We start from the raw sequence: 56,932 nt of genomic DNA on the forward strand, positions 1-56,932 counted from the left end.
GCCTTTCCGTTCGACTTGCATGTGTTAAGCACGCCGCCAGCGTTCGTCCTGAGCCAGGATCAAACTCTCCACAAAAAAGGCTCGTGAAAAGCCCAAACCTAACAAACAAAACCAACACACAACACACAAAACAGTGCGTTGCATACTGACCAAAAAGAATTACTACAAAGAAAAAATGAAAAATTCACAAAACATGAACAATCACATCAATGCAGCCAGAAAGAAAAATTATATTTCAATGACACCCCAACTGAAAGCGCCATCCGGCACACACCAACACAACCATCCACACAAATGCAAAAAGTACATTGGCACACTATTGAGTTCTCAAACATCACTGGCACGCCCCAACAATCAGTAACAACCAACTGCTCAAAGCGGCTTGTTCAACCTTACTCACAACCGTAAACAAAGTCAAACACCGTCACCGCCCGTTAACCTCTCAGCTACCTCGCGGCGACTGGGATTAATTTACACACAGTCCCCGAAAGACACAAATCCGCCGGTCACCGGTAAAATCCGGGGCCGACGGATAGGGGCTTTGAGCGTTAGTACCGCTCCTCTTCCTGGGTCCGCTCCACCTGAGCGCCCAGCCGGTTCAGGTTCTCCACGAAGTTCGGGTAGCCGCGGTCGATATGGAAGACGTCGTGGACCACGGAGACCTCGTCCGCACACAGGCCCGCGAGAACCAGGCCGGCGCCGGCGCGAATATCGGAGCTCCAGACGTGGGTCGAAGACAACCGCTCCTGCCCCCGGACGATGACGTGGTGACCGTCGACTTGTGCGTCCGCCCCGAGGCGGAGCATCTCGTCCACAAAACGGAAGCGGGATTCGAAGACGTTCTCGGTGATCATCGTCGTGCCTTCGGCCACCGCCGACAGGCCAATGGCCATCGGCTGCAGATCGGTCGGGAACCCCGGGAAAGGCAGAGTGTTGAAGTTGACCGCCTTCGGGCGCCCGTCCATACGGACCCTAAAGCCGGTCTCGTAGGTCTCCACGTCGGCGCCCGCGGACTTGAGCTTTTCCAGCGGCAGGTGCAGGTGCTTCGGCGCAATCCCGCCCACAGTCAGATCGCCGCGGGTCATGGCAGCGGCATAGGCCCAGGTGCCGGCGACGATACGGTCGCCCACTACCTCGTGCTCGGTGGGCTGCAACTTGTCCACCCCCTCAATGGTGACGGTCGACGTCCCCGCCCCACTGATACGCGCGCCCATGGAGTTGAGCATGTCACACAGGTCCACGATCTCCGGCTCGCGCGCGGCATTGTCCAAGACGGTGGTCCCCTCCGCCAGTACCGCTGCGGTCAGAATGTTCTCGGTGGCACCGACCGAGGGGAAGTCGAGCTTGATCTTCGCGCCGTGGAGGCGCTCCGCCTCGGCCACGACGGCGCCGTGCTCAATCCGGGTCTTGGCACCCATCTTCTCCAGGCCCGACTGGTGCATATCCAGCGGGCGGGAACCGATGGCGTCGCCGCCGGGGAGGGCCACCTTCGCCCGACCACAGCGCGAGGTCAGCGGGCCCAAGACGCAAACGGAAGCGCGGAACTGCCGGACGGCATCGAAGTCCGCGTCCGAACGCGGCTGGTCCGGGGTGTCGATGGTGACTACCGAGCCGTCGATAGTGACCTCGCAGCCCAGCCCCTCAAGAACCTTCTTCATGAGGGGTACGTCCAGAATCTCCGGACAGTTAGTCAACGTCGTGCGGCCCTCCGCCAGCAGGGCGGCCGCCATCAGTTTCAGCACACTATTTTTGGCGCCGTCGACCCTCACAGAACCCTGCAGGCGGGCGCCACCGGTGACAATAAATTGGTCCTTCACACCGACCAACTTACAGCCTCTTAGGGCAGTGCGCCGATCCGGCGAGCGGCATTGACCGCCTCGTAACGGGTGTGCGCGCCGAGTTTACGCATCACAGAGCGCAGATAAGACTTCACGGTTTCGGCGCCGATGCCCATTTCTTCCGCGGCTTCGACGTTCGTGTGCCCCAGAGCTACGCAGGAGAGCACGTCGAGCTCGCGGGCGGACAGCTTGGTGGACTGCTTGACGCGGACCGGCGAGACCATCTGGTCGCACAGGGTCTCGAGCTCCTTGCGGAGATCGTCTTCGGCCACCCGGTTGGCCAGCATGCGCAGCTTCGAGTGGGTGGAACGGACCTGCTCCCACTCCGCACCGTTCATCACGTGGCCACCGCGACCGGCCCCGGCCTTGCCGCCGTCGGTACGGCGCAGCACCGAGTTGACCGCCAGGTCCTGCTCGAGACAGCGAGCGGTCATGGTGACTTCCTCGATGACCTTGTCTCCCAGGCGGACCGGCGAGTGCACGCCGACGTACAGGACGCCGCGGATTTCGCGCTGGACGATGACCGGCACGGCCACGATGGAGTGCAGTCCCTCGTCCTGGATGAGGCGGTCGTTTTCGTGGGAGATGGTCTTGGCGCGCAGGTAATCCGAGACACCCACCGCGCGGCGACTCTTGACGACGCGGCCACCGACGCCGACGCCGGCATCGATAGTCAGGTTCTGCAGGGCGGGGGTGCGCAGGCCGACCCACTGTGTGATCTGCAGGCGATTATCCGGCAGCAAGGTGCCGTACATCGTCACCGGGATACCAGTGGCGGTCTTCAAGGAAGACAATGCGGCCCGTACGGCCTCGTCGTCATCTTTAATTCGGTGCGCTTCCAAGACGTACTCCTACTCGGGGGTACCCATTAAGGTGCACCCAGGGGTGCCCCTTTTGAACGGGTGTATTACAACACTGTTTCCCAACTGTATCGGGCTAACGGGGGTAATTCTAAATCAGAACTCTCATAAAACACGAATCCGCTACCTAATTAAAATACAGGCGGCGGGGTTAACCACGAGCGCCAGCGCGCCCGAACTGGTATAAGCGCCCGTCACCCACGGGACAACCACCACCGCAGCCAGCGTTTCCCACTGAATAAAACTCGGTCTATTTCTTGCGTACTGGTCGGTCTAGACAACTAGTGTAGGGTGGGAAAAGCAAATCGGAAAACAGCTGCACAAGGAGTCCCGAATACCTATGGCAAAGATTTACGACAACATTCTCGAGACCATCGGCGGTACCCCGCTGGTTCGCGTCAACCGTCTGACCGAGGGCCTCAAGGCCGACGTCCTCGTTAAGGTCGAGTCCTTCAACCCGGCTAACTCGGTCAAGGACCGTATCGGCCAGGCCATCGTCGACGCCGCCGAGGCCTCCGGCGAGCTGAAGCCGGGCGGCACCATCGTGGAAGCCACCTCCGGCAACACCGGCATCGCCCTGGCCCTGGTCGGCGCGGCTCGCGGCTACAAGGTCATCCTGACCATGCCGGAGACCATGTCCAACGAGCGCCGCGTCCTGCTGCGCGCCTACGGTGCCGAGATCGTCCTGACCCCGGGCGCCGCCGGCATGCAGGGTGCAGTCGACAAGGCCAACGAGATTATCGAGCAGAACGAAGGCGCCATCCTGGCCCGCCAGTTCGCTAACGAGGCCAACCCGACCGTCCACTACAACACCACCGGCCCGGAGATCTGGAACGACACCGACGGCAACGTCGACATCCTGGTCGCGGGCGTCGGCACCGGCGGCACCATCACCGGTGCGGGCCGCTTCCTGAAGGAGAAGAACCCGGATCTGAAGACCGTAGCCGTCGAGCCGGCCGCTTCCCCGCTGCTGTCCGAGGGCAAGGCCGGCCCGCACAAGATCCAGGGCCTGGGCGCTAACTTCATCCCGGAGGTCCTGGACCGCAAGCTGGTCGACGAGGTCATCGCCATCAGCAACGAGGACGCTGTGGAAACCTCCCGCAAGCTGGCCGTCGCCGATGGCATCCTGGGCGGCATCTCCACCGGCGCTAACCTGAAGGCAGCCCTGGAGCTGGCCCAGCGCCCGGAGAACGAAGGCAAGACCATCGTCACCGTCGTCTGCGACTTCGGCGAGCGCTACGTCTCCACCATCCTCTACGAGGACATCCGCGAAGATTAATTTCACGCGTTAAGTGCCTGCTTGAGCCTTGTATAGCCAAGCAGGCACTTTTTCTTGCCTTTTGGGCGACCGGTTTTTAGTACGCTTTGGATATGAACATCCTCAGCCGAATCCGCGAAGACCTAGCTAACGCCCGCGACCACGATCCCGCTGCCCGCGGCGACGTCGAAAACGCCATCGTCTATTCCGGACTGCACGCCATCTGGGCCCACCGCGTTTCCCACTGGCTCTGGAAGCGCGGCCTGAAGGGACCGGCCCGCGTCCTGGCGCAGCTTAACCGCTTCTTCACCGGCATCGAGATCCACCCCGGCGCCACCATCGGCCGGCGCTTCTTCATCGACCACGGGATGGGCATCGTCATCGGCGAGACCGCCGAAATCGGCGACGGCGTGATGCTCTACCACGGTGTGACCCTGGGCGGCCAGGTGCTCACCCAAACCAAGCGCCACCCCACCATCGAGGACAACGTCGTCATCGGCGCGGGCGCCAAGGTGCTGGGCCCCATCACCATCGGCCACGGCTCCGCCGTCGGCGCCAACGCCGTCGTTACCAAGGACGTGCCCCCGGAGCACAGCGCCATCGGCATCCCGGCTAAGAACCGCCCGCGTCGCCACGAAGAGCGCATCAAGCTCGTCGACCCCGACTACTTCATCTAGCCGGAGCACAATACCGCGCAGCGCCGCGCACGCGGCCCTGCAGCCGCCGCCTAGCTCCCTCGGTAGCTTCCCCCTTAAGAACCCGCCTGCAACTCCTTGTAGGCGGGATTTTTGTCGATAAAGCGCGCCACGGCGGAGCAGGTCGGGCGCACGCGCTTGCCGGCCTCCCGCGCATCATCCAGCGCGGCCTGAATCAGGGGCTTAGACAGGCCCCGACCCTGAAAGTCCGGGTGGACGACCGTGTGGTCGAACTCGCGGACGTCAGCGTCATCGATGTAGTGCGCGTATCCGGCCTCGTGGCCGTCCACGGTGATGACGAACTGAGAACGATCGGTCTGCTTGGCAACGGAGTAGTTTTCCATGGCCCCAGTATGCCAAAAAGGCCCGTTCCCTTTAGCGGAAACGGACCTTGCTGGTGGCCAGAGCCAGGATCGAACTGGCGACCCCACACTTTTCAGGCGTGTGCTCTACCGACTGAGCTATCTGGCCGAAGACTACCGGAGTAGCCTTGGCGACCCTGACGGGACTTGAACCCGCGACCTCCGCCGTGACAGGGCGGCGCGCTAACCAACTGCGCCACAGGGCCATTATTTAATTTGCTGCATTCCAGGGCTTAGCACCCTGTCTTGCACGAGTTATTACTCTACACAGAACGCCGAAACATAGGCAAATCGCCTGCTAGTCATCCATATTCATAGAGAAAGCTCGCACCAGATGGGACACGTCCACAAGTCTTGCCAAACCCTGGCCGCTCCGCCGTCCCCGCGCCCGAAAGACGCGAAAAAGGGCCGAGGTAAAACCTCGACCCTTCTGGTACTGCGACCCTGACGGGACTTGAACCCGCGACCTCCGCCGTGACAGGGCGGCGCGCTAACCAACTGCGCCACAGGGCCAGCACGTCTAAGACGTACATGGTGAAGAAAAACTCTTTAAAAGAGGCCTTCTCCGTACCCCCAACGGGATTCGAACCCGTGCCGCTGCCGTGAAAGGGCAGTGTCCTAGGCCGCTAGACGATGGGGGCCTGCCGCGGTATTCAAGGCAGAAAACTCTCGCTTTCCCTTGCGCGACTTCTCAAAATATACTGGAAGAATCACTCAATACAAAATCGCGCCCTACCCCGGAGATAAAACCACCGCTATGCCCGAAAATCAGGAAGCCTGCTCGTGCCACGCACCGCATAAACACGGCTACAACGCGGACGCCGACTCCAAGAAGAAGTACCTGGCCAGGCTGCGCAAGATCGAGGGCCAAACCCGCGGAATCCACCGCATGATCGACGAGGATCAATACTGCATCGACATCATCACGCAGATCTCCGCGGTCACCTCCGCCTTGGAAAACGTCTCCCTCGCCCTCCTGGAAGACCACATCGCCCACTGCGTGGCCGGCGCCCGCAACGCGGACGGTACCATCGCCCAGGACAAGCTGGACGAGGCCATGCGCGCCATCAAGAAGATGGTCAAGAGCTAGCCCCCCCTTCCCCTAGCGCGCCGTCCAACCAACAGCCCCTGCCGGCGATTTAAACGCCGCCTCAGCGGCTGCCAGGCCTTAATCCTTGTAAAGACATGAAAGAACCCGCTAACGGCTCTTAGAGCGCGCTAGCGGGCTGGTGCGTGGGCCCTGAGGGGCTCGAACCCTCGACCTGCGGATTAAAAGTCCGTAGCTCTACCAGCTGAGCTAAAGGCCCAATGCGTTCCTTATTCTAATAGGAGGCCACGACAGGAAGAAAATAGCCCCCGATCCGGGCCTCAAAGGCCCTGTTCATAGGGGCTACTAACTGCCTAATGAGCGTCGGCGCGCTTACTGGGGACGCATATCCCCGGTCTCGGCGAAGCGAATCTGGAAGTCGAAGGCGGACTTCAGATCGTGCGGGGTGTGGATGAACTTGCCCTGCTTAGCACGCTCGAAGTACTCCTCCAGCGCAGGACGGTAATCCGGGTGAGCCACGGCGATGACCTTCTCGGCGCGCTCGCGCGGAGCCAGGCCGCGCAGGTCAGCCACGCCGTACTCGGTGATGATGACCATGGTGTCGTGCTCGGTGTGGTCGGTGTGCGCCACGAAAGGCACGATGGCGGAGATCTTGCCGTCCTTGGCAATCGACGGGGACACGAAGGTGCTGATGTAGGCGTTGCGGGTGAAGTCGCCCGAGCCACCGGTACCGTTCATGATGCGGGTGCCGCCCACGTTGGTGGAGTTGATGTTGCCGTAGATGTCGCCCTCAATCATGCCGTTGGAGGAAATCAGGCCGACGCGGCGGATGACCTCCGGGTGGTTGGAGATCTGCTGCGGGCGCAGCACAATGTGCTTGGCGTAGCGGTCGGCCTCGGCGTTCATCTTCTCCGCGTACTCCGGGGACAGCGCGAAGGAGGTGGCGGAGGCGACGGTCATCTTGCCGGCGTCGATGAGATCCAGCATGCCGTCCTGGATGACCTCGGTGTAGGCCTGGATGTTTTCGAACTTGGAATCCAGCAGGCCGGCCATCACGGCGTTCGGGACGTTGCCCACGCCCGACTGCATGATGAACTGGTCGTATGCCAGACGGCCGGCGGCAACCTCGCCCTCGAGGAAGTTGATGAAGTTCGCGGCGATCTTCTCGGAGGTCTCGTCCGGGGCCTTGAAGGGGGCGTTGCGGTCCGGGGCGTTGGTCTTAACGACGGCGACGACCTTGTCCTTGGGGATCTCGATGTAGGTCTCACCGATACGGTCGCTGACCTTGGTGATCGGGATTGGCTGGCGGTTCGGCAGCTTCTCGATGCGGTAAATATCGTGCATGCCCTCCAGGTTCAGGGACTGCCACTCGTTGACCTCGAGGATGATCTTGTCCGCGGCCTCGATGTACTCGAGGTTGTTGCCCACGGCGGACGACGGCACGATGTTGCCGTCCTCGGTAATGCGGACGACCTCGATGATGGCTACCTGGAAGTCGCCGTAGAAGCCCTCCTCGACCTGCTGGCCCATGTGGGACAGGTGGACGTCCTGGTAGAGCAGCTCGCCGGAGTTAGCCTTGTTACGCAGCACCGGATCGGAGTTGTACGGGGCGCGGAAGCGCAGGGCGTCTGCCTCCGCGAGGACGCCGTCGCAGTCCGGGGCGGTGGAGGCGCCGGAAAAGACGTCAATCTTGAACTCTTCGCCCGCCTCGTGGGCCTTGGTGGCCTTCTCCGCGATAGCGGCCGGCAGCGCCTTCGGGTAACCGGCACCGGTGAAGCCGGAAATGCCCACTCGGTCGCCATTGTTAACGTACTTGGCTGCCTCCTCGGCGGAGACCACGAGGTCCTGGTAATACCCAATCCGCTCAGTCAAGTCTTTACCTCCTGTGATTGTCGCGGCGCGCGGGTGTAACGCACGCCGCATGGTTTTAGTTACACGCACCACATTAGCGAATATTTGCAACCTTTTCCGCAACTGTGCCAAAACTGTGAAGACAAGGTGCACCCGCCGTCCCGGTTTGCCAGCGTTTCTGCCCACAGTCCACAATGTAAAACGTGACTTTGCGCATCGGTTCTATCTCTCTCAACTCCCCCGTCATCCTCGCCCCGATGGCCGGGGTGACCAACGTGGCTTTCCGGACGCTGTGCCGCGAGCAGGAGCTCGCCCGCACCGGCACCGTGGCCGGCCTCTACGTCTGCGAGATGGTCACCGTCCGCGCCCTGGTGGAACGCAACGAGAAGACCATGCACATGACGACCTTCGCCCCGAGCGAGGATCCGCGTTCGCTCCAGCTCTACACCGTCGATCCGGAATACACCTACCGCGCCGCGAAGATGATCGTGGACGAGAACCTGGCCGATCACATCGACATGAACTTCGGCTGCCCAGTCCCGAAGGTCACCCGCCGCGGGGGCGGATCCGCACTGCCGTATAAGCGCCGGCTTTTCGGCAACATCGTCGCGGCCGCCGTCAAGGCCACGGAGGGCACCGACATCCCGGTGACGGTGAAGATGCGCGTCGGCATCGATAGCGAGCACCACACGCACCTGGACGCCGGCCGTATCGCCGTTGAGGAGGGCGCGGCCGCCGTGGCGCTGCACGGGCGCACCGCCGCCCAGCGCTACTCGGGTCAGGCGGACTGGTCGGAAATTGCCCGCCTGAAGGAGCACCTCGCGGACAGTGGGGTGCCGGTCCTAGGCAACGGTGATATCTTCAAGGCTTCCGATGCCGCCGCGATGATGGAAGCCACCGGCTGCGACGGGGTCGTCGTCGGCCGCGGCTGCCTAGGCCGCCCCTGGCTCTTCGCCGAGCTATCTGCCCACCTGCGCGGCGAGCCGGTGCCCGAGGAGCCGACGCTGGGCGAGGTCACGCAGATCGTCTACCGCCACGCGGAGCTGCTCGCGCACTACGACGGCGAGGCCCACGCCTGCCGCGATATTCGTAAACACATTGGGTGGTACCTGCGCGGCTTCCCGGTCGGCGGCGAGGTCCGTTCGCAGCTGTCTAAGGTAAACTCCCTGCCGGATCTGCGCGAGCTGCTCGCCCCCTGGGCCGGCTCTAATGCCCGGGCTGACGATGCCTCTGGGCCCCGCGGACGTCAGGGTTCGCCGGCCAAGGTCGCGCTGCCGGACGGCTGGCTGGACGACCCGGAGGACGAGGCGGTGCCCGCCGGCGCCGAGATCATGAACTCCGGCGGCTAAACCCGCAGCTTGTATACACCTATCAGGGTATTGAAAATTACTAGTTCTTGGCGGGCGTTCCCAATAAACGTGCACTATACTGTTGGGCATGCGAATTGCCTACAGAGAGAAGTTAGATAACTTCGCGCACGACCTGATCCTGATGTGCGACACGGTTCAGGCGATCATGTCTCAGGCTTCGCGGGCACTTCTGACGGCCGCCTTGCAGCCGGCCGAAGATGGTCTATCCCTATCCGACGAGCTAGAAGAGCTGCGCACCCGGTGCGAAGAACGCGCCGTGTCCCTCCTGGCATTGGAAAACCCCATGGCCAAGGACCTGCGCCAAGTGGTCTCCTCTATCTATATCGTGGAGGACCTCTACCGCATGGGCCAGCTGGCCAAGCACATCGCGAAGTCCGCGCGACGCCGCCACCCCAACCACGTGGTTCAGGAAGAGTTCATGGGGTACCTCGAAGAACTCGCCCGCCTGGTCGATGAGATGTGCTCGCGCACCCGCAACGCTCTTATCGATCCGGATCCCCAGCTGGCGCTGGAGCTGGCGAGCGACGATGACGCGGTGGACGACATCAACCACCACCTGATCACCATCCTGACCCAGCGGGATTGGAAGTACTCCACCCGCTCGGCCGTCGACCTGGCTATGCTCTCGCGCTTCTACGAGCGCTACGCGGACCACTGCGTCAACGTGGCCGCCCGCATCCTCTACCTGAGCACCGGCATGCTGCCGGACGAGTACCTGGCCCGCCGCGCCGACGAGGACCGCCGCCAGGACATGGAGGCCCACTTCGCCGCCCTGGAGCGCCAGTTCCGCCGCTAGCCGGCCTCCCCTTACTACTTGCCCGCCCCGCATCCCGCGCGGCGGGTTTTTCTACGACTAATCCCCCGGCACCAGGGCTCAACCTGGCGCCGGGGGATTTAAGTCTTTAGCTCAGACAATCAAGTTTTAGCGCAGCGCGCGGTGCGGCCGCGCGCGGGGAGCCTCCTTAGCCGAAACGGCCGGAGATGTAGTCTTCGGTTTCCTTCTTTTCCGGGTTCTCGAAGATCTTGGTGGTGTCGTTGAACTCCACCAGGTGGCCCGGCTTGCCGGTGGCCTCCAGGGAGAAGAAGCCGGTCTTGTCGGACACACGGGATGCCTGCTGCATGTTGTGCGTCACGATGACGATGGTGAATTCCTGCTTCAGCTCGTGAATCAGGTCCTCGACCGCCAGGGTGGAAATCGGGTCCAGGGCCGAGCAGGGCTCGTCCATGAGCAGCACCTCGGGCTCGACCGCAATGGCGCGGGCGATGCACAGACGCTGCTGCTGACCGCCGGAGAGGCCGCCGCCCGGCTTGTCCAGGCGGTCCTTGACCTCGTCCCAGAGGTTGGCGCCGCGCAGGGACTTCTCCGCGACCTCCTTGAGCTTCTTCTTGTTCTTCTCGCCGGACAGCTTCAGGCCGGCGACGACGTTGTCCTCGATGGACATGGTCGGGAACGGGTTGGCCTTCTGGAAGACCATGCCGATGGTGTTACGCACGGAGACCGGGTCGACCTTGGAGTCGTAGACATTCTGGCCGTCCAGCAGGATCTCGCCCTTGACGTAGGCGCCCGGGATGACCTCGTGCATGCGGTTGAGGGTACGCAGCACGGTCGACTTACCACAGCCGGACGGGCCGATGAACGCAGTTACCGCCTGGGCCGGGATGTGCATGTTGACGTTCTGCACAGCGTGGAAGTCGCCGTAGTAGATATTGACGTCATTGAGTTCGAGTTTGGACATCTTGTGCTCCTGAGTATGAGAGTTGTCGGTGAAAGTTCGGGCCGGGCGAAGCAGATTACTGCTTGACCGAGAACTTCGCGGAGATGATTCGGGCGGCAACGTTGAGCAGCGCGATGAGAAGGACCAAGGTGAAGGCGGCGCCCCACAGCTTGTCGAGGACGGCTTCGGTAACGCCGGCCTTGTACATGTCCAACATCATCAGCGGCAGCGAGGACATGGTGCCACTGGTCGGGTCCCACTTCAGGGCGCTGGTGGAACCGACCAGGATGAGGACCGGAGCGGACTCACCCATGATGCGGGCGATTGCCAGCATGACACCGGTGGCGATACCGGACAGTGCGGTCGGCAGAACAATCTTGGCGATGGTCTTCCACTTCGGCACGCCCAGGGCGTAGGAGGCCTCGCGCAGGTCCATCGGGACCACGCGGAGCATCTCCTCGGTGTTACGGACGACAATCGGAATCATCAGCAGCAACAGGGACCAAGCCAGGGCCAGACCGGAGCGGTCGAAGCCCATGACGCCGATCCAGGCGGCGTAGACGAACAGGGCGGCAACGATGGACGGGACACCGGACAGGATGTCCACCATGAAGGTGGTCACGCGGCCGAGCCACCCGCCACGGGAGTACTCCACCAGGTAGATGGCGGTGAACACGCCAATCGGGACGGCGATGATGGTCGCCAGGCCAGCCTGGATGATGGTACCGACGATGGCGTGCAGCGCACCGCCGCCGGGCTGGTGGTACATGACGCCCAGCATGTCCTCGGTCCACCACTCCACGTTCAGAGTGACGGGCAGGCCCTTGACGATGAGCTCCCAGAGCACCCACACCAGCGGGATGAGAGCGACAATCATGCACAGGTAGATAAGGACGGTCGCCGCGCTGTTGGCGAACTTACGCTTGCCCGAGATGTCGGTAAAGGCGTTGTGTGTGGTCGAAACGTCAGAAGCAGCTACAGCATTAGACATTGTTTGTTATCCTCACTCTTCTACTTCTTGGAGACGATCGCGCGGGCAATGGCGTTGACGATGAACGTCAGCAAGAACAGCACCAGACCGGCGGCGATGTAGGCGCCCGCCTTAATCGGGTTGTTGAACTCCGGTGCCGCGTTCGCAATCGCGGTTGCGAAGGTGGTACCGCCATCGAACAGGGAGAAGCGGAACTCGGACGACGGGCCGACGACCATGTACAGGGCCATGGTCTCACCGAGCGCGCGGCCCAAGCCCAGCATGGCGCCGGAGATGTAGCCCGAGAGGCCGAACGGCAGAACGGTCATGCGGACGACTTCCCAGCGGGTAGCGCCCAGGGCCAGGGCGGACTCGACCTGCCCCTTCGGGGTCTGGACGAAAACCTCACGCGCGGTAGCCGCGATAATCGGCAGAATCATTACGGCCAGCACGATGCCACCGGTGAACATGTTGCGGGCGGTGGCGAACGACGGCGAGTTCTCGTAGACGGTGAAGAGGAAGAATCCGCCGGCCCAGCTGTGAATCCACTCGTAGAAGCCCGACAGCACCGGGCCCAGGACGAGCCAGCCCCACAGACCGTAAACGATGGAAGGAACGGCGGCCAGCATGTCGACCAAAAAGCCCATCGGCTTGACCAGGCGGGCCGGCGCGTAGTTGGACAGGAAGATGGCCACGCCGAGAGCCACCGGCATGGCGATAATCAGAGCCAGCACCGACATGGTGACCGTGGCGGCGAACAGGTTCGGGATACCGAAGTACATTTCGTCCACGTTGGACGTGTCCCACGGACCCGTGTAGATGAAAAAGCCGAGGTAGCCTTCGGCGTTGCGGTTCAGCGCGGGGACGGCACGAATAATCAGGAAGATGCCGATAGCCGCAATGAAGACAGTGATGAGGGTAGCGGACGCGGTGGAGAGAATCTCAAAGACGCGGTCGCCCGGGCGCTTAACGCCGCCGGTCTTCACGCCTTCGGAAGCGCCCTGGGGTTCGTTATCGGGTTTGCCCGCGGCGGTGGTGGTAGCCACGGAGTGGCCTTCCACGTTGCGGTCATCGTCGAGCTTCTTATGCTCACCCGTTGTCGAGTTGTACTCAGCCATGTGGCGGGGATCCTTCAACTTGTAGGGTTTTTACGTTTGTCACATCTTCCCGCTTAACGGGAAGAACCCCCGACGGCGTAACGAGCGGCCGGCGGGGGAAATTCAACCATCTAGCCCATCATCCCGCGCTGGGGCGGGGTGATGAACCAGTCAGTATGAGGATGCTTTAGGACGCCTGGATCTCGTCGACAGCCGTCTTCAGGCGGTCCAGGTGAGCACCGGTGACCGGGATGTGGCCGGCCTCGGTCAGGCCCTCATCCTGGTGGTCCAGAGCGGTCTTCAGGAACTCCTTCAGCAGGGCCGCCTCGGACTCGTCGTAGCCAGCGGAGCAGACGATCTCGTAGGTGGTCAGGATGAGCGGGTAGGAGCCCTCATCGGAGGAGGAGAACAGAGCCTCGGAGTTCACGACCATGTCGTTGCCCTCGGTCTCGAACTGCAGGTTCTCCAGAGCGGTGCCGACGGTCTCCTCGGACAGCTCGGTCGGGCCAGCACCGAAGTCGATCTTGGCAACGCCCAGACCGGCCTGCTCAGCGTGAGAGTGCTCGACGTAGGTGATGCCGCCGTCGATGCTGGAGACCTGGGTAGCAACGCCGGAGGAGCCGTTGGCGCCCTCGCCGACCTCGGTCGGGAAGTTCTTGCCACCCTCGTTGTCCCACTCTTCGGTGGCGTCGTGCAGGAACTTCTGGAAGTTGTCGGAGGTACCGGACTCGTCGGAGCGGTAGACCACGGAGATGCGGGTATCCGGCAGGTCAACGCCCTCGTTGTCAGCCTGGATAGCCTCGTCGTTCCACTCGGTGATGTCGCCCTTGAAGATCTTGGCAACGTTCTCGGTGGAAAGGTTCAGCTCGTCAACGCCCTCCAGGTTGTAAGCGATAGCAACCGGGCCGATAACGAACGGCAGGTGCCAAGCGTCGTTGCCGTTGCAACGGTTTTTAGCAGCCTCAACCTGTTCCTCCTCCAGCGGGGAGTCGGAACCGGCGAAGGTGACCTGGCCGTCGACGAACTGGGTACGGCCGGAGCCGGAACCGGTGGCGTTGTAAGCCAGGCTAGCGTCGCCGCCAGTGGTCTCCTGGAACTTGGAAGCAAAGTAGTCCATAGCGTTCTGCTGGGAGGAAGCGCCCTCACCAGTCAGCTCGCCGGAAACCTCGGTCTCGCCCTCAGCGGAGGAGTCAGAGTCGTTGCAGGCGACCAAAGCGGTAGAAGAAGCCGCGATGATGCCGAAGATTGCAGCGGTGCGCTTGAAATTGCGAATCACGGGAAACCTTTCCTGTGGAGATCAGATTCAACTTGATTGTCCGAGCACCTTTACCCGCGCGCAGCCACCCCATGGGACGGTGGTGCCGGGCTGACCTCCGACGCGGTGGAACTGGCCTATAGCGGTGAACTAGTCCGCGGCGCAGTACCTCCGCGCCTAGAAGGCCTGGATACTCACAACGCTTAAAGCTATCCAGTCTTGGTTAACCGGAAAGGTCCCTTTCGGTTAACGCTGAGTTAACAATCGCCCCAACGCAGGTGATTCTTCTCACCTTTCACACCGATCCATGGTTTCCTACTGAGTTTTCTCAACGTTCTTCCTCAGGTTTTAGACGCCGTAGACGCAGTGCCGCTCGGCCACCTCGAAACCCGCCTTGTCGTAGGAGCGCACGGCCGCGGCGTTGTCCGCCTCCACGTAGAGAATGACCTTGTCAGCGCCTTTGTCCTGCATGCGCTTGAGCCCCAGCGCCAGCAGCGGCCGGGACAGCCCCTGGCCCTGGTAAGAGCTGGCCAGGCCGATGACGTAGACCTCGCCGAAGGACTCGTCCTCCTCGGTGGTCACCGGGGAGTGCCACTTGGTCCAGTGGAAGCCGGCCAGCCTCGGTTCCGCGCCGCGGGTGTCCCACAAGAAGAGCACGTCCGCGGGGTCGTACCAGGAGTTGTCCTTGCCGCGCGCCAAGCGCTCGGCGTCCCAGCCGCCCTGCTCCGGGTGCCAGCTAAACGCCTCGTTGTTGACGGCCAGCCAGGCGCTATCGACGGCCTCGGCTCCGAAGCGCTGGGCGGCCGCCGGGTAGTCCATGGCCTCCAGGCCCGGCGCGTCGGCGGCGTCGAAGGCTGCGGCGGAGCGCAATAGGTCCCCCTCGAGCGCCATAACCAGCAGCTCGCGCTCGATGGTGCGGCCCGCGGCGGCGGCCAGGTGCTGGGCCGCGGGCAGGTTCCCGTGCGCCCAGACCGGCCGATCGCCGAGTTCGCCCAGCAGGGCCTTTCCCTCACCGTTACCGCGGTAGTCGGGGGCGACGAAGAGCTCGGCGCTGTCCCCGTCGTCGGCGGCCACCCCGGCCAGGTCCTCGCCGACCCACAGCAGGGTGTGGGTGTGGCCCAGGCGGGCATCGTCGAGCCCGGCCAGGAACTGCTCGGAGAGCGGCGCTACCCCGTCGGCCTGGGCGGCCTGGCGCGCTAAGGCGGCTACGGCGCGGGCCGTGGCGGCATCGTCGGGCAGGTGCGTGGTTTTAGTGGTAGTCGCTGTCATGGTTTCCAGGATAGTTTGCAACAATGGAGCATGTGACTGACGTTGTTGTGCCCGCCCGCGCCCGCAAGCCCCTCGCCTGGCTCCTGGGCATCGCCGCGGTGAGCGGAAGCCTGTTTGTGGTGGACTCCGGTTTCGCCATGCACGCGGAGCATTCCATTTCCCAGCGGGTCAAGGAAGAATCCAAGCTGGAAAACTCCCCCGAGGTCTTCATCGGGGGCATGCCCTACCTGGGGGCGGCGGTGACCAACGAGATCCCGCTGATCGAAGTCAAGTCCCTCGACGTGGAGGTCCCCCACCTAGGGATGATCAACGCGCAGACCACCCTGCGCGATATCACCGTCGCCGCCGACCAGCTGACCAGCGGCAACTTCGCCGGCGCGCCGGTGTCCACCTTCTCGCGCGCCATCACCTTGGACGGGGTGGCGCTCGGGCGCCTGCTGGACATCACTGACCTGTCGATTGCCAACCCGGACAACATCTCGCCTACCGGCGGCATGGCCTCCGAGGCCGAGCTCAGCGGCACCGTCGCCGGCGCGAAAGAGCCCACCCGGGTGCGCGTGACGCTGCGGCTAGTCGGCGAGCGCTTCTACATGCGCCCGGTGGAGATCCTGGAGCTGGCCGCGGGCACGAGCGAAGAAGAGGCCACGAAGGCCTTCGAGTTGGAGCTGGATACCCGGCAGCTGCCCCTGCCCGCCCAGGCCACCGCCGTGCGCCTGCAGGGCGGCGGCATCACCTTCGAGACCCAGCGCCGCAACACCCACCTGCAGCCCGGGCAGCTCGCCCCCATCGAGATCGCCGGGGACTACGACTCCGACGGGCGCGAGGTCAACGACGAGAATTCCGGCGCCTAGCCGCGCCTACTTAATCCGGATCAGATCCCGCAAGATCTCCTTGAGGCTGCGCTTGTGCGGCTCGCCGGCCTCCTGCGGGGCGAAGACCTCGAGGGCGTCCGGCACCGACTTGAGCTGTACCCGGGTGTGCGTGCCCTCGGATTCCCCGTCCGCCTGGAAGCGGTGCGGGGTCGGGCAGCTCAGCGTCACCGCGGTGGCGTCGTCGAATTGCAGGGTGCGCGCGCTGGTGACCTTGTTGAGCCAGCGGCGGTGATCCACGCCGATGAGGTGCAACATGCCCACCAGGCCGGACACGCCCTGCAGGCTGCTCAGGCCGAACAGGCCCAGGCCCTCGTCGAAGGAGTTGCGCGGGTTGGTCACCATGGGCAGCGGGCCCAGGAAAGTCCACGGGTTGGTATTCGAGGCCAGCATCAGGGGCACGTTCTCGTGCTCCCAGCGCTGCCCGTCGCGGCCTTCCGCGACCACGTTGATGCGCGGCGGCCGGCGCAGCGCGCGGGTATAGGCGCGCACCCCGATTGCCAGGTATCGCAGCGGGGTGGCCGCAAAGCCGCGCTCGCGGGCGCGGTCCACGTGCGCCAAGACGTCGGCGTCCAGGCCGAAGCCCGCGTTCACCGCGAACCAGCGCTCGTCCCAGGTGCCCAGGCAGATGGTGCGGGTGCTGTGGCGGTCAAGCAGCCGGGCCAGCACGTGGGTCGCGTCCACGGCGCCGGCGGGAAAGCCCAGCGCGCGCACGAAGACATTCGCCGAGCCGGTCGGGATGATAGCCAGCACGGGCAGGTCCTCCGGGCGGGGTTGCTGCCCAGCGCCTGCGGAGTCTTTGACCGTGCCGAGTAGGCCGTTGACTATCTCGTTGACGGTGCCGTCGCCGCCCATGGCGATGACCGCGTCGAAGTCTGCGCGCCGCATGCCGGCCACCATCTGCTCCGCATGCCCCGGGTACTGGGTCATGCGGGCCTCCATGGACAGCCCGGGCACCGACCGCAGCGCCGGCACGACCTGCCGCAGCAGGCCGGCGTTCTGGCTCGTGGAGTTCGGGTTCAGGATTAATAGGACACGCACACACCACACTCTATCGACCTGGGCCGGGTTTCGCTGGCCTCCTCCCCCGCCCAACCACGCCGCGCCGACGCACAGTTAGCTAGGATCGAGGGCATGACTGAGCGAAACGAACACTCCGAAAACCCCGAGAACAGCACCCCGGCGGGCGAGCCGACTCCGGACACGGCTGCCGATGCCGCCGCGGCGAACACCGGCTCCAATGGCAAGCTCAACGGCAACGCCGCCGTGAACCACGCCGCCGAGGCCTGGAAGGACGCCTCGGCCCGCAACATCCCGGCCCCGGACTTCGCCGAGATCCCCGTCTCGGAGGACACCGCCAACCTGCGCCAGGGCCCGTCCCTGCACGACGGCCTGCTGGCCCTCCTGCCGCTGGTGGGCGTGTGGCAGGGCGAGGGCCAAGCACACGGCACCGACGGCAACGAGTACACCTTCGGCCAGCGCCTGATTATCGCCCACGACGGCGAGAACTACCTGTCCTTTAGCTCCCGGACCTGGAAGATCGACTCCGAGGGCAACCCGGGCGAGGCCGACGTGCGCGAGTCCGGCTTCTGGCGGATCTCCCCGAAGGACGAGATCGAGATGACCTACACGTCTTCGACCGGAATCGTCGAAATCTTCTACGGCGAGCCCTTCAACGAGCGCGCCTGGCAGCTCGAGTCCGCCTCGACCATGGTCACCGAGACCGGCCCGAAGAACCTGGGCCCGGGCAAGCGCATGTACGGGCTGATGCCCAACAACAACCTGGGCTGGGTCGACGAGCGCCTCGTCGACGGCGAGATGCGCCCGTACATGTCCGCCGAGCTTTCCCGCGTCGCCGGCTAGCTTCTCGCGCTACGCCGCCACCGCGGCGTCGATAAGCGCGCGGATCTCCTTCTCGTTGTCCGGGGCCGCCAGCTTGGTCCCGTTCAGCGAGCGGACGCGCACCCCGGTGCGCACCGAGGAGACCAGCCAAACCGAGTCCGAGCGCTGCAGGTAGCCCAGGTCCATCTCCTTGGCCTTGCAGTTATAACCGCGCTCCTCGGCCAGCGCGAACAGCGCCGCCTGCGTGGTGCCCGGCAGAATCCCCGGGGCCTTGGGCGTGCGCAGCTTCTTCCCCCGCACCGCCACGACCGTCGAGGTCGCCCCCTCCAGCACCAGCCCGCTGTCCGGATGGGTATAGATGACGTCGTCGTAGCCGTCGTGGCGGGCCTGCCGCAGCGTAGCCAGCGTCGCGGCGTAGTTCAGGGTCTTGGCCAGCACCTTGTCATCGGCCTGCCAGCGCCGCGGGGTGGCCCACACGCGCACCCCCTTCGCCCGCTGGGTCAACACGTCCGCGCCGATGGGCTGGACCGCCACCCACGCCGTGGGTACCCCGGTCGAGGCCCGCCCCCGCGAATAGGTCCAGGTGCACTTGGCCTCCTCCGCGTCGAATTCGCTCGCGGCCAGCGCGGTGGCCTCCAGCCACTTGTCCAGGCACGGTTCCGGCAGCCCGAGGGCGCGGGCGGAGCGGGCGAAGCGCTGCGCGTGCCGCTCGACGTTTTTGGCCTCCCCGCCCCTAATGAGCAGGGACTCAAAGACCCCGTCGCCCCGCGTGACCGCCGCGTCGTCCCAAAAGACCAGCGGCAGTGAGGGGTTGTGGCGGCGGATCGAACCCCCGAAGGGCTCGACCACGTAGATTACGGGCGCAGGTTGTAGCATGCCCATAATTATGCCCCGTTGGACCTAGCCAAGCAGGCGAATGGCGCGTTACGATGGCAAGTGTGAGTTATTCTTCTGTTCTTCTTCAGCGCCCTGGCGCTGCCGAATTCCAGTCAGAAACACCGCTTGATGCCGCCGGGGTCGCGTGGCATTACGGAAACCCGCTGGGCGAACAGCGCGCCACCCAGTCCGGCCCCATCGCCGTAGACCGCAGCCACCGCCGTTTCGTTCAGGTCAGCGGCCAGGACTCCGCGGAGTTCCTCAACAACCTTCTGTCGCAGAAGCTGGACGATGTCCCCGTGGGCTACAGCGCGACGGCCCTCGACCTGGACATCCAGGGCCACATCCTGCACCAGGCGGATATCACCCGCACGGCCGAGGGATTCTTCCTCGATCTGCCCGCGGGCCAAGCAGACAGCCTACGCGATTTCCTAACCAAGATGGTCTTCTGGTCCCAGGTAGAAATCGCCGAACCCGACTACGCGCTGCTGACGGTCCTGGGCGACGGCGAGGTCGCAGCCCCCGCATCCACCGTCTTTAGCCGGGACGTCGACTGGCCGGGGATCCGCCGCCGCGACATCGTCGTGCCCCGCGCGGAGCTGGCCAGCGCCGTCGGGGAGCTGGAAGCGGCCGGGGCCACCCTGGCCGGGCTCATGGCGTATACCGCCGAGCGCATCCGCGCCCGCGAACCGGAGCTGGCCGTGGACTTGGACAACAAGTCCATCCCGCACGAGGTCCCGCAGTGGATCGGCCGCGGCGAGCACGCCGGCGCCGTGCACCTGAACAAGGGCTGCTACCGCGGGCAGGAGACCGTGGCGCGCGTGGAAAACCTCGGCCGCTCTCCCCGCCTGCTAGTGCTGCTGCACTTGGACGGCTCGGCCCCGCAGCTGCCCGAACCGGGATCCGACATCAACTTCGGCGGGCGCCGCGTCGGGCGGATGGGCTCCCTCGTCGACGACTGCGACTTCGGCCCCATCGCCTTAGGCTTGGTCAAGCGCTCCGCCCTGGATGCCGGGCAGCTGACCATCGGCCAGGCGGCCGCCAACCTGGATCCGGATTCCATTCCCACCTCCGAGGGGCCGAAGGCCGGGCGCGCGGCCATCAACAAACTGCGGGGCAAGTAGAGCCACCCGTTTACGGGCCTAGTGAGAAAAACCTTTAAGTCTCTCACTAGGCCATTTGCCCTGCCTTAGGGGGTCGTGCGGAATTTTTTTGACGTACAGGCTATTGTGTCTTACAGGAAGATACTCAAATGACAAGCCGATGGGGCCATCCGAAACCCTGGATCGTGCCCTACACACCTCAAGGGGGTCATGCACATGGGACGCGGACGCGCGAAGGCAAAGCAGACCAAAGTTGCACGCCAGTTGAAGTACAATTCTCCGGAGATGGACTTGGATTCGCTCCAGCGCGAGCTAGCCTCCAAGAAGCCGGGCGATGGATGGGGCCGAGAGGATGAAGAAGACGACCGCTACGAAGACCCATACGCCGACTACATCGACGACTGGGACGACGAAGACAAAGGTTAACCCCTAAAAACGCCACTACGCCGCCGGCGACCAGCACTTGGTCACCGGCGGCGTTGGTGTATATGGCGGGCGATTAGAAGTTCGGGTGGTTGCCGCTCACGACGACGCGGGGCTCGCCCTCAGCGGACTTGCGCACCTCGCCCAGCTCCCAGGCATCCAGGTGGCGGGCGGTGAGCATGGCCAGCGCTCGGTCGCGGTCCTCGGCGGAGACGACCGCCACCATGCCGACGCCCATGTTGAAGGTCTTTTCCATCTCGGACAGCTCGACCTTGCCTACCGAGGAGATGGTGCGGAAGATCTGGCCCGGGGTCCAGGTGGAGCGGGCCACGTGCGCGGTCAGCCCCTCCGGGATGACGCGCTCCAGGTTGCCGGCCAGGCCGCCGCCGGTGACGTGGCAGAACGTTGCCACGTGGCACTCCGCGGCCAGCGCCAGGCAGTCCTGGGCGTAGATGCGGGTCGGGATGAGCATCTCCTCTCCCAGGGTGCGGCCAAGCTCGTCCATGTAACCGTCCAGCGGCAGTCCGGCCTGCTCGAGCAGGACGTGGCGGGCCAGGGAATAGCCGTTGGAGTGCAGGCCGGACGAGCCCATGGCGATGAGCACGTCGCCGTCGCGGACCTTGTCCGGGCCCAACACGCTATCGGCCTCGACCACGCCCACGGCGGTGGCGGAGACGTCGTAATCATCAACCTCCATCACGCCGGGGTGCTCGGCGGTCTCGCCGCCCAGCAGCGCGGCACCCGCCTGCACGCAGCCCTCGGCGATACCGGCCACGATCTCCGCGACCTTTTCCGGAACGACCTTGCCGACGGCGATGTAGTCCTGCAAAAACAGCGGCTCGGCGCCGCAGACCACCAGGTCGTCGACGCACATGGCCACCAGGTCGATGCCGATGGTGTCGTGCTTGTCCATCGCCTGGGCCACTGCCAGCTTCGTGCCCACGCCGTCCGAGCCCGCCGCCAGGATGGGTTCCTTGTAGTCGCCGAGCTTGAACAGGCCCGCGAACCCGCCCAGGCCGCCCATGACCTCCGGGCGGGTAGCGCGCTTGGCGTGCGGGGCGAACAGCTGGACAGCGCGGTCGCCGGCGGCGATGTCCACACCGGCGGCGGCGTAAGTGTTGTCAGTCGTATCGGTCATAGCGAAAGTTTCATTCCTTGGGGGTCTTTTTTAAGAGTTCTGGCTCATGAGCGTACGCACGGCATCCGCATTGGGGTTGCCGGCCGGTAGGCCCAACGGGTAGTGGCCGTCGAAGCAGGCGGCGCACAGTTGGCTGCGCGGCTGCTCGGTCGCCGCGATCATTTCATCCACGCTGACGAAGCCCAGGCTGTCGGCGCCGATGGCCTCGCAGATGGTCTGGCAGATGACCTCCGGGTCATCGCTCGGCGCGACGTTAGCAATGAGCTCGCCCGGGGAGGCAAAATCGATGCCGTAGAAGCACGGCCACTTCACCGGCGGGGAGGCGATCCGCACGTGGACCTCGGCGGCTCCGGCCTCCCGCAGCATGCGGATGAGGGCGCGCTGGGTGTTGCCGCGGACGATGGAGTCATCCACCACCACCAGCTTCTTGCCGGCGATGACCTCCTTGAGCGGGTTGAGCTTGAGCCGGATGCCCAGCTGGCGCAGGGTCTGCGTGGGCTGGATGAAGGTGCGGCCCACGTAGGCGTTCTTCACCAGGCCGTGGGCGAAGGTGATGCCGGATTCGCGGGCGTAGCCGACCGCGGCCGGGTTGCCCGACTCCGGCACCGGGATGACCAGGTCGGCGTCCTCCGCCGGGAACTGGCGGGCCAGGCGGCGGCCGATATCCACGCGGGTCTCGTTGACCGAGCGCCCGGAGATCTGGGTATCGGGGCGGGCCAGGTAGACGTATTCGAAGACGCAGCCGTGGCGGGTGGGCTCGACGAATTTCTCGGAGCGAATCCCCGTCTCATCAATGGCGACGAGCTCGCCCGGTTCGATCTCCCGGATGAACTGCGCGCCCACGATATCAAGCGCGCAGGTCTCGGAGGCGACCACGAAGCCCTGCGGCAGGCGGCCCAGCGCCAGCGGGCGCACGCCGTGGCCGTCGCGCGCGGCGTACAGGGTATGGCCGTCGGTAAAGGTCAGGCAGAAAGCACCCTGAACGCGGGGCAGCAGTTGGCGGGCGGATTCAAAGACGGAGGTTTCGTCATTAACGCCGTCGCCCAGCAACATGGACAGGCACATCGAGTCGGAGACCGACTCCTCGTGCGGCTTAATCAGACCGCGATCCACGGCTTCCTGGCGCAGTTCCAGGTAGTTGACCAGGTTGCCGTTGTGACCGAGCGCGATGTCTACCCCGTTAGAGGACGCGCCGAACATCGGCTGCACGTTGGACCATTCCTTGCCGCCGGCGGTGGAATAGCGGGTGTGCCCGACGGACACGTTGCCCTGCAGGGAGCTCAGGATGGACTCGTCGAAGATATTGGCCACTAGCCCCATGTCTTTGAAAACCACCAGGCGGTCATCATCCCCGACCGCCATGCCGGCGGCCTCCTGGCCGCGGTGCTGGAGGGCGAAAAGCCCGAAATAGGTAAGCTTGGAAACCTCTTCTCCCGGGGCCCAGACGCCGAAGACGCCGCATTCTTCCCGCGGAGAGGTCTCGCCGTGATCGTCGAGATTAGTGAGGCCAGTTGTCTGAAGTGATTTGACGGCTTCCACGCCGGTTATCTTAGTCGTTTCGCCAGCCCGGCACTAATACCCGGCCGCCTTGGTGCCCGCTTGCGCGGCTTAGCGGCCCAGCGGGATGACGGGCAGCCACTCCGCGATCTCCGCCGCGCGGGAGCCGGAAGCATCAACCTGCCCTGCGTCGACGGCGGCTTGCCAGCTGGTATGCCCGGTGGCCAAGCGCAGCCACGTGTGCGGATCCGTCTCCACGACATTGGGTGGGGTGCCGCGGGTGTGGCGCGGCCCCTCAATACACTGGACGGCCACGAACGGGGGTACCCGCAGCTCCACCGAGTGCCCCGGCGCGTCCTGCTCCACCAACCGGGCGGTGTTGCGCACCGCCTGCGCCAGCGTGGCCCGGGCCGGCCGCTGCGCGGAGTCCGGGTTTTCTTGCTGGATCCACTCTGCCAAAGCCACGACGGCCGCGCGCGCCGCGGCGGGATCTGCCTTCTTTGCCATGCCGCCCAGTCTAGTCCCCGCCACCCCGGCGCTGCCTGCGCGCACCCTTGCGGCAGTCCGCGACGCCACGTGCCCTAATCCTTCCTCCCGCCCTGGTAGCTTTATATATTATGACCACTACTCCGCAGACGCAGGATGCTCTCAAGTCCCCGCAAATCACCCTTCGTTTCATGGCTTCGCCCACTGATGTCCTCATGGCTGGCGCCCAGGGCATCAGCGGCGGCCGCGTTCTGGAATGGATCGACAAGGCCGCCTACGCGTGCGCGGTCCAGTGGTCCGGCCAGTACTGCGTGACCGCTTACGTAGGCCACATTCACTTCACCCGCCCTATCCCCTCGGGCCACATCGTGGAGGTCCGCTCCCGCATTGCGATGACCGGCCGGTCGTCCATGCACATCGTCAACGAGGTGCTCTCCGCGGACCCGCGCGACGGCATCTTCACCCGCGCCTGCGACTGCCTGGTCATCTTCGTGGCCAAGGACGCCGAAACCAACAAGTCGACCCCGGTGCCCACGTTCACCCCGGAAAACGATGAGCAGCGCCGCGTCGCCGAGGCCGCCCAGTCCCGTATTGAGCTGCGCAAGGCCATCGAAGAGGAGATGGAACAGCAGACCTACGAGGGCCCGTCCTACGCCCCGCGGCTTGTAAACCGCTTTCTGGCCAAGCCGACGGACGTCAACTGGGGCGGCAAGGTCCACGGCGGCACCGCCATGGAGTGGATCGACGAGGCCGGCACCGCCTGCACCATGGAATGGTCCGGTGAGCACACCGTGGCCGTCTACGCCGGCGGCATCCGCTTCTACCGCCCGATTGCGATCGGCGACCTCATCGAGGTCGACGCCCGCATGATGCGCACCGACAACCGCTCGATGCAGATGTCCATCCACGTGCGCGCCGGCAACCCGCGCGGCGGCCGCAACAACCTGGAGACCGCCATCCACGCCACCGTGGCTTACATGGCCATCGACCGCGACTTCCAGCCGCAGGCCGCCCGCCAGTTCACCCCGGTCACCGACGAGGACAAGCGCCTGGCCGAGCACGCCAACATCCTGCGGGAGCTACGCGGCAAGTACTCCCCCAAGCCGCTCATCGTCGCGCCCAACAACCAGCACATCGACTAAGCCCCATCCCAGCAGTCAGCGCCCGGCAGTCAGCGCCCGGACCGGCAACGCGCTAGTCGGCGCCTGCCGGCCGGATGATGGCAGTTGCCTTCTCCTTTGCTTTCATGCGCTCAACCTTCTCTCATGGCCTAGGCCCGGCGAGTAATTCGTCCGGGCTTTTAGCCGGCACCGACGACTACCATCCACACGGCGACTAGGTGGACCGCGGCGGCCGCGATTGTCGCGGTGTGGAAATGCTCGTGGTAGCCGTAGATGCGGGCGTTACGCCCCGGCCACTTGAATCCGTAGACCACCGCGCCTAAGGAATAGACTAGGCCGCCGGCAAACAGCAACCAGACCACCGCGGGGCCTTCCTGCCGCCACAGGGTCGGGATGAGCGGGACTATCAGCCAGCCGAGCACCAGGTACACGGCCACGGATAGCCAGCGCGGGTGCTCCACCCAGACCAGGTTAAGTATCACGCCGGCTACCGCTCCGCCCCAGGCCACCCCGAGCAGGATCCACGCTGTCGCGCCGTCGAAGGCGATAAGGGACAGCGGCGTATAGGTCGCCGCGATGAACACGGCAATGGTGGCGTGATCTGCCCGCCGCCACCACTGCACGGCCCGGAAACTGCCCCACGGCCAGCGGTGGTAGGTTGCGGAGACCGCGAATAGCCCGACCAGGCACACCCCGTAGACCGTCACGCCCATAGCCGGCGCCCAGCTCAGCGTCATCCAGGAATATGTAATGAGCACGGTGGCGGCAACTAGGGCAGCCAGGGCGGCGAAGACGTGCCCCCACCCGCGGGTAAGCGGGCGCGGGCCACGGTCGGCCACCAGCCTGGTCCGTTCGACTATGCCGTCCTGTACCGGCGCCATTTTTCCTCCTCGCAAGACTCAACCGACGTAGTGACCGCCGCTGCTAGCCGTAGTATAACCTACGGTCGCGTAACCCAAGGCTGCGAAAATCCTTCGAATTCCTTGCTATATGCGTTATAGTCGAACGGTGTTTAAATCTGTCTCTATCCGCCGCCCCCGCGCGCTAGCCGCCGCCTTCGCCGCGGTCGCCGCCTTGGGGTTCGGCCTCGCCAGCCCTGCCACCCCGTCCGCCCAGGCCCAGTCGAGCCTCATCGACGGCTCCTTCCAGCTGCCCGGCAACCAGAGCAAGCAGCCCTGGTTAGGCAACCAGCCGAAGATCGTGAACAAGCGCCACGTCAACGGCAACTTCTGGAAGGTGGACGTGTGGTCCCCGGCCAACCGCGCCGTTATCACCAATAACGTGCTGCTGCCCGGCGGCGACCAGCCGCGCGGTTCTTTCTACCTGCTGCCCGGCATCCAGGGTGGCGAGCAGGGCATGAACTGGATGAGCCACACCGACATCGGCCCGTGGTTCGCCGGCAAGAACGTCAATGTGGTCATGCCCATCGGCGGCGCTTATTCCCTCTACACCGACTGGAATACCGCGGACCCCATCCTGGGCGTTAACAAGTGGAACACCTACATGACCCACGAGCTTCCGCCGCTCATCGACGCCGAATTCCACGGCAACGGCCGCGACGCTATCGCCGGCCTGTCTTCCACCGGCGCCGCCGCCCTCGACATCGCCGGCCACGCCCCGCAGCGCTTCCGCGCCGCCGCCTCCTACTCCGGTTGCCCGGTCCGCTCCGGCGCCCTGGGATGGCCGGTCTCCAGCATCATGATGGCCGCCGGCGGCGGCTCTTCCGTCAATGCCTGGGGCCTGCCCGGCTCCCCGGCCTGGGCCGACCACGATCCCAACGCCCAGCCGCACCGACTGCGCGACGTCAAGGTCTTCGTTGCTTCCGCCTCCGGCACCCCCGGCCCCATCGACGGCAACTACGGCCCCGCCCAACACCTGGGCCCGTCCGCAACCGAGAAGGTTGCCAACGAGTGCACGAACATCTACACCCGCACCGCCCGCGCAGCCGGCGTCGACGTCAACCGCTACTACACCAACACCGGCTCCCACTCCTTCCCGCTGTTCTCCCACCAGCTCAAGGTCAGCTGGGCACAAACCATCCAGCCGACCATCGGCGGCTAAACCGGCCGCCCCGGGCGGGGTTAGCCACGCAACGCTAAAGCGTCTTAAGCACCCTTTCTACACCCCGCATACGGTCGAATGGCCCCACGAAAAATGCCTCACACCGCGTACCACGGTGCGAGGCATTTTCTATCTCCCCTATTCCACCACGGAGTTCGCCCCCACGGCGTGTCCGAAGAGGTCGGGCAGGGTGGCGGACCAGGCGTCGACCAGCTGGGTCAGCGGGACGGCGGTTTGTCCCAGGATGAGGCTGTCCACCGCGGTGGTCTTGCCAACCTGGGTAGCTGGGATGCCCAGCTCCTGGGCGCGCTGGAGGACCGCTTCCGCCTTGTCCTTGGTCGTGGCGACCAGGGCGCGGGAGGCGGACTCGGAGAACGCGGCGACGAACTCGTCGTCGTGCACGGCGGCCAAATCGAGCTCGACGCCGACGCGGTTGCGCTTGGCCATCTCGAACGCGGTGACGGCCAGGCCGCCCTCGGAGACGTCGTGGGCCGCGGTGATATCGGAGTTGCCGTGGAAGAACTCGGCCAGCTTGGCCTCGTTGGCCAGGTCGACCTGCGGCGGCAGGCCGGACAGGCCCTTGCCGGATACCTGCTGCCAGATGGAGCCGCCAAACTCGTCCTGGGTGGAGCCCAGGAGGATGAGGACTTCGTCCTCAGCGGTGCCCAGGTTGTGGCCGATGGAGGCGGCGACGTCGTCGATAACGCCCAGCACACCGACGACCGGGGTCGGCAGGATGGGTTCCTCACCGGTCTGGTTGTAGAAGGAGACGTTGCCGCCGGAGACCGGGATACCCAGCTCGACCGCGCCGTCGGCCAGGCCGTGGACGGCCTCCCGGAACTGCCACATCACATCCGGGTTTTCCGGGGAACCGAAGTTCAGGCAGTTGGTGACGGCCACCGGGCGGGCGCCGGTGACGGCGACGTTGCGGTAGGCCTCGGCCAGGGCCAGGCGAGCGCCCATGTTCGGGTCCAGCTTGGTGTAGCGGCCGGAGGCGTCCGCGGAGACGGCGACGCCGCGGCCGGTCTCCTCGTCGATGCGCAGCACACCGGCATCCGCGTGGTGCGACTGCACCGTATTACCGCGGACGTAGCGGTCGTACTGGTTGGTAATGAAGTCACGGGAGCACAGCGCCGGGGAGGCCACCAGCTGGAGGAGGGCATCGCCCAGCGGGGCATGATCCACGCCGCCGAAGTCCTGCAGCTTGTCCTGCCACTCCGGGCGGGCGTAGGGGCGCTCGTAGACCGGGGCCTCGTCGGCGATGGTGCCGGCCGGGGCGTCCACGACGACCTCGCCCTGGTGGCGGATGACCAGGTGCTTGCCGGTGGTGACCTCACCAATCTCGGCGCAGGTGACGTCCCAGTGCGCGCAGATCTCGCGGAAGCGCTCGACGTTTTCCGGGGCCACGACCGCGCACATGCGCTCCTGGGACTCGGAAGCCAGGATCTCAGCGGCGGTCATGTGCTCGGCGCGCAGCGGGACCTCGTCCAGGTTGATCTCCATGCCGCCGTCGCCGGAGGCGGCCAGCTCACTGGTCGCGCAGGCCAGGCCGGCGCCGCCCAGGTCCTGGATGCCCACCACGACGCCGGCGTGGTAGAGGTCCAGGCAGCACTCGATGAGGACCTTCTCCGCGAAGGGGTCGCCCACCTGGACGGCCGGCAGCTTGCGTTCCGCGCCGTCCTCGAAGGTGTCCGACGCCAGCACGGACACGCCGCCGATGCCGTCCAGGCCCGTGCGAGAGCCGAACAGCATGACCTTGTTGCCGGTGCCGGAGGCGAAGGCCAGCTTCAGGTCCTCGACCTTTAGCGTGCCCACGCACAGGGCGTTGACCAGCGGGTTACCTACGTAGGACTCGTCAAAGACGGTCTCGCCCCCAATATTGGGAAGACCCAGGCAGTTGCCGTAGCCGCCGATCCCTTCGACGACGCCCGGCAGGACGCGTTTGGTATCTGGGGCATCGGCCGAGCCGAAGCGCAGCTGGTCCATCACCGCGATGGGGCGTGCGCCCATCGCCATGATGTCGCGGACGATGCCGCCCACGCCGGTGGCCGCGCCCTGGTAGGGCTCAACGTACGACGGGTGGTTGTGGGACTCCACGCGGAAGGTCACCGCGTTGCCGTCGCCGATGTCGACCACGCCGGCGTTCTCACCGATGCCGGCGAGGATCTTCTCCCCCATCTCTTCGGTCATGGTCTGGCCGAAGTAGCGCAGGTGCGTCTTCGAGGACTTATATGAGCAGTGCTCCGACCACATCACGGAGTACATGGTCAGTTCGGCATCGGTCGGCCTACGCCCCAGGATGTCCTTGATGCGCTGGTATTCGTCGTCCTTGAGCCCCAGCTCGCGGAAGGGCTGTTCCAGGTCCGGGTCCTGCTGGGCCTGGGAGACGGTGTCATTGTGTACGGTCATGTGCGCCTCCTAAACTGCGGCCGTCACGGCGTTGATAGCGGATACAAAAAGGCCCAGGCCGTCAGTGGACGGCCCGGTAAGCGGATCGATGGCGTGCTCGGGGTGCGGCATAAGCCCCACGACCCGGCCGGTCTCGTTGGTAATACCGGCGATCGCGTTGACGGACCCGTTGTAGTTGTCCGTGTAGCGGAAGACCACGCGGCCTTCCTTCTCCAGCTCCTCGACGGTCTCCGCGGCGGCCTGGAAACGGCCCTCGCCGTGCTTGGCCGGGATGAGGATCCGCTGGCCAGCCTCAAATTCGGTGGTCCAGGCGGTCTGCGCGTTCGCGACCTCCAGGTAGGTATCCGTGCAGTGGAAGTGCAGCCCCTGGTTGCGGGTCAACGCCCCGGGCAGCAGGCCGGCTTCGGTCAGGATCTGGAAGCCGTTGCAAATGCCCAGCACCGGCATGCCCTTGTGGGCAGCGTCGATGACCGAGCGCATGACGGGCGCGAGGGCGGAAATCGCCCCGGAGCGCAGGTAGTCGCCGTAGGAAAAGCCACCGGGGACCACGACCGCGTCCACGCCGCGCAGGTCGGCGTCGGCGTGCCAGAGGTTTTCCACCTCGGCGCCGGCCCGGCGCGCAGCACGATCCGCGTCGACGTCGTCGAGCGTGCCGGGGAAGGTAATTACTCCGATCTTGGCGGACACTACTTGACCTCCAGCCCGGTGACCTCGTAGTCCTCGATGACGGTGTTGGCCAGCAGGGTGGCCGCGACCTTCTCCAGCTCCTCGGCCGTCACGGAGTCCGCGACCTCCAGCTCGAAGCGCTTGCCCTGGCGGACATCGCTGACCCCTTCAACCCCGATTCGACCCAGCGCGCGGACAACAGCTTGCCCCTGCGGATCCAGAATCTCGGCCTTCGGCATGACATTGACAACTACACGAGCCATTAAATTTCCTTACTGTGCTCACGGCTAGGTCTGCGCGCACTAGTTTAGCCTGCCTAGGGCCGCAAAACCTACCCATCCCAGCGGTCACCCCCACACCAACGCCCGCTCCCCCAATCGGGGCCGGAAAGTAAACACCGGGTATCCCCCGCAAAGACGGAAACCAAATTCTAGGCCACACCTAGGCAAACCCCCTGCGGGCTTCGAACACGCGGCAGCGCTTGCTCCCGCGCGTGTCCGCTCCGTGTTCTACAACTGAGGGTAATGCGCTCGGAACGCATGAATTTGTCTGTCTTCTTCCCCAACTAAGGTGGTTCGTTCCCTATGTCTTCTCCCCAGTCCTCGCGGCGGGTGGCCCGCCGCCGCGGCGCGCTCGTACTCGCGGCCGTGACCTCTACCGTCGCCGCCGGTCTCGCCGTCCCCACTGCCTCGGCCGCCCCGTCCGGGGACAACGTCGTCATCTCCGAGGTCTACGGCGGCGGTGGCAACTCCGGCGCGGAGTACACCCACGACTTCATCGAGCTCTACAACCCGACGGATGGTGACATCAGCCTGGATGGTTGGAACGTCGAGTACTTCTCCGCCAAGGGCGGCTCCGGCGGCACTACCCAGCTGAACGGGACGATCCCGGCCGGGGCGCATTACCTCATCCAGCAGGCTCAGGGCAACGGCGGCAACACCGCCCTGCCGGCTGCCGATGCCACCGGCAGCCTGGCCATGTCCGCCACCAAGGGTTCGGTCCAGCTCAGCGACGGCGCGGGCGAGGTGGTCGACTTGGTCGGCTTCGGCGAGGCCAGCCTGTCCGAGGGCTCCCCGGCCCAGGCGCCGAACAACCGGAACTCGGTCCAGCGCGACGAGAACGGCACCGACACCGATGACAACTCCGCCGATTTTACGGCCGGCGCGCCCAGCCCGGCCGGCACCGGCGGAGGCGTGGCCCCGGAACCGGGCACCGATCCGGAGCCGCAGGATCCGCCCGCCGCGGGCGAGGCCGTGGCCATCGCCGATATCCAGGGCACGGGCCCGGCCTCCCCGCTGGTCGACCAGACCGTGACCACCGAGGGAGTCGTCACCGCCGTGTGGGAAGAAGGCGGCCTGAACGGCTACACCATCCAGACCGGCGGCGAATCCGCGGCCGGCGAGGCCAGCCACGGCCTTTTCATCTACGCCGGCAATGACGGCGCGTACCCGGAAATCGGCCAGTCCGTGCAGGTGACCGGCAAGGTCTCCGAGTACTACGGCAACACCCAGGTCTCGGCTAAGACCTTCACCGAACTGGAGGAGCCGCTCGAGCAGGTCGAGCCCATCGAGATCGACGAGCTGCCCGCCGGCGACGAGGCCCGGGAGGCCTACGAGTCCATGCTGGTGCTGCCCGGCACCCACACCGTGACCAACAACTACGCACTCAACACATACGGCGAGGTCGGCCTGGCCGCGGGCCAAGAAGCCCTGCGCCAGCCCTCCGATGTCCATGCCCCCTCGACGGATCCGAACTCCCCGCTCAAGCAGCTGGAAAAGGACAACGCCGAGCGCCTGGTCACCCTGGACGACGGCCGGACCCGGGATTACCTGAAGACCGATAAGGAGACCCCGCTGCCGTATATCTCCCAGGACGGCGGCCAGACCATCAAGAGCCTGCGCACCACCGACCAGGTGGAGTTCCAGCAACCGGTCGTCGTGCACTACTCCCACGAGCAGTGGCGCTTCCAGCCCACCTCCCCGGTCACCGGGGAGACCGCCGGCGCAGATCTGCCGATTAGCTGGGAGGACTCCCGCGCCGCGGAGCTGGACGCCCTCGACGTCGAAGGCGACTACACCATCGGCGCCTTCAACGTCCTGAACTACTTCACCTCGCTGGGCGAGGAGTTCGGCGGCAGCTCCTACGACGACAAGGACGGCAACCCAGTCACCGTCAACCGCGGGACCACCCGCGGCGCCTATACCCAGGCCGCCTTCGAAGACCAGCAGGCCAAGATCGTCGCGGCCATCAACGGCTTGGACGCCGACGTCATCGCGCTGTCCGAAATCGAGGACACCTTCGGCGTGACCGGGGACCTCTCCCGCCGCGACGAGGCACTGAACCACCTGGTCGAGGAGCTCAACGCCGCGGGCGGAAACTGGAAGGCCGTCGCCTCCCCGTCTCAGGGCGTGCCGGAGGACGTCGACGTCATCCGCACCGCGTTCATCTACGACCCGGACCGCGTGCGCCCGGTGGGCGAGTCCCGCATCTTCAGCGACGCCCGCTTCACCGGCACCGCCCGTGAGCCGCTGGCCCAGGAGTTCGCCCCGGCAGATGCCGGCGAGGACGCCGAGACCTTCGTGGCCGTGGCCAACCATTTCAAGTCCAAGGGTTCCGTGGTCAAGGATGACGCGGACCGCGGGGACGGCCAGGGCAACAACCCCAATGTGCGCAACGCGCAGGCCCAGGCGGTCCTCGACCATCTGGCCAAGCAGCCGGACTGGCAGGACAAGGCCACCTTCGTCATGGGGGATCTGAATACCTACACCCGCGAGGAGGCCCTGGACATCTTCCGCAACCACGGCTACACCGTGCCGGCGGAGACCTTTGATGCCGACGCCTCCTACCAGTTCAGCGGCCTGCTCGGCTCCCTGGACCACGTCCTGGCCAACGAGGTGGCCAGCGAGAACGTCACCGACGCGCAGGTCTGGAACATCAACGCGGACGAGTCCGTCGCCTTCGAGTACTCGCGCCGCAACTACAACGCGGTCGACTTCTACGACGACTCCCCGTTCCGCTCCTCCGACCACGACCCGGTCAAGGTCGGCTTCTCCCTCGGCGGGGATGACGCTGCCGGCGATGACGAGAACGGCAACGGCGGGGACGACAACAACGAGGACGACGACCAGGGCAAGCCGGAGGGGTCGGGGGACGCCGGCTCGAGTGGCTCCTCGGTGGGCGGCGCTGTCGTGGCAGTGATTGCTGGCCTGGCCGCGGTCCTGGGCATCGGTGCCGCCCTGGCAGGTGGCCTGCGCGGCGTGCTGCCGATGTTGCCGGCGGATATCCGCCGCGTCATCGAACGCCTGCTACCCTAGTTCGGCAGGTAGATGCTGTAGTCGGCCGGCTGCGCGCCGGCCGCTGCGGCCTTGTGCACGGCTTTGACGAAGTCCTTGACCACCTTCCGGTCGTCGAGGTTACGGCCGGAGACCGACAGTCGGACGGTGTTGCCGCGCTGGGCGGAGCGTTCCGCCGCGCGGATGATGTTGCGGCGCCACCACTTGGCCGCGCCGAAGCCCTCGCCGTAGGAGAGGTTGCGCGACTGGTAGAACTTGCCGGACTCGAGCTCGTGGATGCCGCGGGTGGACACGGCCACGTCGAAGCCGAAGGCCGGCAGCACCTTGAGGGTCCCCTCCGACATGCGCCAGCGCGGCGGGGCGAAGATGGTGGGGGTAAAACCGATCTTGCCCATCTGCCGGGTCGCACCGGCCAGCCGCAGCTTCGCCTCGTGCTCATCGAGGTTGGCGAATTCCGCGCGACGGCCCTGGACGGCTTGGTCGAAGCCGTTGAGAATCAGTACCCGGCCGGAGTCTGCTTGCTCTTTGACCCAGCCCTTCGTCTTGGAGTCCTTCGCCAAGTGCCAATTGCCGTCAATATGCGGGGCAATCAGAAGAGACACAGGAATCCCCTCGGCATCCAGGATGCGGAGGAGATTCGAGGCCTGTTTCCGGGTGTCGTCGAAGATACTGGAAATCGAAACCAGGAGGTGGCCATGCATAAGAAGTATTATCGCACAGCCTTCTAGGTTCCGCGCGTCGAGAACGCTACTCGGTACACCCCGTGGCCTGGTTGATGATCCAGGCGTATTCGAAGGCGTTCTGGCGCCACTTGTCGTAGCGGCCGGACACGCCGCCGTGGCCGGCGACCATCTCCGTCTTCAGCAGGAACTGGCCGCCGCTGGCAACGGTGCGCAGCTTGGCGATCCACTTGGCGGGCTCCACGTAGAGCACGCGGGTGTCGTTCAGCGAGGTTGTGGCCAGGATATTCGGGTAATCCTGCGCCGTGACGTTCTCGTACGGCGCGTAGCTGGCCATGTAGTCGTAGAAGGCCGGGTCGTGGTACGGGTCGCCCCACTCGTCCCACTCCACCACCGTGAGCGGGAGCTCCGGCATGAGCATGGAGGTCAGCGGATCGACGAAAGGCACGGCGGCCTGGATGGCGGTGAAACGGTCCGGGACCATATTCGCCACGGCACCCATCAGCATGCCGCCCGCGGAGCCACCTTCCGCCGTCAGCCGGTCCGGGCTGGTCAGGCCACGGGCGATGAGGTCGTCGGCCACGTCGATGAAGTCGGTGAAGGTGTTCTTCTTCTCCATGAGCTTGCCGTGGTCGTACCAGCCGCGGCCCATCTCCCCGCCGCCGCGGACGTGGGCGACGGCGAAGATCATGCCGCGGTCCAGCAGCGACAGGCGGGTGACGGAGAACCCGGGGTCGACGCTAGTCTCGTAGGAACCGTAGCCGTAGAGCAGCATCGGCTGCGGCGCGGAGGTGTCCAGGTCCGCGCGGTGCACCACGGAGACGGGGATCTCCGTGCCGTCCTGGGCGGTGGCCCACAGGCGGTAGGCGGTGTAGTCGCCGGGCTCGTAGCCGCCCTGGACCTCCTGCTGCTTCAGCAGGGTGCGCTCGCCGGTGGCGACGTCGTATTGCAGGACCTGGGCAGGCTGCGTGAACGAGCCGTAGACCATGCGGATGACCGGGGTGTCCCACTCCGGGTTGCCGGTGGTGCCGGCGGTATAGATCTCCTCGTCGAAGTCGACCTGGGTGAACTCGCCGAGCCCCTCGCCCTCGGTCAGCGGCATGATGGCGATGCGCCCGATGCCGCCGCTGCGGTAGACCAGCACCAGCTGGTGCTGGTAGGTATCCACGCCCTCGATGCGCACGTCCTCGCGGTGCGGGACCAGCACCTGGGTATCCCGCAGGGCGGGCAGGCCGGTGTCCTTCGTCAGCGCCGGGCAGACGGTGACCTCGAAGTTGGCGCCGGCAGCGTTGTGGGTGACGATCCAGCGGTCCTCGCCGTCGATGACAGCGTGGTCCACCTCGTATTCGACCCCGGATTCGCGCTCCCAGAGCAGCTGGAATTCGCCTTCCGGCTGGTCCTGCTCCAGCACCCAGAACTCCGAGGTGATCTTCGAACTGGAGACCAAGAACAGGTACTTGTCGCTGCGGGTGCCGCCCACTCCTACGCTGAAGTGCGCGTCTTCCTCGTAGAAGATACGCACATCGTCTTCCTGCGGTGTGCCTACCTTGTGGCGCCACACGCTGTCCGCGCGCCAGGCCTCGTCGACGGTCTGGTAAAAGATGTAGTCCTCGCCGACCCAGGTCGCGCCGTAGAACAGGCCCGTCAGGTGATCGTCCAGCAACTCGCCCGTAGCCAGATCCTTGATGCGCAGCTCGAAGCGCTCGTCACCGCTGACATCCACGGAATACGCCAGGTAACGCCCCGAGGTCGTGATGGAAGAGGCCCCGAGGGAGAAGAACTCGTTGCCCTCGGCCAGCTCGTTCAGGTCGAGCAGCACCTCTTCGCCTGCCGGGCGACCTTCCTCCGGGATGACGGGCGGGAACCACGGGTCCGCGCCCTCCTCGACCGGCAGGCGGCAGGACAGGCCGTAGCTCTTGCCCTCCTGGGAGCGCCCGTAGTACCAGTAGTCGCCCTGGCGCACGGGAACGGACATGTCCGTTTCCTTGATGCGCGACTTAATCTCCTGGTAGATATTCTCGGTCAGCGTCTCCAGGTGCGCGGTCTGCGCCTTGGTGTAGTCGTTTTCCGCGTTAAGGTAGTCCAGCGTGTCCTGCGACTTCTTATCCCGCAGCCACTCGTAGTCATCGACGAAAGTGCGGCCGTGGAATTGGCGCGAAATCGGACGAACGGGGGCTACCGGAGCATGCATGGATTCATCAGTCATAGGCCCCCATCCTACGTCACCGTGTCCCGCAGCCGGCGGGTCATTCCCGCCCGCTGCGTGGGTTTTAGCCTACCCAGTCGATGAACTGCTTGCCTGACAGGCGCTCGTAAGCCTCGATGTAGCGCAGGCGGGTGGCGGAGACGATCTCGTCCGGCAGGGCCGGCGGGGTGGTCTCGGAGGCCTTGTCCCAGCCGGATTCCGGCGAGGTCAGCCAGTTGCGGACGTACTGCTTGTCGAAGCTGGGCTGGACCTCCCCCTCGACGTAGGAGTCGGCCGGCCAGTAGCGGGAAGAGTCCGGGGTCAGCACCTCGTCGGCCAAGACGAGGGTGCCGTCGCTGTCCAGGCCGAACTCGAACTTGGTGTCGGCCAGGATGATGCCGCGTTCTTCGGCAATCTGGGCGGCCTGGGCGTAGATGGTCAGCGTGGCGTTGCACAGCTGGGCGGCGCGGTCGGCGCCGAGGTCTTTCACGACGCGCTCGTAGGTAACGTTCTCGTCGTGCTCGCCCTGCTCCGCCTTAGTGGCCGGGGTGAAGATGGGCTCCGGCAGGCGGGAGGCCTCCACCAGGCCGGAGGGCAGCTCGATGCCGCAGACCGTGCCGTTGGCCTGGTATTCCTTCAGCCCGGAGCCGGTCAGGTAGCCGCGGGCCACGCACTCGAAGGGCAGCATCTGCAGTTTCTTGACCACGAATGCCCGGCCCAGGACCTCTTCCGGGATCCGCACGTCGTCGACCGGGCCGGCCAGGTGGTTGGGGAAATTGATGGCGTCGAAGAAGAACTGCGAGGTCGCAGTCAGCACCCGCCCCTTGTCCGGGATGGCGGGCTCCAGGGCGAAGTCGAAGGCGGAAATCCGGTCGCTGGCCACCATGAGCAGCGTGTGCTCATCGATGGCGTAGATGTCGCGGACTTTGCCGGATACGAGGTGCTGATAATCGCTAAGACGTGGTCGCATGCCCCACATCTTAGCGCGCCGGTGGGCTAAATAATCTCGCCCGGGCGGTACTGGGCGGCCTGGGGGTGCTGGTCCGCCTTTTCGGCGATCCGGGACAGAACCTGGCCTACCTGCGCTTCCGCAGCACCGATGAAGGCGTGCTTGTCGGCGAGAGCCGCATCCAGGGCAGCCCTGTCAAGGGGGAGGCGCTCATCGGCGGCCAGCCGCTCCACCAGGTCTTGATCCGCGCCGTTTTCGCGCATGTTCAGCGCCACGGCGACGGCGTTTTCCTTGATGACCTCGTGGGCGGTCTCGCGTCCGACCCCGGCGCGCACGGCCGCCATGAGGATGCGAGTGGTGGCCAAGAACGGCAGGTAGCGCTCGAGTTCGCGGTCGATCATGGCCGGGAAAGCACCGAACTCCTCCAGCACGGTCAGGAAGGTCTCGAACTGTCCGTCAAGCGCGAAGAAGGCGTCCGGCAGTGCGACGCGGCGGATGACCGAGCAGAAAACGTCGCCCTCGTTCCACTGCTGCCCGGCCAGGTCGCCGACCATGGTCAGGTAGCCGCGGAGGATGACCTGGAAGCCGCAGACGCGCTCGCAGGAGCGGGCGTTCATCTTGTGCGGCATGGCAGAGGAACCGACCTGGCCTTCCTTGAAGCCCTCGGTGACGGTCTCATTGCCGGCCATCAGACGGATGGTGGTGGCCAGCGAAGACGGCGCCGCGCCCAGCTCGACGAGGGCGGAGACGGCATCGAAGTCCAGCGAGCGCGGGTAAACCTGCCCGACGGAGTCGAAGATCCGGCTAAAGCCGAGGTAGTCCGCTACGGAGGTCTCCAGGGAGGCTAGCTTGTCATGGGACCCACCCATAAGGTCCAGCATGTCCTGGGCCGTGCCCATCGGGCCCTTGATGCCGCGCAGCGGGTAGCGGTTCAGCAGCGCCTCGACGCGCTCGATGGCCAACAGCATCTCGTCGGCGGCGGAGGCAAACCGCTTGCCCAGGGTGGTGGCCTGGGCGGCGACGTTGTGGGAGCGGCCTGCCATGACCAGGTGCTGGTACTTGTCGGCGTGCTCGCCCATGCGGGCCACCACGGCGATGGCCTTGTCGCGGATGATCTGCAGGGAGCGGTAGATCTGCAGCTGCTCGACGTTTTCGGTCAGGTCGCGGCTGGTCATCCCCTTGTGGATGTGCTCGTAGCCGGCCAGCGCGTTGAATTCCTCGATACGCGCCTTCACGTCGTGGCGGGTAACGCGCTCGCGCTGGGCGATGGAGTCCAAGTCGACGTTTTCGACCGCTGCCTCGTAGGCGCTGATCGCCTCGTCGGGGATATCCACCCCCAGGTCCTTCTGGGCGCGCATGACCGCGATCCACAGCTGCCGCTCGAGCACGATCTTGTGCTCGGGGCTCCAGATTTCGGTCAGCTCCGCCGAAGCGTAGCGGGAGGACAGGACGTTGTTAATCTTCTTCTTTTCAGCCACAAGCCCTCATTATTCCACGTGGTCTAGGCGCGGGGGCAATAATGCGACAGCGGCCCCGCCCGGTAGCCGGGACCTGGGGCCGCTGGAGGTCTGCTGCGGTTGCTAGCGGGTCTGGCCGGGCACCTCGATGCGCCCTTCCTGGGCGGCCAGCGCGATGTCGCGGCGGTAGAAGCCGCCGTCCATGGTGATGCCTTCGAGTACCGCGTAGGCGGCCTCGCGGGCGGCGGCCAAGGTCGAGCCCTTGCCCAGGGCGTTGAGCACTCGCCCGCCGTTGGAGACCACCTTGCCCTCGGCCACGGTGGTGCCCGCGTGCAGGATGCGCTCCGGATCCTCCAGGGCGTCGCCGGTAATTTCGTCGCCCTTGCGCGGGGAGGCCGGGTAGCCCTCGGCGGCCAGCACCACGGTCACGGCGAAGGCGGGCTCCCACTCCAGCGGGCTGAGCTCCGCCAGCTTGCCGGTGGCCACCGCGTTGAGGGCCTCCGCCAGCGGGGAGGTCAAAAGGCTCAGCACGGCTTGGGTCTCCGGGTCGCCGAAGCGGCAGTTGAACTCGATGACTGCCGGGCCCTCCGGGCCCCACGCCAGGCCGGCGTAGAGAAGACCCGAATAGGGGGTGCCGCGGGCGACCAGCTCGCGGGCAACGGGCGCGCAGACCTCGTCGACGATGGTGTTGACGCCGTCCTGCGGCAACCACGGCAGCGGCGTGTAGGCGCCCATGCCGCCGGTGTTGGGGCCCTCGTCGTTGTCGTAGGCGCGTTTGTGATCCTGGGCGGGCAGCAGCGGCACGACGGTTTCGCCGTCGACCAGGCAGAACAGGGAGACCTCCGGACCGGGCAGGAAGGACTCGATGAGCACGGAGTTACCGCCGTTGTGCACCGCCTTGATGTGCTCCTCGGCCTGCTCGCGGTCCTCGGTGACCACCACGCCCTTGCCGCCGGCCAGGCCGTCGTCCTTGACCACGTAGACCGGGCCGAATTCGTCGAGGACCCGGGAGATCTCGTCCTCCGCGGCGTCCGGGCCGATGGTCTCCGCGTGGGCGGTGCGCACGCCGGCCGCGTCCATCACGTCCTTGGCGAACGCCTTGGAGCCCTCAATTTGGGCGGCCTCCTGGCTGGGGCCGAAGACCGCGATGCCGGCGTCCCGCAGGGCATCGGCAACGCCGGCCACCAGGGGTACCTCCGGGCCGATGACCACCAGGTCCGCGGCGATGTCCTGGGCCAGGCCCGTCATCTGGGCCGGGTCGTCTACCTGGGTGTAATCCGCATGCACGGTGGCGATCCGGTCCATGCACGGGCTGCCCGGCGCCACGTGCAATTCAGTGGTCGCCGGATCAGCGGCTAGTCCTTTCAAGAGGGCATGTTCGCGGCCGCCCGAGCCAATCACGAGAATACGCATGCCGTCTATCTTAACTTGCCGGTAGCCTGGGGCCATGGCTTCTGTATTTACCAAGATCATCAACGGAGAACTCCCCGGCCGTTTTGTCTACCGGGACGAGCAGTGCGTGGCGTTTTTGTCCATCGAGCCGCTGCGCTACGGGCACACCCTGGTCGTGCCGGTGCAAGAGGTCGACAAGTGGACTGACCTCGATCCGGAGACCTGGGGGCACCTGAACCAGGTCGCCCTGCGCATCGGCCAGGCCATCAAGAACGCCTTCGGCACCCCGCGCGCCGGCTACATCATCGCCGGCTTCGACGTCCCCCACACCCACATCCACCTCTTCCCCACCGAGAAGATGTCGGAATACGATTTCTCCAAGACCTACGCCGCCGAGGACACGGACCCAGCCGCCATGGACGAGGCGGCCGCCCGCATCCGCCAGCACCTGGGCACCGACTTGGAGGGCCGCCCGGCCTAATCCGCCGAAGCCGCTGGGTCGTCGGCCTCCGGATAGGCCGGCAGGCGCACGGTAAACACCGAGCCCTCCCCCGGGGTCGAATCCACCGTGATGCTGCCGCCGTGCTGTTCCACCAGGGATTTCACGATGGCCAGCCCCAGGCCCGAGCCGCCCGTATCACGCGTGCGCGAACTATCCTCGCGGTAGAAGCGCTCGAAGATATGGGCGGCTACTTCTTTGTCCATGCCCTTGCCGTCGTCGATGACGTCGAGCAACACGTCGCGCTCGTCCCGGCGCAGCTGCAGCGTCACCGCGGCGTCCTCGCCGCCGTGGCGGATGCCGTTGGAAATCAGGTTGAGCAAGACCTGGTGCAGGCGGTCTGGGTCGCCGTCGACCACGGGCACAGAATTCGACTTGTTGACCACCTGGATGTTTCGGCCGGGGAAGGCCGCCCGGGCCGAAGACCCGACCGATAGGGCCAGCTCCAGCATGTCCACCGGCTTCTTATCCAGCCGGTTGCCCTCGGCACGGGTGAGCGAGAGCAGGTCCTCGACCAAAAGCGACATGCGGGTCGACTCGGAATCGATCTTGGACAGGACCAAGTCCACGTCCTGGGTGGCCCCGGAGCGGTAGAGCTCCGTGTAGCCGCGCAGGCTGGTCAGCGGGGTGCGCAGCTCGTGGGAGGCGTCGCCGACGAACCGGCGCATCTGCCCCTCCTTCGTCTGGGCCTCCTCCACGGAGCGCTGCAGGTGCCCCAGCATGACGTTGAGCGCGGCCGCCAGCTGGCCGACCTCGGTGTGCAGCGGCCACTCGGGCACGCGCTTGTTCAGGTCCCCGGCGGCGATTTCCGAGGCGGTCTTTTCCACCACCCGCAGCGGGCGCAGCGCCCACCGGATGGACCAATACCCGGCCAGCGCGATGAGCGCGATGACCAGGGACAGGATCAGCACCTGGACCACCGCCAGGCCCTGCAGGATGCTGGCCTCGCTGCCCAGGGACTTGGCCACGACCGTGACCACCCCGTCGGATTCGAAGGCCTGCGCGCGCCACTTGACCTCGTTGACTGCGGAATCGGTCGTGGACTCCACCGTCTCCGGGGAGCCGCCGATGTAGAGGCCGTCGACCCGCGGCATGGAGTCGAAGACGTTGAAGTATTCGATGGAACCGTTGGGGTAGATCTTGATGACGCAGAAATCCGTCGGCGGGCGCTGCGAGCGGTCGCCCAGGTTGAACAGCTCGGGGCTTTGCGCCCAGCCCTTGGCCGCGGAGGCGATGTCCTCGTCCACGCGGTTGTACAACACGTCCCGCATGATCGATGAAACGGCCACGGAGCTACCGACCAGGCCCAGGCCGGAGACCACGACCAGCAGGACCACCAGCCAGGTGCGCAGGGGCATCGCGGTGGTCTTGAAGCGGCCCTTGAACACCCGCTTTACCTTGGCCCACGCGGAGGTAGGGGCTGCGGCCTTACGGGCGCTAGTTTCGGTGTCGGTCATGCTGGGGGACGGGGCAATCTCTCTTGAAGGTCAGGTACGGGTCTTAGCTGCGCGGGGTGCGCAGCACGTAGCCCACGCCGCGGACGGTGTGGATGAGCGGGGTGTCGCCGGTATCAATCTTGCGGCGCAGGTAGGAGATGTAGGACTCGACCACGTTGCCGTCGCCGCCGAAGTCGTAGTGCCAGACGTTGTCCAGGATCTTGGCCTTGGACAGGACGACCTCCTTGTTCTGCATGAGGTAGCGCAGGAGGTTGAACTCGGTGGGCGAGAGATCGATGATCTTGCCCGCCTTGGTGACCTCGTGGGTGTCGTCGTTGAGCGTCAGGTCGGCATAGGACATGGTCGCGTTGTTGGACTCATCCTCCACGCTGGCCCCGCGGCGCAGGATGACGCGCAGGCGGGTGATGACCTCTTCCAGGCTAAACGGCTTGGTCACGTAGTCGTCCGCGCCAATGGTCAGGCCGTGGATGCGCTGCTCGACGCTGTCCTTGGCAGTTAGGTAGAGCGCCGGGCCGTCCAGGCCCTCGGAGCGCAGCTTGCCCAGCAGCTCGAAGCCGTCCATGCCCGGCATCATGACGTCCAGGATGTAGGCGTCCGGGTTGATTTCGCGGGCAATCCGCAGCGCCTCGGTGCCGGAATTGGCCGTGCGCACGTCGAAGCCCTGGAATTTCAGGGACACGGTCAACAGCTCGACAATATTGGGCTCGTCATCAACGACGAGGATTTTAACGTTTTCGGTGCTCTTGTCGTCCATTGTTGTGACCATCGCTTTCTACTATTGGGACCTCTCAGCCCGGCGGTGCCGCGGACCTACTCGAGGCGAAATCCGCGCCCGTTGCGGGGCTGTTAGGAGAGAAGGTAGTTCTCTCAGCTACTACACAGCAGTCTGCCACTTCAATTATCAAAGGTACTGACCGGTTACTGCAAGGACCCTGTGAGTTAGAAAAAGCGGGCCCAGCCGTGCTGGGCCCGCAGTTTTCACCGAAAACGCGTGGTACTAGACCACCGAGGCCGGGATGTTGCGCAGGTTGGACTTAGCCATGCCCAGCATCTTGCCCACGCCGCCGCCGAAGACGGTGCGGGTGGCGGCCTTGGAGAAGCCCAGCAGCTGTTCGAAAGTCAGCGTCGGCGGCAGGGACAGCGCGTTCGGGTCCGTGATCATGTCGATGAGGACCGGGCCGTCGAAGGCCATGGCCTCCTTGATCTGCTTGCGGGCCTTCTTCGGGTCCTCAATGCGGATGCACTTGATGCCGGCGGCCTCCGCGATCTTGGCGTAGTTGACGTGATCGTGGTCGGTCTGGAACTCCGGCAGGCCCTGGACGAGCATCTCCAGCTTGACCATGCCCAGCGAGGAGTTGTTGAACACGAACATCTTGACCGGCAGGTTGTGCAGCTTCACGGTCAGCAGCTCGCCCATCAGCATGGACAGGCCGCCGTCGCCGGAGAAGGTGATGACCTGCTTGTCCGGGTTGGCAGCCTGGGCGCCGATGGCCTGCGGCAGGGCGTTGGCCATGGTGCCGTGGCGGAAGGAGCCGATCTGCTGGCGCTTGCCGTTGGCGGTGATGTAGCGCGCGCCCCAGACGTTGCACATGCCGGTGTCCACGGTGAAGATGGCGTCGTCGTCGGCCTCGTCGTCGATAATGTCCGCCAGGTACTCCGGGTGCAGCGGGGTCTGCTTGTCCACGTCCTTGGTGTAGGCCTCGACGACGTGGTTGAGCTTGCGGTAGTGCTCCTTGAGCATCTTGTCCAGGAAGGAGCGGTCGGTCTTTTCCTCGACGCTCGGCAGGATGTTGGCCAGCGTGGCGGCGACGTCGCCGACCACCGGGTAGGAGATCTTGGTGCGGCGGCCGATGTGGGAGCCGTTGATGTCGACCTGGGCCACGTTGTGCTTGGGCAGGAAGTCGTTGTACGGGAAGTCGGTGCCCAGCAGGATGAGCAGGTCGGCGTCGTTGGTGGCGTCGTGCGCAGCACCGTAGCCCAGCAGGCCGTTCATGCCGACGTCGAAGGGGTTGTCGTACTGGATGTACATCTTGCCGCCCAGGGCGTGGCCGATCGGCGCCTTGACCTTCTGGGCCAGCTCGAGGACCTCCTTGCGGGCGTCCTTGACGCCGGCGCCGACGAACAGGGCGACGCTCTTGGCCTCGTTGATGGCCTGGGTCAGGGCGGCGGCCTCGCGCGGGTCCGGGTAGACGACCGGGCGGCCGGTGGAAATCACCGAGTCGGTAAAGGTGTCATCGTCAGCTTCCTGGGTGGTGACGTCGCCCGGGACGACCAGGACGGACACGCCGTTGCCGGCCATGGTGGACTGGATGGCGTGGTGGAGGACAACCCCGCCCTGCTCGGCGGAGTTAACCATCTCGCAGTAGCCCGAGCACTCCTGGAAGATGGCCTCGGGGTGGGTCTCCTGGAAGAAGGTGGAGCCGATCTGGCGGGACGGGATGTGGCTGGCGATGGCCAACACCTTGGCGCCGTTGCGGTTGGCGTCGTACAGGCCCTGGATGAGGTGGGTGTTGCCGGGGCCGCAGGAGGCCGCGCACACGGCCAGCTCGCCGGTGGTCAGGGAGTCGGCCTCAGCGGCGAACGCTGCAGCTTCCTCGTTGCGGACGTGCACCCACTCGATATCCGACTGGCGCACAGCGTCGACGATGGGGTTCAGCGAGTCGCCCACCAGACCGTAGATGCGGCGGATGCCCTGCTTTTCTAGCGTCGCGACCAACTGTCCAGCGTATGAACGAGCCATGATTCAACTCCTTTTAACTATTAATTAATCTCCTTCGCCATTGTGCTCCCTCACCGCCCCAATTTCCATACTCAGGACATATAAGGCTCGGCTTCTCACAGGAGAAGCGCCTCTATGACTTCCGCCACTCCGCCCTTCTCCGGTTGCAAACAGTACCGAACGGTCGTTACAGTAATCGGCATGCAAACGACGACACTGCGCCCCGAGGAGACCATGTCTAAGGGCGCCCGCTGGTCCTTCTTCGCCGTTATCTCCTCCGGCCTTTTGATGGTGGGACTCGACAACTCGATCCTCTACACCGCGCTGCCGGCGCTGAACGAGCAGCTCCACACGGACTCCACCCAGCAGCTGTGGATCATCAACGCCTACGCGCTGGTCCTGGCCGGCCTGCTATTGGGCACCGGCACGCTGGGCGACAAGATCGGCCACCGCCGCATGTTCGTTTACGGGCTGTGGATCTTCGGCGCCGCCTCCCTAGCGGCAGCCTTCGCCCCCCTCCGCCTGGGCACTGGTTGCCGCCCGCGCGGTCCTGGGCCTCGGCGCCGCCATCATGATGCCGGCCACCCTGGCGCTAATCCGCCTGACCTTCCACGACGAGGTCGAGCGCAACACCGCCATCGGCATCTGGGCCTCGGTCGCCGTCGTCGGCGCCGCGGCCGGCCCGACCGTGGGCGGGTTCCTGCTCGAGCACTTCTGGTGGGGCTCGGTATTCCTCATCAACGTCCCCATCGTGGCGATCGCGCTGGTGGCCACCCGCCTGCTGGCGCCGCCGAACATCGCCAACCCGGACAAGCACTGGGACCTCCTCTCCTCAGTGCTGGCGCTAGTCACCCTGTCCAGCCTGGTCATGGCCATCAAGTCCGCCGCCAGCACCGATCCAAGCTGGGGCACGGTCGCCGGCGCACTCATCGTCTGCGCCATCGGCGGCTTCTTCTTCGCCCGCCGCCAGCGCCAGCTGACCGAACCGCTGCTGACCTTCGACGTCTTCCGCTCGCCCATCTTTACCGGCGGCGTCCTGGCCGCCGGCGGGGCCATGTTCGCCATGGCCGGCGTGGAGATAACCACCACACAGAAGCTCCAGCTCGTCGACGGCTTTAGCCCGCTGCAGGCCGGGCTCATCATCTCCGCGATGGCGATTGCGGCCGTGCCGACCTCGACGCTGGGCGGGGCGACCCTGCACCGCGTGGGTTTCCTGCCGCTTATTTCCGGTGGCTTCGTCCTCATGGCCGCCGGCGTCGGGGCCGCCTTCTGGGCCGGCCGCCACGACATCCTTTGGTTCTTCGTCGTCGCTATGGTCTTCACCGGCATGGGCGCGGGCTTGGCGATGTCCGTCGCCTCGACCGCCATCATCGGCGCCGCCCCGCCGCACCGCTCCGGCATGGCCGCCAGCGTGGAGGAAGTCTCCTACGAGTTCGGCACCTTGCTCTCCATCGCCATCACCGGTTCCCTGGTCCCGCTGTTCATGGCCCAGGGCCTGCCCGAGAACATCGCCTCCCTCGGCATGGAGGCCCTCTACCAAGACTCCACTCACGCGGCTGCCGCCGTGGCCTACAATGACGGGTACATGTACACGCTTTGCATCCTGGCCGCAGTCACCGTGGGCTTTGCCGCAGCCACCGCCTACTGCTTCCGCCACAACCCCAAGTCCGGTGGTTTCGTTGGCTCGCACTAGCAAGAAGGATCAGATACTCGCCAGCGCCATTGAGATCATCGGCGAGGACGGCATCCACGCCGTGACCTACGACCGCCTGGCGGAGACCACCGGGCTGTCCAAGTCCGGGCTCATCTACCACTTCCCCTCCCGGCACGCCCTGCTGCGCGACATCCACACCTATGGAGCCGCGCGCTGGGAATCCGAGCTGGAGGACTACTCCGGCGGGCGCACGGCCGACGAGCTCACCCCAACCCAGCGTTTGCGCGCCCTGCTGAGCTCCCTGGCGAAAAACGATCCCCTGGCCGAGCTGCTGATGAATATCCACGCCCAGTCCGATCCGGAGTACTCCGCCCCCTGGGAATCCGTCAGCCTGCGCTGGGGCCCCGACCCGGCCGCCGCAATCGCTAACGATGCCGACCTGACCGAACTCATCGCCCTCATCATGGGCGAGGGCCTCTGGATCCACGACCACATCACCGAGACCAAGCTTAGCGCCGACAACCGCGCCAAGCTCATCGAGTTCATGCTTAGCCAGCTGCCGGAAGAGGGCTAGACAGATTCTCTCGCTTACGCAAACCTCGTTAGGGCTCCGTTTTGCGCGATAAGCTCCCCGAAACGAAGACTGCCCAAACAGGTCTTAAACATTGCACAATTACACACAACCTGGTAAATTCCCACTCGTGAGCCAGGGTTGAGCGCAAGCAAGAAAACCCCGGGCAGCAACTCCGTAAGGCCCCTCCCAAGGGGCCTTACGCGTTCCTATACTAGGCACCATGCTGCTCGCCTACATCGACGAAATCGGACAATCTGGCGCATTCGTTTCCCCCGACCACAAACGCTTCAACGACAGCCCCGCATTCGGGTACGCAGGATTCGTCATTCCCGAATGCTCTGTTCGAGAACTAGGCGCGAAATTCGCGAAGGTAAAGCGAGAAGCCTTCAAGGAAGAACTTGCTCAAACAGAAAACCTTGGGCGCTGGGAAAAGAAGGGCTCTGACCTACTTTTCGCTGGCGTAAACAAGATCCGCCCCGTAAATGTCCGAATCCTCGCAGGTCTTTTTGGCGAAATCGCCAATCTAGGAGGGAATCTCTTCTACTACGCCGAAGAGAAGCCTTTAGGAACTCCAAAACAAGTGAACACCGGCCCGAAGGAATTTCAGCGGCGCGAGGAAACCGCCATGCGCGAAACACTAAACAGATTGGCTCGGCATGCTGATGACAATGGGTCCAATATTCTCATTATGATGGATCAGATTAACGAGAAGTCGAGAAAACAGCGCCTACCTGCCATGTATGCACATATTTACAGGCGTAGCCAGGAATTCAAAGAAATGCGCCGGATTCTCGAGCCACCAATGCATATAGACAGCGAAAACTCAACAAACATACAGTTGTCCGATTGGATCTGCGCTTTTATTAAACGCGCTATTGACAATCAACTCGTAAAGGAATCCAAGTATCGATGGATTCCTTCCTCTAAAGCTGCCAAGGCCGCAGATGGTCGCTTCACTTATGAATCAAAACTTCGTCTGTATGAACGTTCGATTAAAGATTTCAACCATTCACAACTTATCCAACCTGGACCTCGCCCGATGTTCGCCAATGAAGGTGGCTACACCTTGCGGGATGATCAAATAGTTCATCTCGAGAGAATTCGAGCCGCTGCACGCAAGTAAGGGAACTTAATTTTCACCGCGTTTTATCACGTTTCCTCGCCAGAACAGTCATCTCGTTCCTGACCACTACGACCTTCCCGGCATTGCTATGGACCTCGACTTGTGAGCAGCTGTCCTGAAGGTGGAGTTCAGTTAGCACATAAAATGGCCCTTCACCTGCAATTTGGGGAAGGGCATCCTGAGCTGGAGACGAGACTTGAACTCGCAACCTACGCATTACAAGTGCGTTGCGCTACCAATTGCGCCACTCCAGCCTTCGCCACGGTTGGGTTGCACTCCGTGACGACTAGTAAATGCTACCTTACGGGCTTTCGGGGGACGAAAAGAGTGGCGGCGATGGGGCTTTAGGGGTACCTAAAAGGCGCGGGTGAGGGCGGGTTATGCGTGAGCACTTTTCAGGCACTAGGCTTCCGGGTAGGTTCCTTATTCCACCCGTTTTTCACCCAGCTCGCTAAAGGATAGCGCGTGTCAGTTTTTTCCAAGTTGCGCGGGATTTTTCCGGGCAACAGCAGCAATATCGCCACTATCGATGCGGCGAAGGCCGCGCCGCCGCCCTCCCCGCTGGCGCCCATTGATCTGACCGACCCGGCCCAGGTCACCGGCGTCATGGAGATCGCCGCCCGAATCGGCGACCTCCTTATCTGTTCGGGCACGTCGAACTCCGACACCCGCGCGCAGGTCTACCTCGCGGCGGCCTCCTACGGCCTGCACTACTGCCACGTGGGGATCGTGCTTAATACGATCACTATCCACACCAATATCGGCACCGGCTCGGACCGCCGGCCGGTGACCGTCTTCCGGGTCGCCAGCGGGCTGGACGTGAACTTCTCCCGGCTGGCGGCGGTGGACCGGCTCATCCGGTCCATCCACTCGGGTGCCACCCCACCGGCGATGGCGGAGAAGATGCTCGACGACATCGAGGCCATGAAGCCGCCGCGCAGCGTGCGCTCCTCCCTGCTGGGCTGGGGAGTGATGGGCGGGACGTTCTCCATCATGCTGGGCGGCGACATCTTCGTCGGCGTCGTCTCCTTCTTCGTCGCCCTGCTCATCATGTCCGTCAACGCGTGGCTGGGCAGGTTCCGATTACCGCCCTTCTACCAAAACATGGTCGGCGGTTTTATCGCCGTCGTGCCCGCGGCGTTTTTCTACCGGGTGGCCTCGAATATCGGTCTGACCTTCTCACCCAGCCAAGTCATCGGTATGGGCATCGTCGTCTTGGTGGCCGGCCTGACCCTGGTCCAGTGTCTGGTTGACGGCATCACCAAGGCCCCGGTGACCTCTTCTGCCCGCTTCTTCGAGGCCTTGTTGTCTACCGGCGCCATCATCGCCGGTGTCGGCATAGGCATCCAGTTCGTGGACTACATCGGGTTTACCCTGCCGCCGCTGGCGACCATCGCACCGCCGGTTTACCACGAGATTCCGCTGCTCATCCTGTGCGGCGGTGTGGGCTCGGCCGGTTTCGCCTGGGCCTGCTACGCCTCCTGGTCGGAGACGGTTATCTCCGGGTTGACCGCCGCGGCCGGTATGTTCTTCTACTACTTCGTCATCATTCCCTTCGGCGTCTCCACGGTCATCGCCAGTGGCATCTCCGCGGTGGCCGTGGGCCTGGCCGGCGGCCTGATGGCCCGCCGCTTCCTGATCCCGCCGCTGGTGACCATGATCTGTGGCTACACGCCCATGCTGCCGGGCCTGACGCTCTACCGCGGCATGTATGCCGCACTGAACGAGCAGATGATCACCGGCATGACCAACCTGGTCACCGCCCTGGCCATCGCCGGGGCGCTGGCCGCCGGCGTGGTCTTCGGCGAGCGCGGTGCGCGGCGCCTGCGCCGCCCGAAGTACTTCCGCCCCTACTCCGCCTTCAAGCGGCTGGGACGTTACTCCTTCCACCAGGCCACGCGCCTGGCCAACAGCCGCCCGCGCATCCCGCGCGTGCCGCTGTCCCCGTTCGCGCCGCGCCAGGAGCGCCCGGTTCCCCCACCCGTGCACGGCCCGAAGCCGCCGACCGCCGCGCAGCAGGCCCGCCAGCGCCAGGACGAGACGGCCACCCAGCAATGGCAGGCCCAGGTCGATGCCGGCGAGATCGACGACCACTGGCCGCAGCGCTCGGAGTGGCCGGCCCAGCCGGAGCCGCTGCGCGAGGAAACCATCTACACCACCCCCGGTACCGAGGAGTTCTACGCGGCCCACGCGGATCCCGACCAGCGCTGAGCCAGGCCGGTAGCGTACAATATACGGTCTGAAGCTACTAGCTTATTTAGCGCCGTCGCACCGTAGGAGGAATACGTGCCACCCAAGGTCACTGACACCCAGCCCAACGTTGAGCAGATGAACGCCGTGGAGGAAAAGACCGCCGCAGCCGCCCGCCGCGTGGTCGCCACCTATGCCGAGGATTTCCTGGACGGCGTGACCTTGATGTCCATGCTGGGGGTCGAACCGGACGGCCTGGTTCACAAGAAGGTGCTGGCCGAGTACGGCGAGCCCGAGCCGAAGAAGTCGACCAAGAAGTCCACCAAGAAGGCCGGGAAGAAGTCGACCAAGAAGGCTTCCAAGAAGTCCACGAAGAAGGCCAGCAAGAAATCGACTAAGAAGTCGACCAAGAAATCTACGAAGAAGGCTTCCAAAAAGTCCACCAAGAAGTCGACGAAGAAGTCTTAAGGACCCGCCATGGCCGGTACCAACAAGTTCGTGGTCGTGGCCAACCGTCTGCCGGTTGACCTTGTCACCCACCCGGACGGCTCCCAGGATTGGAAGGCCTCCCCGGGTGGGTTGGTCGCTGCCCTATCCCCGGTCCTGCGGGAGCAGGAAGGCTGCTGGGTGGGCTGGCCCGGCGTGGCCGACGCCGCCCCGGAACCGTTTACGACGGACGACGGCATCCACCTGCACCCGGTGCGGCTGTCCCAGCGGGACTACGAGGAATTCTACGAGGGCTTTTCCAACGCGACCCTGTGGCCGCTGTACCACGATCTCATCGTGACCCCCTCCTACCACCGCGAGTGGTGGGCCACCTACCGCGACGTCAACCTGCGTTTCGCCAACGAGGTGGCCAGCGTGGCCGCCCAGGGCGCGACCGTGTGGGTGCAGGACTACCAGCTGCAGCTGCTGCCCGGCATCCTGGAGCAGCTGCGCCCGGATCTGACCATCGGTTTCTTCCTGCACATCCCCTTTCCGCCCGCGGATCTCTTCCGCCAGCTGCCCTGGCGCGAGGAGCTCATCCGCGGTCTGCTCGGCGCCGACGTCGTGGGCTTCCACCTAGAATCCAACGTGCACAACTTCCTGGGCCTGGCCCAGGCCCAGGGCTTGAGCGTGAGCGGACAGGTGGCTACCCGGCCCGCCAGCGCGCAGGTCGAAGCGCCCGACGGCAGGTTCACCCGGGTCGGCGCCTTCCCGATCTCGATCGACATGGGGGACTTCCCGCCGGCCAGCGAGTCCGACGTCGCCGAGGTCGAGCGCATGCGCGCGGAGTTGGGTGACCCGGAAACCGTTATCCTGGGCGTGGATCGCCTGGACTACACCAAGGGCATCCTCCAGCGCTTGAGAGCTTTCGAGGAGCTGCTGGAAACCGGCGCGCTCGACCCGGAGAAGGTCGTGCTGGTCCAGATCGCCACGCCCTCGCGCGAGCGCATCGAGCACTACCAGGAGACCCGTTCCGCGGTGGAGGAAGCCGTCGGGCGCATCAACGGGCGCTTCGGGGGCATCGGCAAGCCGGTCGTGCACTACAGCCACCGCTCGGTGCCGAAGCCGGTGCTGCGGCAGTACTACCGCCTGGCAGACGTCATGCTGGTCACGCCGTTCAAGGACGGCATGAACCTGGTGGCCAAGGAATACGTCGCCTGCCACGGGGACGGCTCCGGCGCCCTGGTGCTGTCCGAGTTTGCCGGCGCGGCCGACGAGCTGGAGCAGGCCCACCTGTGCAACCCCTTTGACATTGAATCCGTCAAGTCCGCCCTCCGCCAGGCGGTGGTCGGGCTGCGCGAGAACCCGGAGACCATGGAGGCCAATATGAAAGCCCTGCACGCCCAGGTGCGTGACCACGACGTCCAAGTCTGGGCGCAGGCTTTCCTGCAGGCCCTCGGGGAGGCCAAGTCCGAATGAAGCGTTTGACCCAGGCCGGTACTTGCCTGGCCGCGGCCGCGCTGGTGCTGGCCGGCTGCGGGGATTCCGAGCCGCCAGCGTCGACCGCCCCCGGCGACGAACGCATCGTCGGCAAGGACTGGCAGGTAACGGGCATCTACACGGATCCGGAGGCCCTGTCGACCATCTCCGAGGCGGTGACCAATGTGCCGTCCATCAGCTTCGGCGAGTCGACCGCGGTGGGCACCACCGGCTGCGCCCGCTTCGTGGCCAAGGTCTCCTACGCCGAGGGCGAGGACGCCGCCAACGTGCGCGACGCCGATTACCTACGCTTCGACGAGGTCCGCTACGACGAGCGCAGCGAGGACTGCACGGGTGAGGCCGCCTGGGCGCACAACAGTCTGTCCCGGCTCATCGCCACGGACCGCGAATTCGACATCTCCATCAATCCCAACAACCAGCTGGTGCTCACCCTGCGCGACGGCAAGGTCGACAGCCCGGCGGTGGAGTTCGTCTCGCTCTAGCGGGCCGGGCGCGCGGTAGATTGGAGGGCATGGATTATTCTTCCGCTCTCGACCGCCTCGCCACTGCCGAACGGTTGCTGGTGGTCAGCGACTTCGACGGCACCCTAGCCGGCTTCGCCACCGATATCTACGCGGTTAAAGCCCACCCGGATTCCCTGGCCGCCTTGGAGCGCCTGTCCGCGCTGCCGCGCACCACCGTGGCCGCGCTATCCGGCCGCCACCTGGCCGGGCTCAAGCAGGTCTTCCCGCTGGGCGCCCCGGTGCTGCTCGGCGGCTCCCACGGCGCGGAAACCGAGGGGCTGGACAACCCGGCGCTGGAGGCCGCGGCGGCCCAGATCGCGGCCATCGACGAGCGGCTGGAGGACCTTTCCGCCCAGCACCCGGGCACCTATATCGAGTACAAGCCCGTCCACCGCGTCTTCCACGCCTTAGCGCTCTCCCAGCGCGACCCGGACGCCGCCGCGCGCGCCCTGGACGCGGCCCTGGAGGTGGAGGCACCGGGCCTGCACGTGACCGAGGGCAAGAACGTGGTGGAGTTTTCCGCCTCCACCGCTACGAAGGGCTCCTGGATCGCCGACACCCGCCGCCAGCTGGGTGCTACCGCAGTGGTCTTTTTGGGCGACGACGTCACGGACGAGACCGGTTTTCAGGCCCTCGACCCGGCCACGGACGTGGGCGTGAAGGTCGGCGCGGGGGACACGGCCGCGCAGCTGCGGGTGGCCGATGTCGACGCGGTGGCGGCCTTCCTAACCGATCTGGCCGACCGTCGTGCCGGGGCGGTAGGTCGTCCCTAGGATCTTGCGCGGGCTGGCCACCGGCTCCCCCGCGATGAGCCGGGCCAGCAGGTGCCCGGCCGCCGCGCCCTTGGCCTTGTTCGGCTGCTGGACCGTGGCCACCCCGCGCAGGCGGGCGACCTCGATGCCGTCGAAGCCGGTCACGGAGAGATCCCCGGGCACGCTCCAACCGCGCTCGGCGGCGTAGTCCAAAACCCCCAGCGCCATGGAGTCCGTCGTGCACAGCACGGCGGTCAGCTCCGGGTTGGCCTCCAGCAGCTCCGCCGCGGCCTCCCGGGCGGTGGCCGGCGTGTTGAGGTGGCGGGTCACCACCGGCACGCCCGCGGGCTCCACGCCGACGGTGGCGAAGACCTCGAGCGCGCCCTGCACGCGGGAGCGCTGCACGTGCATCTCGGCCGCGTCCAAATCCGCCGGGGTCACGGGCCCGTCGAGGCGCGCGCGGCGCAGGCGGATGGACAGGATGCCGATGCGGCGGTGTCCGGCATCGATAAGCGCCTGGGCCGCCGGGGCGATGGCGGCGTGATCGTCGATGCCCACGAACGGCAGGCCGGTGTCCACCGGCTGGTCGCAGACCACCACGGGCAGCCCGCGGGCCCGGGCGGCGGCCAGATAAGGATCGTCCGCGGCCACCGAGTAGATGACAAACCCGTCAACGCTGGCGCGGCCGAGCAGCTCGGCGGCGCTGGCCTCCCGCCCGGTGGTGTCCGGCCCGGCGGGGATAAGCGTCAGGGAGAAGTCCGTCCCGGTGGTTGCCTCGGAGAGCCCGGCCAGGAAGTCCACGGAGGCCATGTCCTCGAAGGCGTAGGACAGGTGCTCGGTCAGCACCACTCCCCAGGACCCGGCGTGGCGGGTGCGCAGGCTGCGCGCGGTGGGATCGGGGCCGGGGTAGCCGCGGGCGGCCGCGGCGGCCAGGATGCGCTGCCGGGTGGCCGGGGCCAGCTGGTCCGGCCGGTTGTAGGCATTCGAGACCGTGGTACGGGAAACGCCCAGCTCAGCGGCTAGAGATGCCAGCGTCTTGCGCTGCGGGCTGCGTTTGACCATGCCTACTACCTTACCGGCTGCCGGTACCCCGGTATTTTCAACCCATTTCCATTTGACAACAATTTTCAACAAGTGCAGACTGGGGGACATGCATGTCGCCAAGAACAAACTCGTCCCCGTCGCCCTTCTCGCCGCCGGCGCGCTGACCTTAAGCGCCTGCTCCGGCCCGGGCGCTGACGGCGACGACGCTGGCACCTTGAAGGTGGTCGCCTCCACCTCCATCTGGGCGGATGTGGCCCAGGCGGTCGCGGACAGCTCCCCGGACCTGGACGTCGAGGTCCAGGCCCTGGTCGAGGGCAACGACGTCGATCCGCACCACTTCGAGCCCACCGCCGCGGACCTGGCCCGGGCCAATGAGGCCGACGTGGTCATCGCCAACGGCGGCGGCTACGACGCCTGGATGTACCAGGCCTTAAGCAACCAGGACGACATCATCTCCGCGCTGCCGCTGACCGAGCACGGCGCCCTCGACGAGGAGCCGGACGTCATGACGGTCACCGAGGCCAAGGAGCACCCGGGCGAGGTCACCAACATCGAGGGCAACGAACACGTCTGGTACGACGCCGCCGCCATCGAGAAGGTCGCGCAGGAAACCGCCGACCGCCTCAACGAGCTCTCCGAGACTCAGGCCGCCTCCGCGGACGCGGTGGTCCAGGAGGCCGAGGCCATCCAGGACAAGCTGGCGAATATCGGTTCGTTCCGCTACGCCCAGACCGAGCCCATCGCCGACTACCTGATGAAATACACCCAGGCGACTGACGCCACGCCGGAAGGCTACCGCAAGGCCACCGTCGCCGAGGGCGAGCCCACCGCCGCGGACCTGGCCCGCTTCCTGGGCGAGGTCAACGAGGACAAGGTGGATGTGCTCATTTATAATCCTCAGACGGAAACGGATCTCACCGCCCGCATCAAGGACGCCGCCGAGGACAAGGACCTGCCCATCGTCGAAATCGGTGAGACCCCACCGAAGGACACGAACTTCTTGGACTACTACGAACAGGTGGTGGATGATCTCGCCGCGGCGAGCAAATAAATGGCGCTAGTTAGCTTCACCGACGCCGCGGTTGATCCGCTGTGGTCCGGGCTCAGCCTGGACATCCAGCCCGGCGACTTCATCGCCCTGCTGGGCCCGAACGGCGTGGGCAAATCCACGCTGCTGGGCACCATCCTGGGCACCCGCCAGCTCACCGGCGGGAGCGTCGACGTCGACGCGCGCGTGGGCTTTATCCCGCAGCAGCGCATGTTCCCCGCCGAGCTACCGATGCGCGCGCGGGATCTAGTCTCCCTGGCGCTCGCGCACGGGGTGCTTAGCAACCGCCGGGCCGACCGGGCCCGCGTGGACGAGCTACTCGCCGCGGTGGGCGCCACCGGGATCGCCGACCACCGGGTGGGCCGCCTGTCCGGCGGCCAGCAACAGCTGGTGCGCCAGGCCCAAGCCCTGGCCCAGGACCCGCAGCTCATCCTGGCGGACGAGCCGCTGCTCTCGCTAGATCCCGCCCGGCAGCAGGCCACGGTGGCCCGCCTGCAGCGGCTCCAAAAAGAGCGCGATACCGCCATCGTCTTCGTCACGCACAGCATCAACCCGGTGCTCGACGTGGTCGACCACGTGCTCTACCTCGCCCCGCAGGGCCACGTCTTCGGCACCGTGGACGAGGTGATGCGCTCCGAGGTGCTCTCCGAGCTCTACGGGACAAAGGTCAAGGTTGTGGAAATCGACGGAAGGATGCTGGTGGTCTAATGGATTTCTCCCGCTTTGTCGAGGACACCCAGTACCTGCTCTCCGTCGACTTCGTCCAGAATTCGCTGGTGGCCTGCGCCCTGCTGGGCGTCCTGTCGGGCGTGATGACCTCGCTCATCGTGCTGCGCCAGATGTCCTTTTCCGTGCACGCGACCTCCGAGCTCGCCCTGATGGGCGCGGCCGCGGCCCTGCTCTTCGGCCTAAACATCGGCTTCGGCGCGGTCGCCGGCGCCATCGTCGCGGCCATCGTGCTGGCCACGCTCGGCTTCAAGGGCCAGCAGGACAGCGCCATCGGCGTGGTGATGAGCTTCGGGCTGGGCCTATCGGTGCTGTTTATCCACCTCTACCCCGGCAACGCCACCACCGCGATGACGCTGCTGACCGGGCAGATCGTCGGCGTGTCCCAGGCCTCGGTCTGGTGGCTGGCCGGCACCACCGCCCTGGTCGTCGCGGCCGTGGCCCTGTTCTGGCGGCCGCTGCTCTTTTCCTCCGCGGACCCGGCCATGGCCGCGGCCGCCGGCGTGCCCGTGCGCAGCCTCTCCGTGCTCTTCGCCATCCTGGTGGGCCTGGCGGCCTCCCAGTCGGTCCAGATCGTCGGCTCCCTGCTGGTCATGGCCCTGCTGATCACGCCCGGCGCGGCGGCGGTCCAGATCACCTCCTCGCCCGTGCGCGCGGTGCTCTGGGCCACCGTCTTCGCCGA

50 protein-coding genes, 6 tRNA genes, 1 rRNA gene and 1 pseudogene (1 of these 58 cut by a window edge) are annotated in these 56,932 nt (G+C 65.4%); 24 read left to right on the forward strand and 34 right to left on the reverse strand.

Annotation, left to right across the window (positions count from 1 at the left end; all coding sequences use genetic code 11):
- The 3 genes from ACEE23_RS02135 to ramA form a co-directional block, all read right to left on the reverse strand.
- Positions 1–75, reverse strand: a 16S ribosomal RNA gene (locus ACEE23_RS02135); the annotation flags it as partial.
- A gap of 473 nt (positions 76–548) precedes the next feature.
- Complete coding sequence (murA, locus tag ACEE23_RS02140) at positions 549–1,817, reverse strand: UDP-N-acetylglucosamine 1-carboxyvinyltransferase (RefSeq protein ID WP_368519804.1); 1,269 nt, start codon at positions 1,815–1,817, stop codon at positions 549–551.
- Between the two features lie 20 nt (positions 1,818–1,837).
- Entirely contained in the window at positions 1,838–2,680 is an 843-nt protein-coding gene (gene ramA, locus ACEE23_RS02145) for an acetate metabolism transcriptional regulator RamA (protein ID WP_368519805.1), read from the reverse strand.
- A gap of 358 nt (positions 2,681–3,038) precedes the next feature.
- On the opposite strand from ramA, the gene cysK reads away from it, so the two are divergent.
- Together cysK and epsC are read left to right on the forward strand one after the other, a co-directional pair.
- Positions 3,039–3,977, forward strand: coding sequence for a cysteine synthase A (gene cysK, locus ACEE23_RS02150; RefSeq protein ID WP_368519806.1), 939 nt, complete (start codon positions 3,039–3,041; stop codon positions 3,975–3,977).
- Positions 3,978–4,069: 92 nt separating this feature from the next.
- Positions 4,070–4,633 carry a serine O-acetyltransferase EpsC gene (gene epsC, locus ACEE23_RS02155; RefSeq protein WP_368519807.1) on the forward strand — a complete coding sequence of 188 codons (564 nt, stop codon included), beginning with the start codon at positions 4,070–4,072 and terminating at the stop codon, positions 4,631–4,633.
- Positions 4,634–4,707: 74 nt separating this feature from the next.
- Here epsC and ACEE23_RS02160 read toward each other — a convergent pair whose 3' ends face one another.
- From ACEE23_RS02160 to ACEE23_RS02180, 5 genes are all read right to left on the reverse strand, one after another.
- Positions 4,708–5,082 carry a GNAT family N-acetyltransferase gene (locus tag ACEE23_RS02160; RefSeq protein WP_368519808.1) on the reverse strand — a complete coding sequence of 125 codons (375 nt, stop codon included), beginning with the start codon at positions 5,080–5,082 and terminating at the stop codon, positions 4,708–4,710.
- A tRNA-Phe gene (locus ACEE23_RS02165) sits at positions 5,047–5,122 on the reverse strand. The genes ACEE23_RS02160 and ACEE23_RS02165 overlap by 36 nt, the downstream gene beginning before the upstream one ends.
- Positions 5,123–5,142: 20 nt before the next feature.
- Positions 5,143–5,219 (reverse strand) — tRNA-Asp (locus ACEE23_RS02170).
- Positions 5,220–5,452: 233 nt separating this feature from the next.
- A tRNA-Asp gene (locus ACEE23_RS02175) sits at positions 5,453–5,526 on the reverse strand.
- A 55-nt stretch (positions 5,527–5,581) separates the two neighbouring features.
- A tRNA-Glu gene (locus ACEE23_RS02180) sits at positions 5,582–5,654 on the reverse strand.
- Between the two features lie 116 nt (positions 5,655–5,770).
- On the opposite strand from ACEE23_RS02180, the gene ACEE23_RS02185 reads away from it, so the two are divergent.
- Positions 5,771–6,103, forward strand: a complete 333-nt coding sequence (locus ACEE23_RS02185; RefSeq protein ID WP_368519809.1) for a metal-sensitive transcriptional regulator — start codon at positions 5,771–5,773, stop codon at positions 6,101–6,103.
- A 144-nt stretch (positions 6,104–6,247) separates the two neighbouring features.
- Here ACEE23_RS02185 and ACEE23_RS02190 read toward each other — a convergent pair.
- Both ACEE23_RS02190 and ACEE23_RS02195 read right to left on the reverse strand, forming a co-directional pair.
- A tRNA-Lys gene (locus tag ACEE23_RS02190) sits at positions 6,248–6,320 on the reverse strand.
- Positions 6,321–6,433: 113 nt separating this feature from the next.
- Positions 6,434–7,933 (reverse strand): acetyl-CoA hydrolase/transferase family protein, encoded by a 1,500-nt coding sequence (locus tag ACEE23_RS02195; RefSeq protein ID WP_368519810.1) that lies wholly within the window; start codon positions 7,931–7,933, stop codon positions 6,434–6,436.
- A 182-nt stretch (positions 7,934–8,115) separates the two neighbouring features.
- On the opposite strand from ACEE23_RS02195, the gene dusB reads away from it, so the two are divergent.
- Complete coding sequence (dusB, locus tag ACEE23_RS02200; RefSeq protein ID WP_368519811.1) at positions 8,116–9,261, forward strand: tRNA dihydrouridine synthase DusB; 1,146 nt, start codon at positions 8,116–8,118, stop codon at positions 9,259–9,261.
- 88 nt (positions 9,262–9,349) lie between these two features.
- On the forward strand, positions 9,350–10,078 hold the full coding sequence (gene phoU / locus ACEE23_RS02205; RefSeq protein WP_368519812.1) for a phosphate signaling complex protein PhoU: 729 nt from the start codon (positions 9,350–9,352) through the stop codon (positions 10,076–10,078).
- Between the two features lie 166 nt (positions 10,079–10,244).
- Here phoU and pstB read toward each other — a convergent pair whose 3' ends face one another.
- From pstB to mshD, 5 genes are all read right to left on the reverse strand, one after another.
- Positions 10,245–11,018: a phosphate ABC transporter ATP-binding protein PstB gene (gene pstB / locus ACEE23_RS02210; RefSeq protein WP_368519813.1), complete on the reverse strand. Its 774-nt coding sequence runs from the start codon at positions 11,016–11,018 to the stop codon at positions 10,245–10,247.
- Positions 11,019–11,073: 55 nt separating this feature from the next.
- Entirely contained in the window at positions 11,074–11,988 is a 915-nt protein-coding gene (gene pstA / locus ACEE23_RS02215; RefSeq protein ID WP_368534628.1) for a phosphate ABC transporter permease PstA, read from the reverse strand.
- 20 nt (positions 11,989–12,008) lie between these two features.
- Entirely contained in the window at positions 12,009–13,085 is a 1,077-nt protein-coding gene (gene pstC / locus ACEE23_RS02220) for a phosphate ABC transporter permease subunit PstC (protein WP_368519815.1), read from the reverse strand.
- A gap of 166 nt (positions 13,086–13,251) precedes the next feature.
- Positions 13,252–14,340: a phosphate ABC transporter substrate-binding protein PstS gene (gene pstS, locus ACEE23_RS02225; RefSeq protein ID WP_368519816.1), complete on the reverse strand. Its 1,089-nt coding sequence runs from the start codon at positions 14,338–14,340 to the stop codon at positions 13,252–13,254.
- A gap of 327 nt (positions 14,341–14,667) precedes the next feature.
- Positions 14,668–15,588: a mycothiol synthase gene (mshD, locus tag ACEE23_RS02230; RefSeq protein ID WP_368519817.1), complete on the reverse strand. Its 921-nt coding sequence runs from the start codon at positions 15,586–15,588 to the stop codon at positions 14,668–14,670.
- A gap of 32 nt (positions 15,589–15,620) precedes the next feature.
- On the opposite strand from mshD, the gene ACEE23_RS02235 reads away from it, so the two are divergent.
- Complete coding sequence (locus ACEE23_RS02235; RefSeq protein WP_448871869.1) at positions 15,621–16,439, forward strand: LmeA family phospholipid-binding protein; 819 nt, start codon at positions 15,621–15,623, stop codon at positions 16,437–16,439.
- 6 nt (positions 16,440–16,445) lie between these two features.
- Here the strand turns inward: ACEE23_RS02235 and ACEE23_RS02240 are convergent, their stop codons facing one another.
- Positions 16,446–17,498 (reverse strand): diacylglycerol/lipid kinase family protein, encoded by a 1,053-nt coding sequence (locus tag ACEE23_RS02240; RefSeq protein ID WP_448871867.1) that lies wholly within the window; start codon positions 17,496–17,498, stop codon positions 16,446–16,448.
- 93 nt (positions 17,499–17,591) lie between these two features.
- Here ACEE23_RS02240 and ACEE23_RS02245 point away from each other — a divergent pair, with 93 nt between their 5' ends.
- Entirely contained in the window at positions 17,592–18,320 is a 729-nt protein-coding gene (locus tag ACEE23_RS02245) for an FABP family protein (protein WP_448871865.1), read from the forward strand.
- 9 nt (positions 18,321–18,329) lie between these two features.
- On the opposite strand, the gene ACEE23_RS02250 is transcribed toward ACEE23_RS02245, so the two are convergent.
- Positions 18,330–19,175, reverse strand: a complete 846-nt coding sequence (locus ACEE23_RS02250) for an aminodeoxychorismate lyase (protein WP_448871863.1) — start codon at positions 19,173–19,175, stop codon at positions 18,330–18,332.
- Between the two features lie 62 nt (positions 19,176–19,237).
- Between ACEE23_RS02250 and ygfZ the strand changes: the two genes are divergently transcribed.
- Positions 19,238–20,299, forward strand: a complete 1,062-nt coding sequence (ygfZ, locus tag ACEE23_RS02255; protein ID WP_448871861.1) for a CAF17-like 4Fe-4S cluster assembly/insertion protein YgfZ — start codon at positions 19,238–19,240, stop codon at positions 20,297–20,299.
- Between the two features lie 195 nt (positions 20,300–20,494).
- Entirely contained in the window at positions 20,495–20,704 is a 210-nt protein-coding gene (locus ACEE23_RS02260) for a DUF3073 domain-containing protein (RefSeq protein WP_210400087.1), read from the forward strand.
- Between the two features lie 73 nt (positions 20,705–20,777).
- Here the strand turns inward: ACEE23_RS02260 and purM are convergent, their stop codons facing one another.
- From purM to ACEE23_RS02275, 3 genes are all read right to left on the reverse strand, one after another.
- Entirely contained in the window at positions 20,778–21,839 is a 1,062-nt protein-coding gene (gene purM, locus ACEE23_RS02265) for a phosphoribosylformylglycinamidine cyclo-ligase (RefSeq protein ID WP_448871858.1), read from the reverse strand.
- Between the two features lie 30 nt (positions 21,840–21,869).
- The gene (purF, locus tag ACEE23_RS02270) at positions 21,870–23,378 is read right to left on the reverse strand and encodes an amidophosphoribosyltransferase (protein ID WP_448871856.1); all 1,509 of its coding nucleotides are present in this window, start codon (positions 23,376–23,378) and stop codon (positions 21,870–21,872) included.
- A gap of 69 nt (positions 23,379–23,447) precedes the next feature.
- Positions 23,448–23,843 carry a sterol carrier family protein gene (locus ACEE23_RS02275; RefSeq protein WP_448871854.1) on the reverse strand — a complete coding sequence of 132 codons (396 nt, stop codon included), beginning with the start codon at positions 23,841–23,843 and terminating at the stop codon, positions 23,448–23,450.
- A 170-nt stretch (positions 23,844–24,013) separates the two neighbouring features.
- On the opposite strand from ACEE23_RS02275, the gene ACEE23_RS02280 reads away from it, so the two are divergent.
- Positions 24,014–24,964, forward strand: a complete 951-nt coding sequence (locus ACEE23_RS02280) for an acyl-CoA thioesterase (RefSeq protein WP_448871852.1) — start codon at positions 24,014–24,016, stop codon at positions 24,962–24,964.
- 158 nt (positions 24,965–25,122) lie between these two features.
- Here the strand turns inward: ACEE23_RS02280 and trhA are convergent, their stop codons facing one another.
- On the reverse strand, positions 25,123–25,824 hold the full coding sequence (trhA, locus tag ACEE23_RS02285) for a PAQR family membrane homeostasis protein TrhA (protein ID WP_448871850.1): 702 nt from the start codon (positions 25,822–25,824) through the stop codon (positions 25,123–25,125).
- Between the two features lie 127 nt (positions 25,825–25,951).
- Here trhA and ACEE23_RS02290 point away from each other — a divergent pair, with 127 nt between their 5' ends.
- Positions 25,952–27,004 carry an alpha/beta hydrolase gene (locus ACEE23_RS02290; protein ID WP_448871848.1) on the forward strand — a complete coding sequence of 351 codons (1,053 nt, stop codon included), beginning with the start codon at positions 25,952–25,954 and terminating at the stop codon, positions 27,002–27,004.
- A 138-nt stretch (positions 27,005–27,142) separates the two neighbouring features.
- Here ACEE23_RS02290 and purL read toward each other — a convergent pair whose 3' ends face one another.
- The 3 genes from purL to purS are packed head-to-tail and all read right to left on the reverse strand — an operon-like array spanning position 27,143 to position 30,342.
- Positions 27,143–29,413 carry a phosphoribosylformylglycinamidine synthase subunit PurL gene (purL, locus tag ACEE23_RS02295; protein WP_448871846.1) on the reverse strand — a complete coding sequence of 757 codons (2,271 nt, stop codon included), beginning with the start codon at positions 29,411–29,413 and terminating at the stop codon, positions 27,143–27,145.
- A 9-nt stretch (positions 29,414–29,422) separates the two neighbouring features.
- Positions 29,423–30,100, reverse strand: a complete 678-nt coding sequence (gene purQ, locus ACEE23_RS02300; protein WP_368519834.1) for a phosphoribosylformylglycinamidine synthase subunit PurQ — start codon at positions 30,098–30,100, stop codon at positions 29,423–29,425.
- Positions 30,100–30,342, reverse strand: coding sequence for a phosphoribosylformylglycinamidine synthase subunit PurS (gene purS, locus ACEE23_RS02305; protein ID WP_070768624.1), 243 nt, complete (start codon positions 30,340–30,342; stop codon positions 30,100–30,102). The genes purQ and purS overlap by 1 nt, the downstream gene beginning before the upstream one ends.
- A gap of 321 nt (positions 30,343–30,663) precedes the next feature.
- Between purS and ACEE23_RS02310 the strand changes: the two genes are divergently transcribed.
- Complete coding sequence (locus ACEE23_RS02310) at positions 30,664–33,393, forward strand: ExeM/NucH family extracellular endonuclease (RefSeq protein WP_448871844.1); 2,730 nt, start codon at positions 30,664–30,666, stop codon at positions 33,391–33,393.
- Here the strand turns inward: ACEE23_RS02310 and ACEE23_RS02315 are convergent.
- The 5 genes from ACEE23_RS02315 to purD all read right to left on the reverse strand — a co-directional run bounded on the left by ACEE23_RS02315 (position 33,390) and on the right by purD (position 40,056).
- Positions 33,390–34,073: a DUF2334 domain-containing protein gene (locus tag ACEE23_RS02315; RefSeq protein ID WP_448871842.1), complete on the reverse strand. Its 684-nt coding sequence runs from the start codon at positions 34,071–34,073 to the stop codon at positions 33,390–33,392. The two genes, ACEE23_RS02310 and ACEE23_RS02315, sit on opposite strands and share 4 nt — an antisense overlap.
- A gap of 46 nt (positions 34,074–34,119) precedes the next feature.
- Positions 34,120–36,258 (reverse strand): S9 family peptidase, encoded by a 2,139-nt coding sequence (locus ACEE23_RS02320; protein ID WP_448871840.1) that lies wholly within the window; start codon positions 36,256–36,258, stop codon positions 34,120–34,122.
- Positions 36,259–36,322: 64 nt separating this feature from the next.
- Positions 36,323–37,207, reverse strand: coding sequence for a phosphoribosylaminoimidazolesuccinocarboxamide synthase (locus tag ACEE23_RS02325; RefSeq protein ID WP_448871838.1), 885 nt, complete (start codon positions 37,205–37,207; stop codon positions 36,323–36,325).
- Between the two features lie 26 nt (positions 37,208–37,233).
- The gene (gene purB, locus ACEE23_RS02330; protein WP_368519839.1) at positions 37,234–38,664 is read right to left on the reverse strand and encodes an adenylosuccinate lyase; all 1,431 of its coding nucleotides are present in this window, start codon (positions 38,662–38,664) and stop codon (positions 37,234–37,236) included.
- A gap of 102 nt (positions 38,665–38,766) precedes the next feature.
- Positions 38,767–40,056, reverse strand: a complete 1,290-nt coding sequence (gene purD / locus ACEE23_RS02335; RefSeq protein ID WP_368519840.1) for a phosphoribosylamine--glycine ligase — start codon at positions 40,054–40,056, stop codon at positions 38,767–38,769.
- Positions 40,057–40,090: 34 nt separating this feature from the next.
- Here purD and ACEE23_RS02340 point away from each other — a divergent pair, with 34 nt between their 5' ends.
- The gene (locus ACEE23_RS02340) at positions 40,091–40,516 is read left to right on the forward strand and encodes an HIT family protein (protein ID WP_368519841.1); all 426 of its coding nucleotides are present in this window, start codon (positions 40,091–40,093) and stop codon (positions 40,514–40,516) included.
- On the opposite strand, the gene ACEE23_RS02345 is transcribed toward ACEE23_RS02340, so the two are convergent.
- From ACEE23_RS02345 to ACEE23_RS02355, 3 genes are all read right to left on the reverse strand, one after another.
- The gene (locus tag ACEE23_RS02345; protein ID WP_368519842.1) at positions 40,513–41,991 is read right to left on the reverse strand and encodes a sensor histidine kinase; all 1,479 of its coding nucleotides are present in this window, start codon (positions 41,989–41,991) and stop codon (positions 40,513–40,515) included. The genes ACEE23_RS02340 and ACEE23_RS02345 overlap by 4 nt on opposite strands.
- Before the next feature lie 43 nt (positions 41,992–42,034).
- The gene (locus ACEE23_RS02350) at positions 42,035–42,745 is read right to left on the reverse strand and encodes a response regulator transcription factor (protein WP_290226384.1); all 711 of its coding nucleotides are present in this window, start codon (positions 42,743–42,745) and stop codon (positions 42,035–42,037) included.
- A gap of 243 nt (positions 42,746–42,988) precedes the next feature.
- On the reverse strand, positions 42,989–44,731 hold the full coding sequence (locus ACEE23_RS02355; protein WP_448871834.1) for a pyruvate dehydrogenase: 1,743 nt from the start codon (positions 44,729–44,731) through the stop codon (positions 42,989–42,991).
- Positions 44,732–44,911: 180 nt separating this feature from the next.
- Between ACEE23_RS02355 and ACEE23_RS02360 the strand changes: the two are divergent.
- The 3 genes and pseudogenes from ACEE23_RS02360 to ACEE23_RS02370 all read left to right on the forward strand — a co-directional run bounded on the left by ACEE23_RS02360 (position 44,912) and on the right by ACEE23_RS02370 (position 48,061).
- Positions 44,912–46,403 (forward strand): annotated as a pseudogene (locus ACEE23_RS02360) (MFS transporter).
- On the forward strand, positions 46,390–46,938 hold the full coding sequence (locus ACEE23_RS02365) for a TetR/AcrR family transcriptional regulator (protein WP_448871832.1): 549 nt from the start codon (positions 46,390–46,392) through the stop codon (positions 46,936–46,938). The pseudogene ACEE23_RS02360 and the gene ACEE23_RS02365 overlap by 14 nt, the downstream one beginning before the upstream one ends.
- A 220-nt stretch (positions 46,939–47,158) precedes the next feature.
- Entirely contained in the window at positions 47,159–48,061 is a 903-nt protein-coding gene (locus ACEE23_RS02370; RefSeq protein WP_448871830.1) for a DUF3800 domain-containing protein, read from the forward strand.
- A gap of 181 nt (positions 48,062–48,242) precedes the next feature.
- Here ACEE23_RS02370 and ACEE23_RS02375 read toward each other — a convergent pair.
- Positions 48,243–48,315: transfer RNA gene (locus ACEE23_RS02375), tRNA-Thr, on the reverse strand.
- 211 nt (positions 48,316–48,526) lie between these two features.
- On the opposite strand from ACEE23_RS02375, the gene thrE reads away from it, so the two are divergent.
- From thrE to otsB, 5 genes are all read left to right on the forward strand, one after another.
- Complete coding sequence (thrE, locus tag ACEE23_RS02380) at positions 48,527–50,272, forward strand: threonine/serine exporter ThrE (RefSeq protein WP_448871828.1); 1,746 nt, start codon at positions 48,527–48,529, stop codon at positions 50,270–50,272.
- 75 nt (positions 50,273–50,347) lie between these two features.
- On the forward strand, positions 50,348–50,719 hold the full coding sequence (locus tag ACEE23_RS02385) for a hypothetical protein (RefSeq protein WP_448871826.1): 372 nt from the start codon (positions 50,348–50,350) through the stop codon (positions 50,717–50,719).
- A gap of 9 nt (positions 50,720–50,728) precedes the next feature.
- Positions 50,729–52,156, forward strand: coding sequence for an alpha,alpha-trehalose-phosphate synthase (UDP-forming) (locus ACEE23_RS02390; RefSeq protein WP_448871824.1), 1,428 nt, complete (start codon positions 50,729–50,731; stop codon positions 52,154–52,156).
- Complete coding sequence (locus ACEE23_RS02395; RefSeq protein WP_448871822.1) at positions 52,153–52,659, forward strand: hypothetical protein; 507 nt, start codon at positions 52,153–52,155, stop codon at positions 52,657–52,659. The genes ACEE23_RS02390 and ACEE23_RS02395 overlap by 4 nt, the downstream gene beginning before the upstream one ends.
- A 29-nt stretch (positions 52,660–52,688) precedes the next feature.
- Positions 52,689–53,453 carry a trehalose-phosphatase gene (gene otsB / locus ACEE23_RS02400; RefSeq protein WP_368519849.1) on the forward strand — a complete coding sequence of 255 codons (765 nt, stop codon included), beginning with the start codon at positions 52,689–52,691 and terminating at the stop codon, positions 53,451–53,453.
- Here the strand turns inward: otsB and ACEE23_RS02405 are convergent.
- Positions 53,406–54,494: a LacI family DNA-binding transcriptional regulator gene (locus tag ACEE23_RS02405; protein WP_368521249.1), complete on the reverse strand. Its 1,089-nt coding sequence runs from the start codon at positions 54,492–54,494 to the stop codon at positions 53,406–53,408. The genes otsB and ACEE23_RS02405 overlap by 48 nt on opposite strands.
- A gap of 88 nt (positions 54,495–54,582) precedes the next feature.
- On the opposite strand from ACEE23_RS02405, the gene ACEE23_RS02410 reads away from it, so the two are divergent.
- The 3 genes in view from ACEE23_RS02410 to ACEE23_RS02420 are tightly spaced (each overlapping or abutting the next) and all read left to right on the forward strand, a layout consistent with a single transcriptional unit that may run on beyond the window.
- Entirely contained in the window at positions 54,583–55,527 is a 945-nt protein-coding gene (locus ACEE23_RS02410; RefSeq protein WP_448871819.1) for a metal ABC transporter solute-binding protein, Zn/Mn family, read from the forward strand.
- Complete coding sequence (locus tag ACEE23_RS02415; protein WP_448871817.1) at positions 55,528–56,232, forward strand: metal ABC transporter ATP-binding protein; 705 nt, start codon at positions 55,528–55,530, stop codon at positions 56,230–56,232.
- Positions 56,232–56,932: the 5' portion of a metal ABC transporter permease gene (locus ACEE23_RS02420; protein WP_448871815.1), read on the forward strand. It continues 178 nt past the right edge of the window; only the first 701 of its 879 coding nucleotides appear in the window; it begins with the start codon at positions 56,232–56,234; its stop codon lies beyond the right edge, outside the window. Before ACEE23_RS02415 ends, ACEE23_RS02420 begins: the two co-directional genes overlap by 1 nt.

This window comes from Corynebacterium sp. 32222D000AT (assembly GCF_053546955.1).

Excerpts from the sequence above, each read along its gene's own strand:
- cysK (WP_368519806.1), top strand. The coding sequence starts at position 3,039 with ATGGCAAAGATTTACGACAACATTCTCGAGACCATCGGCGGTACCCCG.
- epsC (WP_368519807.1), top strand. The coding sequence starts at position 4,070 with ATGAACATCCTCAGCCGAATCCGCGAAGACCTAGCTAACGCCCGCGAC.
- ACEE23_RS02185 (WP_368519809.1), top strand. The coding sequence starts at position 5,771 with ATGCCCGAAAATCAGGAAGCCTGCTCGTGCCACGCACCGCATAAACAC.
- phoU (WP_368519812.1), top strand. The coding sequence starts at position 9,350 with ATGCGAATTGCCTACAGAGAGAAGTTAGATAACTTCGCGCACGACCTG.
- pstB (WP_368519813.1), bottom strand. The coding sequence starts at position 11,018 with ATGTCCAAACTCGAACTCAATGACGTCAATATCTACTACGGCGACTTC.
- pstA (WP_368534628.1), bottom strand. The coding sequence starts at position 11,988 with ATGTCTAATGCTGTAGCTGCTTCTGACGTTTCGACCACACACAACGCC.
- pstC (WP_368519815.1), bottom strand. The coding sequence starts at position 13,085 with ATGGCTGAGTACAACTCGACAACGGGTGAGCATAAGAAGCTCGACGAT.
- mshD (WP_368519817.1), bottom strand. The coding sequence starts at position 15,588 with ATGACAGCGACTACCACTAAAACCACGCACCTGCCCGACGATGCCGCC.
- ACEE23_RS02245 (WP_448871865.1), top strand. The coding sequence starts at position 17,592 with ATGACTGAGCGAAACGAACACTCCGAAAACCCCGAGAACAGCACCCCG.
- ACEE23_RS02250 (WP_448871863.1), bottom strand. The coding sequence starts at position 19,175 with ATGCTACAACCTGCGCCCGTAATCTACGTGGTCGAGCCCTTCGGGGGT.
- ACEE23_RS02260 (WP_210400087.1), top strand. The coding sequence starts at position 20,495 with ATGGGACGCGGACGCGCGAAGGCAAAGCAGACCAAAGTTGCACGCCAG.
- purM (WP_448871858.1), bottom strand. The coding sequence starts at position 21,839 with ATGACCGATACGACTGACAACACTTACGCCGCCGCCGGTGTGGACATC.
- ACEE23_RS02275 (WP_448871854.1), bottom strand. The coding sequence starts at position 23,843 with ATGGCAAAGAAGGCAGATCCCGCCGCGGCGCGCGCGGCCGTCGTGGCT.
- ACEE23_RS02280 (WP_448871852.1), top strand. The coding sequence starts at position 24,014 with ATGGCTTCGCCCACTGATGTCCTCATGGCTGGCGCCCAGGGCATCAGC.
- trhA (WP_448871850.1), bottom strand. The coding sequence starts at position 25,824 with ATGGCGCCGGTACAGGACGGCATAGTCGAACGGACCAGGCTGGTGGCC.
- purL (WP_448871846.1), bottom strand. The coding sequence starts at position 29,413 with ATGACCGTACACAATGACACCGTCTCCCAGGCCCAGCAGGACCCGGAC.
- purS (WP_070768624.1), bottom strand. The coding sequence starts at position 30,342 with ATGGCTCGTGTAGTTGTCAATGTCATGCCGAAGGCCGAGATTCTGGAT.
- ACEE23_RS02310 (WP_448871844.1), top strand. The coding sequence starts at position 30,664 with ATGTCTTCTCCCCAGTCCTCGCGGCGGGTGGCCCGCCGCCGCGGCGCG.
- ACEE23_RS02315 (WP_448871842.1), bottom strand. The coding sequence starts at position 34,073 with ATGCATGGCCACCTCCTGGTTTCGATTTCCAGTATCTTCGACGACACC.
- ACEE23_RS02320 (WP_448871840.1), bottom strand. The coding sequence starts at position 36,258 with ATGACTGATGAATCCATGCATGCTCCGGTAGCCCCCGTTCGTCCGATT.
- ACEE23_RS02325 (WP_448871838.1), bottom strand. The coding sequence starts at position 37,207 with ATGCGACCACGTCTTAGCGATTATCAGCACCTCGTATCCGGCAAAGTC.
- purD (WP_368519840.1), bottom strand. The coding sequence starts at position 40,056 with ATGCGTATTCTCGTGATTGGCTCGGGCGGCCGCGAACATGCCCTCTTG.
- ACEE23_RS02340 (WP_368519841.1), top strand. The coding sequence starts at position 40,091 with ATGGCTTCTGTATTTACCAAGATCATCAACGGAGAACTCCCCGGCCGT.
- ACEE23_RS02345 (WP_368519842.1), bottom strand. The coding sequence starts at position 41,991 with ATGACCGACACCGAAACTAGCGCCCGTAAGGCCGCAGCCCCTACCTCC.
- ACEE23_RS02350 (WP_290226384.1), bottom strand. The coding sequence starts at position 42,745 with ATGGACGACAAGAGCACCGAAAACGTTAAAATCCTCGTCGTTGATGAC.
- ACEE23_RS02355 (WP_448871834.1), bottom strand. The coding sequence starts at position 44,731 with ATGGCTCGTTCATACGCTGGACAGTTGGTCGCGACGCTAGAAAAGCAG.
- ACEE23_RS02370 (WP_448871830.1), top strand. The coding sequence starts at position 47,159 with ATGCTGCTCGCCTACATCGACGAAATCGGACAATCTGGCGCATTCGTT.
- ACEE23_RS02390 (WP_448871824.1), top strand. The coding sequence starts at position 50,729 with ATGGCCGGTACCAACAAGTTCGTGGTCGTGGCCAACCGTCTGCCGGTT.
- ACEE23_RS02395 (WP_448871822.1), top strand. The coding sequence starts at position 52,153 with ATGAAGCGTTTGACCCAGGCCGGTACTTGCCTGGCCGCGGCCGCGCTG.
- otsB (WP_368519849.1), top strand. The coding sequence starts at position 52,689 with ATGGATTATTCTTCCGCTCTCGACCGCCTCGCCACTGCCGAACGGTTG.
- ACEE23_RS02405 (WP_368521249.1), bottom strand. The coding sequence starts at position 54,494 with ATGGTCAAACGCAGCCCGCAGCGCAAGACGCTGGCATCTCTAGCCGCT.
- ACEE23_RS02410 (WP_448871819.1), top strand. The coding sequence starts at position 54,583 with ATGCATGTCGCCAAGAACAAACTCGTCCCCGTCGCCCTTCTCGCCGCC.
- ACEE23_RS02415 (WP_448871817.1), top strand. The coding sequence starts at position 55,528 with ATGGCGCTAGTTAGCTTCACCGACGCCGCGGTTGATCCGCTGTGGTCC.